Origin of the sequence: Pseudoxanthomonas sp. (assembly GCF_051953815.1) — a bacterium.
Taxonomy (GTDB): Bacteria; Pseudomonadota; Gammaproteobacteria; order Xanthomonadales; family Xanthomonadaceae; genus Pseudoxanthomonas_A.
On sequence record NZ_JBQCIJ010000014.1, the window covers coordinates 56,006 to 112,296 of the forward strand.

52 protein-coding genes and 4 tRNA genes (2 of these 56 running past the window's edge) are annotated in these 56,291 nt (G+C 64.3%); 38 read left to right on the top strand and 18 right to left on the bottom strand.

The genetic code is table 11. The features are described from left to right. A protein-coding gene (locus ACTHN1_RS03680; protein ID WP_440469618.1) for a superoxide dismutase crosses the window boundary here: on the bottom strand, positions 1–344 show its 5' portion. The gene continues 235 nt to the left of window position 1, outside the view; 344 of the gene's 579 nt are visible here — the first part of the coding sequence; it begins with the start codon at positions 342–344; its stop codon lies beyond the left edge, outside the window. A 153-nt stretch (positions 345–497) separates the two neighbouring features. Between ACTHN1_RS03680 and grxD the strand changes: the two genes are divergently transcribed. The 5 genes from grxD to ppnN all read left to right on the top strand — a co-directional run bounded on the left by grxD (position 498) and on the right by ppnN (position 7,215). After that, complete coding sequence (gene grxD / locus ACTHN1_RS03685) at positions 498–818, top strand: Grx4 family monothiol glutaredoxin (RefSeq protein WP_440469619.1); 321 nt, start codon at positions 498–500, stop codon at positions 816–818. Positions 819–828: 10 nt separating this feature from the next. Further along, on the top strand, positions 829–1,575 hold the full coding sequence (locus tag ACTHN1_RS03690) for an SDR family NAD(P)-dependent oxidoreductase (RefSeq protein ID WP_440469620.1): 747 nt from the start codon (positions 829–831) through the stop codon (positions 1,573–1,575). Continuing rightward, positions 1,572–2,171: a YhgN family NAAT transporter gene (locus ACTHN1_RS03695; RefSeq protein ID WP_440469621.1), complete on the top strand. Its 600-nt coding sequence runs from the start codon at positions 1,572–1,574 to the stop codon at positions 2,169–2,171. The genes ACTHN1_RS03690 and ACTHN1_RS03695 overlap by 4 nt, the downstream gene beginning before the upstream one ends. Positions 2,172–2,391: 220 nt before the next feature. Next, positions 2,392–5,703, top strand: a complete 3,312-nt coding sequence (locus ACTHN1_RS03700) for a TonB-dependent receptor (RefSeq protein WP_440469622.1) — start codon at positions 2,392–2,394, stop codon at positions 5,701–5,703. Between the two features lie 129 nt (positions 5,704–5,832). Continuing rightward, a complete protein-coding gene (ppnN, locus tag ACTHN1_RS03705) occupies positions 5,833–7,215 on the top strand; it encodes a nucleotide 5'-monophosphate nucleosidase PpnN (protein ID WP_440469623.1) in 1,383 nt (460 codons plus the stop codon). On the opposite strand, the gene ACTHN1_RS03710 is transcribed toward ppnN, so the two are convergent. After that, entirely contained in the window at positions 7,197–8,333 is a 1,137-nt protein-coding gene (locus tag ACTHN1_RS03710) for a sensor histidine kinase (RefSeq protein ID WP_440469624.1), read from the bottom strand. The two genes, ppnN and ACTHN1_RS03710, sit on opposite strands and share 19 nt — an antisense overlap. Positions 8,334–8,431: 98 nt before the next feature. Between ACTHN1_RS03710 and ACTHN1_RS03715 the strand changes: the two genes are divergently transcribed. From ACTHN1_RS03715 to ACTHN1_RS03740, 6 genes are read left to right on the top strand one after another with little or no spacing between them, the layout of a single operon-like run. Further along, positions 8,432–8,992 (top strand): GspH/FimT family pseudopilin, encoded by a 561-nt coding sequence (locus ACTHN1_RS03715; protein WP_440469625.1) that lies wholly within the window; start codon positions 8,432–8,434, stop codon positions 8,990–8,992. After that, the gene (gene pilV / locus ACTHN1_RS03720; RefSeq protein WP_440469626.1) at positions 8,989–9,486 is read left to right on the top strand and encodes a type IV pilus modification protein PilV; all 498 of its coding nucleotides are present in this window, start codon (positions 8,989–8,991) and stop codon (positions 9,484–9,486) included. The genes ACTHN1_RS03715 and pilV overlap by 4 nt, the downstream gene beginning before the upstream one ends. A 14-nt stretch (positions 9,487–9,500) precedes the next feature. Continuing rightward, complete coding sequence (locus tag ACTHN1_RS03725) at positions 9,501–10,490, top strand: PilW family protein (RefSeq protein WP_440469627.1); 990 nt, start codon at positions 9,501–9,503, stop codon at positions 10,488–10,490. Next, the gene (locus ACTHN1_RS03730) at positions 10,487–11,020 is read left to right on the top strand and encodes a pilus assembly PilX family protein (protein ID WP_440469628.1); all 534 of its coding nucleotides are present in this window, start codon (positions 10,487–10,489) and stop codon (positions 11,018–11,020) included. The genes ACTHN1_RS03725 and ACTHN1_RS03730 overlap by 4 nt, the downstream gene beginning before the upstream one ends. 15 nt (positions 11,021–11,035) lie before the next feature. Beyond that, positions 11,036–14,890 (top strand): PilC/PilY family type IV pilus protein, encoded by a 3,855-nt coding sequence (locus tag ACTHN1_RS03735; RefSeq protein WP_440469629.1) that lies wholly within the window; start codon positions 11,036–11,038, stop codon positions 14,888–14,890. A 5-nt stretch (positions 14,891–14,895) separates the two neighbouring features. Further along, on the top strand, positions 14,896–15,318 hold the full coding sequence (locus ACTHN1_RS03740; RefSeq protein ID WP_440469630.1) for a type IV pilin protein: 423 nt from the start codon (positions 14,896–14,898) through the stop codon (positions 15,316–15,318). Between the two features lie 249 nt (positions 15,319–15,567). On the opposite strand, the gene ACTHN1_RS03745 is transcribed toward ACTHN1_RS03740, so the two are convergent. From ACTHN1_RS03745 to ACTHN1_RS03760, 4 genes are all read right to left on the bottom strand, one after another. Next, positions 15,568–16,536, bottom strand: a complete 969-nt coding sequence (locus tag ACTHN1_RS03745) for a tyrosine-type recombinase/integrase (RefSeq protein WP_440469631.1) — start codon at positions 16,534–16,536, stop codon at positions 15,568–15,570. Positions 16,537–16,561: 25 nt separating this feature from the next. After that, positions 16,562–16,789: a DUF4224 domain-containing protein gene (locus ACTHN1_RS03750; protein WP_440469632.1), complete on the bottom strand. Its 228-nt coding sequence runs from the start codon at positions 16,787–16,789 to the stop codon at positions 16,562–16,564. Between the two features lie 518 nt (positions 16,790–17,307). Further along, the gene (locus ACTHN1_RS03755; protein ID WP_440469633.1) at positions 17,308–18,237 is read right to left on the bottom strand and encodes a hypothetical protein; all 930 of its coding nucleotides are present in this window, start codon (positions 18,235–18,237) and stop codon (positions 17,308–17,310) included. Beyond that, complete coding sequence (locus ACTHN1_RS03760) at positions 18,230–18,616, bottom strand: MT-A70 family methyltransferase (protein WP_440469634.1); 387 nt, start codon at positions 18,614–18,616, stop codon at positions 18,230–18,232. Before ACTHN1_RS03760 ends, ACTHN1_RS03755 begins: the two co-directional genes overlap by 8 nt. Before the next feature lie 46 nt (positions 18,617–18,662). Here ACTHN1_RS03760 and ACTHN1_RS03765 point away from each other — a divergent pair, with 46 nt between their 5' ends. The 5 genes from ACTHN1_RS03765 (at position 18,663) to ACTHN1_RS03785 (ending at position 24,333) form a co-directional block, all read left to right on the top strand. After that, positions 18,663–19,064 carry a hypothetical protein gene (locus ACTHN1_RS03765; protein ID WP_440469635.1) on the top strand — a complete coding sequence of 134 codons (402 nt, stop codon included), beginning with the start codon at positions 18,663–18,665 and terminating at the stop codon, positions 19,062–19,064. A gap of 224 nt (positions 19,065–19,288) precedes the next feature. Beyond that, positions 19,289–19,738 (top strand): DUF4145 domain-containing protein, encoded by a 450-nt coding sequence (locus ACTHN1_RS03770; protein WP_440469636.1) that lies wholly within the window; start codon positions 19,289–19,291, stop codon positions 19,736–19,738. Between the two features lie 399 nt (positions 19,739–20,137). Further along, positions 20,138–20,962 carry a hypothetical protein gene (locus ACTHN1_RS03775; RefSeq protein ID WP_440469637.1) on the top strand — a complete coding sequence of 275 codons (825 nt, stop codon included), beginning with the start codon at positions 20,138–20,140 and terminating at the stop codon, positions 20,960–20,962. Between the two features lie 714 nt (positions 20,963–21,676). Then, positions 21,677–22,837 (top strand): AIPR family protein, encoded by a 1,161-nt coding sequence (locus ACTHN1_RS03780; protein ID WP_440469638.1) that lies wholly within the window; start codon positions 21,677–21,679, stop codon positions 22,835–22,837. A 692-nt stretch (positions 22,838–23,529) separates the two neighbouring features. Then, positions 23,530–24,333 (top strand): hypothetical protein, encoded by an 804-nt coding sequence (locus ACTHN1_RS03785; RefSeq protein ID WP_440469639.1) that lies wholly within the window; start codon positions 23,530–23,532, stop codon positions 24,331–24,333. 500 nt (positions 24,334–24,833) lie between these two features. On the opposite strand, the gene ACTHN1_RS03790 is transcribed toward ACTHN1_RS03785, so the two are convergent. After that, positions 24,834–24,910 (bottom strand) — tRNA-Asn (locus ACTHN1_RS03790). Positions 24,911–24,968: 58 nt separating this feature from the next. Next, positions 24,969–25,538, bottom strand: a complete 570-nt coding sequence (locus tag ACTHN1_RS03795) for a GspH/FimT family pseudopilin (protein ID WP_440469640.1) — start codon at positions 25,536–25,538, stop codon at positions 24,969–24,971. A 154-nt stretch (positions 25,539–25,692) separates the two neighbouring features. Here ACTHN1_RS03795 and uvrB point away from each other — a divergent pair, with 154 nt between their 5' ends. The 4 genes from uvrB (at position 25,693) to infC (ending at position 30,708) form a co-directional block, all read left to right on the top strand. Continuing rightward, positions 25,693–27,708, top strand: coding sequence for an excinuclease ABC subunit UvrB (gene uvrB / locus ACTHN1_RS03800; RefSeq protein WP_440469641.1), 2,016 nt, complete (start codon positions 25,693–25,695; stop codon positions 27,706–27,708). A gap of 185 nt (positions 27,709–27,893) precedes the next feature. Then, positions 27,894–27,968: transfer RNA gene (locus tag ACTHN1_RS03805), tRNA-Val, on the top strand. Between the two features lie 265 nt (positions 27,969–28,233). Further along, positions 28,234–30,132, top strand: coding sequence for a threonine--tRNA ligase (thrS, locus tag ACTHN1_RS03810; protein WP_440469642.1), 1,899 nt, complete (start codon positions 28,234–28,236; stop codon positions 30,130–30,132). Between the two features lie 51 nt (positions 30,133–30,183). Next, positions 30,184–30,708: a translation initiation factor IF-3 gene (gene infC / locus ACTHN1_RS03815; protein ID WP_440469665.1), complete on the top strand. Its 525-nt coding sequence runs from the start codon at positions 30,184–30,186 to the stop codon at positions 30,706–30,708. A gap of 132 nt (positions 30,709–30,840) precedes the next feature. Here the strand turns inward: infC and lepB are convergent, their stop codons facing one another. Continuing rightward, the gene (gene lepB / locus ACTHN1_RS03820; RefSeq protein WP_440469666.1) at positions 30,841–31,467 is read right to left on the bottom strand and encodes a signal peptidase I; all 627 of its coding nucleotides are present in this window, start codon (positions 31,465–31,467) and stop codon (positions 30,841–30,843) included. 318 nt (positions 31,468–31,785) lie between these two features. On the opposite strand from lepB, the gene rpmI reads away from it, so the two are divergent. From rpmI to ACTHN1_RS03865, 9 genes are all read left to right on the top strand, one after another. Next, positions 31,786–31,983 (top strand): 50S ribosomal protein L35, encoded by a 198-nt coding sequence (rpmI, locus tag ACTHN1_RS03825; protein ID WP_141453658.1) that lies wholly within the window; start codon positions 31,786–31,788, stop codon positions 31,981–31,983. Positions 31,984–31,993: 10 nt separating this feature from the next. After that, complete coding sequence (gene rplT, locus ACTHN1_RS03830) at positions 31,994–32,353, top strand: 50S ribosomal protein L20 (RefSeq protein ID WP_141453657.1); 360 nt, start codon at positions 31,994–31,996, stop codon at positions 32,351–32,353. Between the two features lie 135 nt (positions 32,354–32,488). Continuing rightward, positions 32,489–33,484, top strand: coding sequence for a phenylalanine--tRNA ligase subunit alpha (gene pheS / locus ACTHN1_RS03835; RefSeq protein WP_440469643.1), 996 nt, complete (start codon positions 32,489–32,491; stop codon positions 33,482–33,484). Positions 33,485–33,598: 114 nt separating this feature from the next. Continuing rightward, positions 33,599–35,992 (top strand): phenylalanine--tRNA ligase subunit beta, encoded by a 2,394-nt coding sequence (gene pheT / locus ACTHN1_RS03840; RefSeq protein WP_440469644.1) that lies wholly within the window; start codon positions 33,599–33,601, stop codon positions 35,990–35,992. Between the two features lie 52 nt (positions 35,993–36,044). After that, on the top strand, positions 36,045–36,344 hold the full coding sequence (locus ACTHN1_RS03845) for an integration host factor subunit alpha (RefSeq protein WP_097121753.1): 300 nt from the start codon (positions 36,045–36,047) through the stop codon (positions 36,342–36,344). Further along, the gene (locus tag ACTHN1_RS03850; RefSeq protein WP_079723142.1) at positions 36,325–36,681 is read left to right on the top strand and encodes a MerR family transcriptional regulator; all 357 of its coding nucleotides are present in this window, start codon (positions 36,325–36,327) and stop codon (positions 36,679–36,681) included. The genes ACTHN1_RS03845 and ACTHN1_RS03850 overlap by 20 nt, the downstream gene beginning before the upstream one ends. Before the next feature lie 84 nt (positions 36,682–36,765). Then, positions 36,766–36,842, top strand: a tRNA-Pro gene (locus ACTHN1_RS03855). Positions 36,843–36,944: 102 nt separating this feature from the next. Continuing rightward, a complete protein-coding gene (locus tag ACTHN1_RS03860; RefSeq protein WP_440469645.1) occupies positions 36,945–37,415 on the top strand; it encodes a cupin domain-containing protein in 471 nt (156 codons plus the stop codon). A 77-nt stretch (positions 37,416–37,492) separates the two neighbouring features. Then, positions 37,493–38,518, top strand: a complete 1,026-nt coding sequence (locus ACTHN1_RS03865) for a TraB/GumN family protein (protein WP_440469646.1) — start codon at positions 37,493–37,495, stop codon at positions 38,516–38,518. Between the two features lie 45 nt (positions 38,519–38,563). On the opposite strand, the gene dxs is transcribed toward ACTHN1_RS03865, so the two are convergent. The 4 genes from dxs to ACTHN1_RS03885 form a co-directional block, all read right to left on the bottom strand. Then, the gene (gene dxs / locus ACTHN1_RS03870) at positions 38,564–40,468 is read right to left on the bottom strand and encodes a 1-deoxy-D-xylulose-5-phosphate synthase (protein WP_440469647.1); all 1,905 of its coding nucleotides are present in this window, start codon (positions 40,466–40,468) and stop codon (positions 38,564–38,566) included. A 171-nt stretch (positions 40,469–40,639) separates the two neighbouring features. Further along, on the bottom strand, positions 40,640–41,290 hold the full coding sequence (locus tag ACTHN1_RS03875; RefSeq protein ID WP_440469648.1) for an HNH endonuclease: 651 nt from the start codon (positions 41,288–41,290) through the stop codon (positions 40,640–40,642). A gap of 139 nt (positions 41,291–41,429) precedes the next feature. Further along, complete coding sequence (locus ACTHN1_RS03880) at positions 41,430–43,220, bottom strand: acyl-CoA dehydrogenase C-terminal domain-containing protein (RefSeq protein ID WP_440469649.1); 1,791 nt, start codon at positions 43,218–43,220, stop codon at positions 41,430–41,432. Positions 43,221–43,364: 144 nt separating this feature from the next. After that, positions 43,365–43,841 carry an LEA type 2 family protein gene (locus tag ACTHN1_RS03885; protein ID WP_440469650.1) on the bottom strand — a complete coding sequence of 159 codons (477 nt, stop codon included), beginning with the start codon at positions 43,839–43,841 and terminating at the stop codon, positions 43,365–43,367. A 175-nt stretch (positions 43,842–44,016) separates the two neighbouring features. On the opposite strand from ACTHN1_RS03885, the gene ACTHN1_RS03890 reads away from it, so the two are divergent. Together ACTHN1_RS03890 and ACTHN1_RS03895 are read left to right on the top strand one after the other, a co-directional pair. After that, complete coding sequence (locus ACTHN1_RS03890) at positions 44,017–45,831, top strand: diguanylate cyclase domain-containing protein (RefSeq protein WP_440469651.1); 1,815 nt, start codon at positions 44,017–44,019, stop codon at positions 45,829–45,831. Positions 45,832–46,093: 262 nt separating this feature from the next. Beyond that, positions 46,094–46,456, top strand: a complete 363-nt coding sequence (locus ACTHN1_RS03895; protein WP_440469652.1) for a hypothetical protein — start codon at positions 46,094–46,096, stop codon at positions 46,454–46,456. Between the two features lie 535 nt (positions 46,457–46,991). Here ACTHN1_RS03895 and ACTHN1_RS03900 read toward each other — a convergent pair. Next, a tRNA-Phe gene (locus ACTHN1_RS03900) sits at positions 46,992–47,067 on the bottom strand. A 182-nt stretch (positions 47,068–47,249) separates the two neighbouring features. Between ACTHN1_RS03900 and ACTHN1_RS03905 the strand changes: the two genes are divergently transcribed. Further along, positions 47,250–47,699 (top strand): DUF6491 family protein, encoded by a 450-nt coding sequence (locus tag ACTHN1_RS03905; RefSeq protein WP_440469653.1) that lies wholly within the window; start codon positions 47,250–47,252, stop codon positions 47,697–47,699. Between the two features lie 49 nt (positions 47,700–47,748). Here the strand turns inward: ACTHN1_RS03905 and ACTHN1_RS03910 are convergent, their stop codons facing one another. From ACTHN1_RS03910 to ftsY, 4 genes are all read right to left on the bottom strand, one after another. Next, positions 47,749–48,018, bottom strand: a complete 270-nt coding sequence (locus tag ACTHN1_RS03910; protein WP_440469654.1) for an oxidative damage protection protein — start codon at positions 48,016–48,018, stop codon at positions 47,749–47,751. Between the two features lie 75 nt (positions 48,019–48,093). Further along, entirely contained in the window at positions 48,094–49,143 is a 1,050-nt protein-coding gene (gene mutY / locus ACTHN1_RS03915) for an A/G-specific adenine glycosylase (RefSeq protein WP_440469655.1), read from the bottom strand. Further along, on the bottom strand, positions 49,140–50,390 hold the full coding sequence (locus tag ACTHN1_RS03920) for a hypothetical protein (protein WP_440469656.1): 1,251 nt from the start codon (positions 50,388–50,390) through the stop codon (positions 49,140–49,142). The genes mutY and ACTHN1_RS03920 overlap by 4 nt, the downstream gene beginning before the upstream one ends. Continuing rightward, on the bottom strand, positions 50,387–51,649 hold the full coding sequence (ftsY, locus tag ACTHN1_RS03925; protein WP_440469657.1) for a signal recognition particle-docking protein FtsY: 1,263 nt from the start codon (positions 51,647–51,649) through the stop codon (positions 50,387–50,389). Before ftsY ends, ACTHN1_RS03920 begins: the two co-directional genes overlap by 4 nt. On the opposite strand from ftsY, the gene rsmD reads away from it, so the two are divergent. The 6 genes from rsmD to ACTHN1_RS03955 all read left to right on the top strand — a co-directional run. Further along, positions 51,576–52,229 (top strand): 16S rRNA (guanine(966)-N(2))-methyltransferase RsmD, encoded by a 654-nt coding sequence (gene rsmD, locus ACTHN1_RS03930; RefSeq protein ID WP_440469658.1) that lies wholly within the window; start codon positions 51,576–51,578, stop codon positions 52,227–52,229. The two genes, ftsY and rsmD, sit on opposite strands and share 74 nt — an antisense overlap. Further along, positions 52,226–52,723 (top strand): pantetheine-phosphate adenylyltransferase, encoded by a 498-nt coding sequence (coaD, locus tag ACTHN1_RS03935; protein WP_440469659.1) that lies wholly within the window; start codon positions 52,226–52,228, stop codon positions 52,721–52,723. Before rsmD ends, coaD begins: the two co-directional genes overlap by 4 nt. Before the next feature lie 57 nt (positions 52,724–52,780). After that, the gene (locus tag ACTHN1_RS03940; protein ID WP_440469660.1) at positions 52,781–53,275 is read left to right on the top strand and encodes a hypothetical protein; all 495 of its coding nucleotides are present in this window, start codon (positions 52,781–52,783) and stop codon (positions 53,273–53,275) included. 96 nt (positions 53,276–53,371) lie between these two features. Beyond that, entirely contained in the window at positions 53,372–53,620 is a 249-nt protein-coding gene (locus ACTHN1_RS03945) for a YfhL family 4Fe-4S dicluster ferredoxin (protein WP_295382760.1), read from the top strand. Positions 53,621–53,708: 88 nt separating this feature from the next. Continuing rightward, positions 53,709–55,418, top strand: a complete 1,710-nt coding sequence (gene ggt, locus ACTHN1_RS03950; protein ID WP_440469667.1) for a gamma-glutamyltransferase — start codon at positions 53,709–53,711, stop codon at positions 55,416–55,418. A 145-nt stretch (positions 55,419–55,563) separates the two neighbouring features. Then, a protein-coding gene (locus tag ACTHN1_RS03955) for an MBL fold metallo-hydrolase (protein ID WP_440469661.1) crosses the window boundary here: on the top strand, positions 55,564–56,291 show its 5' portion. 160 nt of this gene lie beyond the right edge of the window; the window shows 728 of its 888 coding nt (coding positions 1–728); its start codon is at positions 55,564–55,566; the stop codon falls past the right edge of the window.

The following is a 56,291-nucleotide window of genomic DNA, read 5'->3' on the forward strand; positions in this document are numbered from 1 at the left end:
GCGGTCTTGGTGAACTCTTCCTTGAACTTGGCGAAGTCGCCGAACGCCTTGTTGATCAACTCGGCCAGCTTGCCGGTGGGCTCGCCGCCGCCATTGGGCTTCAGGCAGTTCCAGTAGAAGGTGTGGTTCCAGATCTGGGCCGCGTTGTTGAACATGCCGCCCTGGGACTTGCGCACGATCTCTTCCAGCGAAAGATCGGCGAACTCGGTGCCTTCGATCAGCTTGTTGAGGTTGTCCACGTAGGTCTTGTGATGCTTGCCGTAGTGGAAGTCGATGGTCTCGCCGGAAATGTGCGGCTCGAGCGCGGTACGGTCGTAGGGCAGGGGGGGCAGTTCGATGGCCATGGCTGGGATCCTTGCGCTAGGCGGTGGAAGGGGGGCGTCGGCAGGGCGGCGCACGGGGGCTTACAATGGCGTTCCCGGTGGACAGGTCCGTCGGGACGAGGCGGAAGTGTACCCGACGGCGGTTGGGTTACCGTAAAAGCAGGAGAAAACAGCATGCCGGTGATGGAACGCATCCAGGCCGAAGTCGAAAGCCATCCGATCGTCCTTTTCATGAAGGGCACGCCGGAATTCCCCATGTGCGGCTTCTCCAGCCGCGCGGTGCAGGCGCTGCGCGATGCCGGCGCCGAACATCTGTACACCATCAACGTGCTCGAGGAGCCGGAAATCCGCGCCAACCTGCCGCGCTTCTCCAACTGGCCGACCTTCCCGCAACTTTTCATCCATGGCGAACTGATCGGCGGCTGCGACATCACACTGGAACTGCACGAGTCCGGCGAACTCCGGCGCATCGTCGCCGAAGCCCTGTCGCAGTGAGCACGCCTACGTGAGCCTTATCGATCTTCCGACCCGGCAGCCGCGCGCGCTGGACGACCGCGTGATCCTGATCAGCGGCGCGCACGGCGGCCTCGGCGCCGCCGCCGCGCTGGCCTGCGCCGAAGCGGGCGCGACCCTGGTCCTGCTCGGGCGCAAGGTGCCCAAGTTGAATCGCATCTACGACGCGGTCGCCCAGGCCGGCAGCGAGCCGCTGCTGTACCCGCTGGATCTGGAAGGGGCGTCGCCGGACGATTACGCCGAACTGGCGGATCGCCTGTACGCCGAACTCGGCCGGCTTGATGGCGTGTTGCATTGCGCCGCCGAATTCCGCGGCCTGACGCCGCTGGAGCACACCGACCCGGCCGCCTTCGCGCGTGCCATCCACGTCAACCTCACGGCGCCGTGGTGGCTCTCGCAGGCCTGCCTGCCCCTGCTGAAGCAATCCGGTGACGCCGCGCTGGTGTTCGCCATGGATGATCTGGCGAGGGTCGGCCAGCCCTACTGGGGCGGTTACGGTGTGGCGCAGCACGGACTGGCGGGACTGGTGGGCATGCTGGCGGCCGAACTGGCCGGCGGCCCGGTCCGGGTGTCCGGCCTTCAGCCCGGTCCGATGAGCACCGGCCTGCGCTCGCGCGCCTATGCCGACGACAGCGACGGACAGGCCTGCGATCCGGCCCGCTACGGGGCCGCGTGTGTCACATTGCTGTCATCCGCGGGCGCCGGACACCGGGGCCGCGTCTGGACCGTCCGGGCATGACCATCCTTTCGGCCGCCTTGCTGCTGTTCCTGATCCTGGACCCGCTGGGCAACATCCCGGTGTTCCTGAGCGTGCTCAAGCCGCTGCCGCCGAAACGCCAGCGGGTGGTGCTGATCCGGGAACTGGTGATCGCCCTGGCGGTGCTGATGATGTTCCTGTGGGGCGGCAAATACGCCCTCGAATTGATGCACCTGCGGCAGGAATCGGTGGCGATTGCCGGCGGCATCGTCCTGTTCCTGATCGGCATCCGGATGATTTTCCCCCGCCCGGAGGGCCTGATGGGGGAAATCCCCGGGGGCGAGCCCTTCATCGTGCCGTTGGCCATCCCGCTGGTGGCCGGACCGTCGGGCATGGCGGCGGTGATGCTGATGGGCAGTAACGAACCGGCCCGGCTGGCGGACTGGAGCCTGGCGCTGGTCCTGGCCTGGGGGGCCACCGCGGCTATCCTGTTCTCCGCCACGCTGCTCTACAAATGGCTGGGCCGGAGCGTCCTGACCGCGGTCGAACGCCTGATGGGCATGCTGCTGGTCGCCATTTCCGTGCAGATGTTCCTGGATGGTATCGGGACCTATCTGAAACTGCCGCCGAGCATCTGAGCCGGCCTGCGAAAAAAGTGCTGCACCGCGGAAAATTTGTCACGCGGCGGTCACAAAATGGTCCTATCGTGTTAACCTGTTATTAACCAACGCGGCCCGCCCGCGTAGGCCAAGGGAACCCCGAAAGACACCCCAACGACCCGCCCGAGGCGGGTTGCCTGCGCGTCCGTACCAGCCAGCCAGTTTCGCAACGCCAATTCCCGTACCGAGGCTCACACCCATGAACCAATCCCGTTGTCTCCGGATGTCCAAGCTCACCCTTGGCCTTGTCGCCGCGCTCGCGGCCGCGCCGGTCTTCGCCCAGAGCACCTCCGCCGGTGTCGGTGGCGTGGTGACCGGCGCTGACGGCCAGCCCGTCACCGGCGCCGAAGTGGTCATCACCCATGTCGAATCCGGCACCGTCAGCCGCGCGACCACCGACGCCAGCGGCCGTTACTCCGCCCGCGGTCTGCGCGTGGGTGGCCCGTACCAGATCACCGTGACCAAAGCGGGTTCGGGCACGAAGACCGAAGACAACGTCTACCTGAACCTCAACCAGGTCAACACGGTCAACGCCGCGCTGACCGGTGACGCCACCACCACCCTCGAGACCGTCACCGCGGTCGGCGTGGCCGGCGGTTCGGAAATCTTCAGCGCCACCAAGATGGGCACCGGTACCTCGGTCAACCGCGAGGGTATCGAGAACGCTCCGTCGGTCGGCCGCAACATCCAGGACATCATGCGCATGGATCCGCGCGTGTCCCAGATCAGCAAGTCCGACGGCGCCATTTCGGCCGGCGGCCAGAACACCCGCTACAACGCCATCCGCATCGACGGCGTGAGCACCAACGATCCGTTCGGTCTGGAATCGAACAACCTGCCGACCGAGCGTCAGCCGGTGTCGATCGACGCGATCGAAGAAGTGAAGATCGACCTGGCCAACTACGACGTCACCACCTCCGGCGGTACCGGCGCGGTGGTCAACGCCGTCACCAAGTCCGGCACCAACGAGTTCCACGGCAGCGTCTACGGCGTCTACCGTGATCACGACATGGTCGGCAAGGATCGCAACGATCAGAAGTTCAAGGGCTTCGACAAGGAAGAAACCTACGGCTTCACCCTCGGTGGCCCGCTGCTGAAGGACAAGCTGTTCTTCTTCGCCAACTACGAGAAGTTCAAGCGTGGCGCGCCGGGTCCGGATCTGGCCAATACCCCGTTCGGTCGCGGCCAGATCACCGCCCAGAACATCGCCGACGTGCAGGCCGCGGCCCGCGTTTGGGGCTTTGACGCAGGGTCGCTGAACGGCGTCGAGTCGCTGGATACCGACATCGAAGAGTACGCGCTCAAGCTGGACTGGAACATCAACGAGAACCATCGCGCCAGCCTGCGCTACAGCAAGCTGGAGCAGAATGTCGCCAAGCTGCCGCCGAGCAACTGGAACAATGCGGTCTCGCTGAGCTCGCACTGGTACAACCAGGCCAAGACCTTCGAAAGCTACGTCGGCCAGTTGTTCAGCGACTGGAGCGAGAACTTCTCGACCGAGCTGAAGCTGTCCTACCGCGACTACGTGTCCGAGCGCCAGCCGACGTCCAACCTGCCGCACATCCGCATCAACTTCGGCAACCAGCAGTTGCTGCTGGGCACCGAGCAGAACACCCACGTCAACCTGATCGACACCACCGAGAAGGAACTGTTCTTCGCGGCCAACTGGTACCTGGGTGATCACACCCTGAAGTTCGGTGGCCAGTACTCCGAGAACGAGATCTTCAACTTCTACGGTCGCAACCTCAACGGCTATTACGAGTTCGCCAACCTGGCGGCCTTCCAGGCCGGCACCCCGATCGACTACCAGGTCCGCGCACCGCGTGCGGGTGGCAGCCGTGACGACATCCCGGCGTCCTACACCATCAAGAACACCGCGCTGTTCGTGCAGGACACCTGGGCGGTCAACTACAACCTGAGCCTGATGTTCGGCATCCGCGCCGACAAGCCGTCGTTCGGCGGCAGCCCGATCTACAACGCGTGCATGTCGTCCGCGCCGATTCCGGCCGGCAACGGCCCGACCGGCTGCGCCTTCGGCGGTACCGGCTTCAACAACACCCAGTTGCTGAAGGGCACGCTGTGGCAGCCGCGCTTCGGCTTCAACTACACCTTCGACAGCGAGCGTCCGACCCAGCTGCGCGGCGGCGTGGGCCTGTTCATGGGTGCGATGCCGAACGTGTGGCTGGCCGGCGCCTACCAGAACACCGGCCTGAACTACGTCGAGTACGACCCGAACATCCCGACCGGCCAGACCAACCTGGGCCCGATCTTCACGCCGGACCCGAACAACCAGCCGACCAACTTCGTCGGTGGCGCGCGCCAGAACGTGGACATCATGCATCCCGATCTGAAGCAGCCGTCGTCGTGGAAGGCCAACCTGGCGTTCGATCACGAGCTGCCGTGGTACGGCATCGTGGCGTCGGCCGAGTTCCTGGTGACCAAGGTCAAGGACGCGATCTACTTCGAGCGCCTGGACCTGGGCGCGCCGAATGCGCGTACCGGCCCGGATGGCCGTCCGATGTACTGGAACAACAACGGCCTGGACCCGTCGCGCTGGCTGACCTCGCTGACCAACCCGACCGGTGGCACCCAGCGCTTCAACCGCCCGGGCTACTACGGTGACGTCATGCTCGCCAAGAGCACCGACAAGGGCCGCAGCGAGCAGCTGACCGTCAGCCTGTCCAAGCCGATGGCCGACAACTGGTCCTGGATGCTGGCCTACACCTACACCGCGGCGAAGGAAGTCAGCCCGCTGACCAGTTCGCAGAACACGTCCAACTGGAACAACAATCCGATGTTCCGGGCCAACGACGACGCGCTGGTGAACTCGCGCTATGCCATCAAGGACCGCATCAGCGGCGCGCTGACCTTCGAGAAGGCGTTCTTCGGTGACTACAAGACCACCGCGTCGCTGTTCTACGAAGGCCGTTCCGGTCGTCCCTTCAGCTACGTCTTCTGGAATGACGCCAACGGCGACAGCCGCAGCTTCAACGACCTGATGTACATCCCGACCGGCCCGGGCGACGTGATCTTCACCCCGATCACCACCGGTGGCGTGACGACTTCGGCCGCCAAGCAGGAAGCCGATTTCTTCGCCTGGTTGAACCAGCATCCGGAACTGCTGAAGTACGCCGGTGGCTATGCGCCCGCCAATGCGTTCCGTGCGAAGTGGCTGAACAGCTTCGATCTGCGCGTTTCGCAGGAGTTCCCGGGCTTCATGAAGGGTCACAAGAGCTCGCTGACCCTGGACGTGATGAACATCGGCAACCTGCTGAACAAGAAGTGGGGCGTGATCGAGGACGCCGGCTTCAACGCCAACCTCGGCGTGGCCAACTTCGCCGGCATCTGCGGCGCGGCCGCCACCGCCCAGTGCCCGGCCGGCTCGGAAGGCAAGTACGTGTACCACTTCACCGGTGCGCAGAACTTCCAGGTGCAGGACGTCAACGGCGACGGCGTGAACACGGGCGTGTCGCGCTGGTCGGCCCAGGTGACCTTCCGCTACGAGTTCTAAGCATCCGTACAGCGCTGTACATGAAAACGGCCGGGGCGACCCGGCCGTTTTTTTATGGGAATGCCTTGTGCGCTGGAACGCGCTAAAGTCATCGGGTCATGGCACGAAAGAACGACAGGAAACAAGCATATGAGTGAAGCGCCAACGAGGGCGTTGCCGGTACAGAACGCGCAGATCCACCCCCGCGGGGCGCTGGATGTGCTGTCCCGGGCCGAAGTGGCCCGCCTGCGCGACGCTTCGGCGGGAGGCATGCACGACCTGCTGCGGCGGTGCGCGCTGGCGGTCCTGACCAGCGGCAGCGCCTCGGACGATCCCCGCGCCGCCCGCGACCTGTACCCGGATTTCGACATCCAGGTGCTGCAGCAGGATCGTGGCGTCCGCATCGACCTGGTCAACGCGCCGGCGATGGCCTTCGTCGACGGCGAAATCATCCGCGGCGTGGCCGAACTCCTGTTCGCGGTCGTCCGCGACCTGGCCTATACCGCCATCGAGCTGGGGCCGGACTGCAAAGATGACCTGGACACTTCCTCCGGCGTGACCAACGCGGTGTTCGGCCTGCTCCGCAACGCGCGCATCCTGCGCCCGGCCGATCCCAACCTGGTGGTCTGCTGGGGCGGCCATTCCATCTCGCGTGACGAATACCTGTACACCAAGCAGGTCGGCTATGAACTGGGCCTGCGGGGCCTGGACATCTGCACCGGTTGCGGACCGGGTGCGATGAAGGGCCCGATGAAGGGCGCCACCATCGCCCATGCCAAGCAGCGACGCCGCACCACGCGCTACATAGGCATCACCGAGCCGGGCATCATCGCCGCCGAATCGCCGAATCCGATCGTCAACCACCTGGTGATCATGCCGGACATCGAGAAGCGCCTGGAGGCCTTCGTCCGCATCGGCCACGGCATCATCGTGTTCCCCGGCGGCGTCGGCACCGCCGAGGAAATCCTGTACCTGCTGGGCATCCTGCTGCGGGAAGAGAACGCCGATCTGCCGTTCCCGCTGATCCTGACCGGCCCCACCATCGCCGCGCCGTACTTCGAGCAGATTGATCAGTTCATCCGCCTGACCCTGGGCGACGAAGCGACCAAGCGCTACGAGATCATCATCGGGGATCCGGTGGCGGTGGCGAAAAGGATGGGCGCGGGAATCCGCAAGGTGCGCGAGTACCGCATCCAGCAGAAGGACTCGTTCTTCTTCAACTGGTCGGTCGACATCCCGGCCGATTTCCAGCAGCCGTTCGTGCCCAGCCACGAGGCGATGGCCGCGCTGGATCTGCACCATGGCCGTCCGGCGCACGCGCTGGCGGCGGATCTGCGTCGCGCGTTCTCGGGCATCGTGGCCGGCAACGTGAAGGAAGACGGCATGCGCCGGATCGAGGAGTTCGGCCCGTTCGAGATCCACGGCGACGCCGACATGATGCAGGCGCTGGATGGCCTGCTGCGTGCTTTCGTCGAACAGCGCCGGATGAAGATCGCCGGCGAGTACAAGCCCTGCTACCGGGTACTGACCTGATCGGTCTCCGCCGGGACAACGGATGATTCCGTTTTCCCGGCTTCATGGGGCAGCCGGATGACGGCCAGGTAATGGCCGTCTTCCTGCCGGGTTTCCAGCTGTCCCAGGCCCTGGGTCAAGGCGTGGATGCGCGCGCGCACCGAACTTTGCCCCACCTGGTGCCCGCGGCCCGAGGCCGGCCGCTCCGGAATCGGGTTGCGGATGGTGATCGCGATCCCCTGCGCCGACGCCCGCACCTCGATACCGACCACGCCGCCCGAAGGGCTGGGCTCGATGCCGTGGCGGATCGCGTTTTCGACCAGCGGCTGGATGGACAGGGTAGGGACCCGCACGTCCGGCACGCGTTCGGGCAGATCCCATCGCGCCTGCAGGCGCTCGCCGAAACGCAGGCCTTCGATTTCCAGATAGCGCCTGGTCAGTGCCAGCTCCTCGGTCAGTGAAATCTCGCGTGGCCCGGCCAGCGCGGCGCGGAACAGGTCCGCCAGATCCAGCAGCATCCGCTCCGTATCCTGGGGACGCTGGTGGACCAGGGCCGTGGCGGTATTGAGCGTGTTGAACAGGAAATGCGGCCGGATGCGCGCCTGCAGGGCTTCCAGCTCCGCCTGCTTGGCCTTGACCGCGAGCTGGCGGTTGCGGAGGTGGTTGAGGAACGCGGCAAGTCCCAGCATTCCGACGATCAGCGCGATACCGGTGAAGCGCATGAACATCGAGGTCCAGCCACTCTTCGCCATGGGCCAGAGATCGCGGAGGAACAACCAACCCGCCGCGCATACCAGCCCGCTGACGACCACCAGAGCGAACAGCGCGAAGTAGGCGATGTACGCCGGGCGCAGCCGTGTGAGGCCTTTGCGGAAAAGATAGAGCGCGCCCAGCGTGGTGAGCGATACCCATTGGATGACGAACGAGCTCAGACCGAAATAGACCCACCGCCCCTGGTCGGGACCGGTGCCCAGGGCGAGTACGGCTGCCAGGCCCTCGCCGGCCAGCACGACCCAGACGATGACCGGGGCCTGCCAGAGGTGCTCGAGGGGAGTCGGCGGTGATGGGCTCATCGGGCATTGGATAGCGGGGCCAGCGGCATCATGCACGAGCCTTCGGGCCGAAGACAGCGGAATCATCCGTTCGGCCGTGCCATCCGCACCGTCCATCGGCTCCCGACTGGCCCCTCCGGCCAAGGGGGACTAGCTTCTTCCTCCGTAGTTCGGGGGAACTTGCTATGGAAGATGGAATGCCGGGTCGCAGGCTGCATGCCGCCTTGACGGTGCGCGTGGCCGGCGGTTTCTCGTTGATCGAGCTGCTGGTCACCATGGCCGTATTGGCCATCATCGCCACCATGGCAATGCCGAGCCTGATGGGTCTGGTCAACAGCAACCGTCTCACCGCCCAGTCCAATGAGCTGGTGGCGTCCCTGCAGACCGCGCGGATGGAAGCCATCCGGCGCAACGCCAGCGTCAATTTCTGCCGGTCCGAAAATGGCACGGCCTGTTCGGATTTGACGACCGGAAGCTGGAGTGGATGGTTGGTGGTACTTGCCAGCGATGGGGAAGTACTGCGGGCCGGCACCACCAAGCCGCCACTCCAGATCAGCAGTGCGGACTCGACCCTCAGCTTCCGACCCGATGGCTTGGCGAGGGATTCGTCGGGCCAACTGGTGGCCACCAGCTTCGTTGTCTGCATCGCCAAGAATGAGCCCGCCGAGAATCGGCGGGCGGTCGCCGTGGCGAGCGGTAGTCGCATTTCCACCCGTGCCGTAGCGGGCGGAGGAACCTGTCCATGAATTCACTTGCCACATCTTCAATCCGTGCGTGCCGGAGAGGCTGCGCAGGCTCCGGAGAGTATCGCCAGCGTGGCGTAGGCCTCATCGAGGTGTTGGTGGCCGTCCTCATCATGGGCGTCGGTCTTCTGGGGATCGCCGCGATGCAGGGAACCGCTTTGCGCAACAGCCAGAGCTCGCTCGAACGCAGCCAGGCGGTCATCTACACCTACATGATCCTGGATCTGATGCGGGCCAACCGGGATGCCGCATTGGCCGGTGGCTACAATCTGGCCCAGACATGCGTGGTGCCCGCCGCCGGCACCCTGGTCGACAATGATCGGCGCATCTGGATGCAGGCGGTCCAGACGGGGCTGGGCAGCGACGCTTGCGGAACCATCAACTGTCCCGCGAATTCCGCCTGCACGATCACCGTGCAATGGAACGACAGCCGCGCGGCAGGCGCCGCAGGACAAGGCAGCGCCACCGAGTCCGTAAGCACGGTGACGCGCCTATGAACGTGAGGACGCACATGGGTTCCCGTAATGCGGTGGCGGGTTTCAGCCTCATTGAGCTGATGATTTCACTGGTGCTTGGATTGCTGGTTATCGCCGCGGCGGCCGGCATCTATCTCTCGAACCGCGAGACATACCGGGCTACCGACAATCTGGGTGTGGTCCAGGAAAACATCCGCACCGCCTTCGAACTGATGGCCAGGGACATTCGTGAAGCGGCGGGTAATCCCTGCGTCAACAATCTGCCGATTTCGAACGTCGTCAACAACGCCGCCTCCCGCTGGTACACCAACCTCAACGCCTGGAATACGGCCATCGAGGGATTCGGGCCGACCACGGCGTTTCCCGGTACGACATTCGGCACCGCGGCCGGCACGCGCCTGTCGGGAACGGAGGCCATTCAACTGTTCTCCGGAGATGACACGGTGGCCACGGTCAGCGGGCACGACGCCGCCAGCGGGCAGTTCACCCTCAATACCACCAGCAGCGGCTTTGCCACCGGCGACCTGATGATGGTTTGCAACTCCCGCCAGGCGGCGGTGTTCCAGGCCAGCGCGGCCAGTGGTTCATCGGTGACGCTGGGGACCAGCGGAAGTCCGGGGAATTGCAGTGTCAATCTTGGCCTCATCGGTGAAGGACAGGCCTGCTCCGCGCGGGATCCGTTTCCGTTCTCCGCACCGAATTCGGTGATGGTCAAGCTCAATGCGGCGCGCTGGTACATCGCCAACAATGCCAATGGCCGTCCCTCGCTCTACCAGTCGCGCCTGGTGGGAGGAAACGCCGCGCCCCAGGAAGTTGCCGAGGGTGTCAGCAACCTGTCGGTCAGATATCTGGTGCGCGGCGACACCCAGTATCGCAGCGCTTCGGACGTAGCCGGACGATGGGCGGACGTGATCTCCGCCCACATCGATCTGACCGTCGTGAGCCCCGACCGGGTTGGTACGAACAACGCCGCGCTGCAACGCCATCTGGTGCATGTCGTCAGCTTACGGAACCGCAACCGATGAAAAGCACGAATCTTCCAACGCGTCTGGGACGACAGGACGGCGCTTCATTGCTGATCGTTCTGATCCTGCTGCTGATCATGACCCTGCTGGGACTGGCTGCGTTGCGCGGCACCTTGCTGGAGGAGCGCATGAGCGCCAATCTGCGCGACCGCAGCCTGGGGTTTCAGGCGGCCGAAGCCGCCTTGCGTGAAGGCGAGGCACTGGCCGCACTGGCCACGACCCGGGCAGCGGTTCCGGCAAGCGGATGTTCGAATGGCATTTGCGCGACTCCGAATGCCTCGCAGCCGGACAGATGGCTGAGCAGCTCGTTCAACGGATGGCGGAATGGCACCACTTCGGTGGGGCAGGCGGTTGCGCCCAGCTTCTTCATCGAATACATGGGCGATGCGCCAACCTGGCCGGGCTGTGATCGCATCGACGAGAGCAACCGCTCGCCGCTCTGCATGCGCCCCCGTTATCGCGTTACCGCGCGCAGCGAGGCGGCGGATCGCGCCTCGGTGCTGCTTCAGACCAACCTGATCGCCCAGTAAGTGGAGCGGCCTGTCATGAAACATACCCAACGCAATATCGGCCGCCCATCCCTGCTCCAGCGGCTGGGACCCGGTGCACTTACCTTTCTGGCGACCCTGGCCGCATTGCCGGTGAATGCCGGCATCACGCTGCCGACGGATCCCTTGACGACCGCGAGCCGGGTACCCCCCAACATCCTGTTCATCCTGGACGACTCGGGTTCGATGGAATGGCGGTACATGTACAACCCGGATATCTCGAGAATTTCGGGAGGAGGCATCAGCAGTTCCGCCACCGGTGACAACACGAGCAACGACAATGACTACGAGTCGGACAGCACTAGTCTGAACGCGGTCTATGATCAGAACTACGTCACCAATACGTTGTACTACAACCCGTCCATCTCCTATCAGCCGTGGGTGGATTCGGCCGGCAATCCCCTTTCGGGTGGTACCACGTACGATGCGGCCTACAGCAGCGCCATCTATGTAACCAATACGGCGGCGGCCACCACCAGCTCGACGACCAATCTTGCCGGCAGCACGCGGACCTTCTACGTACCCAAGGCTGGCGCGACGAACCTGGCGGATGCGACCCAGTACTATCGTTACCAGATTCTGACAAACGGACGCATCGTCAGGAGCGAACGCCTGGAAGCGGAGACGACCACCACGCGGACGACGGGAACGCTGGCCGCCAACGCTGGCGCTTCCAGTGGCAACTACGCGCCCGGCAACAACAGTTCCTACCAATTGGCCGTGCCGGCGGGGGCGAGCAACCTGACGTTCTCCACGTCCGGGGGGAGCTCGTGCAGCGGCTCCAATCGTTGCGCGGATCTGTATGTGCGGCGGGGCAGCAACCCGAGCACGTCCAATACAAATGGAGGCTGCAGCTCAACAAACCGTGGCAATACGGAAAGCTGCACGGTCGCATCGCCACAGCAAGATACGTACTACGTTCGCGTGTACGCCCAGAACACTTTTTCCAACCTGACAGTGTCGTATGGCTACGACACCACGACCCTGAGCAATACGGGTGAAAGCAGCGTGGGATGCGACACGTCCACCTCCGGTTGGGGATGGCGCAACTGCACCTATGCGACGCCGACCGGACGTGGCGAAGAAGCGGAGCGCAACAACTTCGCGACCTGGTATTCCTATCACCGCACGCGCACCAAGGCCGCCAAGGCTGGCGCCGGCATGGCGTTCTCGGAACTGGGCAACGACGTGCGCGTGGGCTTCCGCACGATATGGGGACGTAACGGTTCGAATACCACCAACAACTCGCCCACGCAGGCTGTCCCGATTCCGGTGAACTACAATCAGGGTCTGTTCGCCGATCCCAACGGGGCGGCCGGGAACAACAACAATCGTGCGCGCTGGTACAATCGTCTTTACGGTGCGACCGCCAGCAGCGGTACTCCCTTGCGGAGTGCGTTGAACAACGCCGGCATCTACTTCTCGCAGGAGGATTCGGCAGGTCCCTATGGGCCGGAAACTGGAGCAGGGCAGCTTCAATGCCGCCAGAACTTCACCATCCTCACGACCGACGGCTACTGGAACAACGACGCCACCTTCAGTTCCGGCGGCGATCAGGACAGTACCAACGGTGAAGCCATCGCGCGCCCCGACAGATCCACTTACACCTATACAGCCGCACGCCCGTATCAGGATGGGGTGTCCAATACGCTGGCCGACGTCGCCATGCGATATTGGAAGAACGATCTTCGTACCGACATGAGCAACATCGTGCCCACCACGTCGGCGAACCCGGCGTTCTGGCAGCACATGGTGACGTTCGGTATTTCCATTGGCCTCAAGGGCACCTTGAATCCACAGACGGATCTGGCGAGATTGACCGCCGGTTCCGCATCCTGGCCGACGCCCACGGCCAATTCGCTGAGCACGATCGACGATCTGTGGCATGCCTCGGTCAATGGCCACGGCCGTTTCCTGACCGCAGCCAATCCGACCGAGTTCACCGCCGGGTTGCGTGCCGCACTGGCGACCGTCACCGAGCGCACGGGTTCATTCTCCAACGTGGCCGCCAACTCGGCGGCGCTGGATTCGGGAACGCTGCTGTTCCAGGCGAACTATGTTTCCGGCGTCTGGACCGGCGAGTTGCTTGCCTATGCGCGTTCAGGCACTGGCGACAACTTCCTGGCCACGCCCACCTGGCGCGCCTCCACCGGTATTCCAACCAGCGAACGCAAAGTATTCACGTCGGATGGCAGCACGGGCCTGGTGTTCCCGGACGACGCCACGGCCGCTCAGCTTGCTGCGCTCGAACGGACCGGGGGCGCCAGCAACTACCCGGTCACCGGAGCGAACAATGCGGCCTACCTGGCTGGTGACCGCAGCCGCGAGCTGAGCCAGACCAACGGCACGCTGCGCAATCGAAATCATCTGCTGGGCGATATCGTCAGTTCCTCTCCGGCTTATGTGCAGGAAACCAACACGCTGTACGTGGGCGCAAACGACGGCATGCTGCATGCCATCAACGCGGCGGACGGCAGGGAACTGTTCGCATTCATTCCCAACGGAATCAACTGGAGCAACCTGGCGACGTTGAGTCGACCGGATTACACCCATCGCTATTTCGTCGACGGACCCATCGTGGTTTCGAACCGCAAGCAGACGCCGGACCAGAGCATCCTTGCGGGCACCCTGGGCAAGGGTGGCAAGGGCATCTTCGCGCTGGATGTGACTTCGCCTGCCGAGTTCGGGACCGCCAACTTCAAGTGGGAAGTCAACGCCGACAATGACGTCTCCACGACAACAGACAACAATCTTGGCCTGGTCCAGGGCAAGCCGATCATTGCTAAGCTCAATAACGGCGAAACAGCCTTGGTCGTGGCGAATGGGCTGAACAGCACCAACGGCCGGGCGGTATTGCTGATCTACAACCTGGATACCGGCGCGCTGATCCGCCAGATCGATACCGGCGTGGGCTCCAGCGTCACGGATGATCCCAATTCGAATGGATTGTCCGCTCCCGTGGGCTGGGATCGCGATGGTAATGGAACCATCGACTACATCTATTCCGGTGACCGCCTGGGCAATCTGTGGAAGTTCGACCTGAGCACCGCTACGACATCGACATGGGGTGTCGCCAACAGTGGCAATCCGCTGTTCACTGCGGTGGGGCCGGATGGCACGACGCGACAGCCGATCACGGGCACGCCGACTGTCGCGCTGCACCCGACGAAGTACACCACCTGGGTGTTCTTCGGGACGGGCAGTTTCATGACGACCGGTGATGTCACCAGCCGGGCGGTACAGAGTCTGTACGGCATCATGGATACCAACACGGCGGTCACCAAGTCGCAGCTGACCCAGCGCAACCTGGTGGTTGCCGGCACCAGTGGCGGACGGCCGGTCCGCGCGTTCCAGGCCAATAGTGCTCTGCCGACCACCTCAAAGGGGTGGTACGTCGACTTGCTGGAGCCGCCAAGTCCGGGATCTGCCGTCGGCGAACGGGTGGTTACCAGTGCGCAGATGGCGGGCTCGGCGTTGATCGTCAGCAGCATCATTCCGACCGCGGATGCCTGCCAGTCGGATGGACGAGGCTATCTGAATGCCTTGGATGCGTTCACGGGAACCAGTACCGGCAAGCCGTTCTTCGATGTGGATCGCAACGGCAGCTTCACGAACGACACCTTGGATTCCACGGTGACCGGAACGCCCGAAAACCCGAATCCGCCACCAGAGCAGTTGCCCATCGGCTCGGTGGATCTGGGCGTCGGCATGCTCACCTTGTCGACATTGTTTACCGGCAGTTCCAAGGGCGAGGCCTGCGCGGGTGGTTCAGCGGGCAATGCCAACTGTGTTCCCACCGACGATCTACGCAATGTCGGACGGGTATCCTGGCGCGAAGTGATAAGGAATTGAACGAGATGAGAGCCTTGCAGAACAAGCGTTCCATTCATGGCTTCAGCCTGCTCGAACTGCTGGCCGTTGTCGCCATCATCGGAATCCTCGCATCGATTGCCTATCCGATGTACCAGGAGCAGGTCGTCAAGTCGCGGCGGGCGGCCGGTGCGGCTTGCCTGCAGGAGCGTGCGCAGTTCATGGAGCGCTACTACACCACCAACATGACCTACGTGGGGGCACCGAACCCACCTGCCTGCAGTGCGGAGGTGAGTCCCTACTACCAGGTGCAGTTCAACGGAACGCCGGCTGCCAAAGCGTTTACCCTGGAGGCTGTCCCGCAAGGCGTCCAGGCGACCAAGGACACCAAGTGCGGCACGCTGAGCTTGTCTGCGCAGGGAGTCAGGGGAGAGAGCGGAACCGCATCCAGCGCAGCCGAGTGCTGGTGAAGAGCATTCAAGACAAATCCGGATGTAAAAACAAAAGCCCGCTTTTTCAGCGGGCTTTTGCGGTATCGGAATATGGCGCCCGAAGTTGGACTCGAACCAACGCCCCCCTGATTAACAGTCTCCCTAGGCAATCAGTGTGGACGCGCTGAATCCAAGTGATAGCGCACTGGTGCTGGCGTCCAATATGCGACCTACCGATTATGCCCGGAAACGTCGAAGGCAAATTAGCAAAATTGCTAATATTGGACATTAGCGGCTGGGTTTCTGGCGCTGCACTTTGCGCCGATAGTGTCGCCGCGTGACCTTCGAATCGGAGTGGCCAAGCAACGCCTGCGCTTCTTCGTCGGTGGCCTTGTCGCTGCCGGCCTTGGCTCGCAGGCCATGGAGCCTGACATCTGCCACACCGGGATCTTCCTTGGCGGCTTTGTCGCGAGCGGCACGCCACAGGGCGCGCAATCCGCCTGGCGTGTATGGCCCGACGCCCCGGTGCGAGTGCTTTCCCTTCGGCCTGCTCTCGAACAGCCACTCACGGCCGATTTGACGCCACAGCCGCTTCGCATCGTCAACGACCCGGCGGAGCTCATCGGACCACTCCAGGCCCTGCCACTTTCTGCTCTTGGTATTCCAATAGGTGAAGCCCTCGTCGTCGAGGTCCGACATCTTCAAGCGTAGGACATCACCTTGCCGCATGCCGGTCAGCCCGATGAATCTGGCGATGCACCCAAGCTTCGGGCTCGCTGCATTGATCAGAGTCTCGAGCTCGTCATCAGTGACGTACCGGTCGCGTGGCTTCTCTTCGTTCCGAAGTTGAAGTCGCTTCGTGGGGTCAGGGCCACGGTAGTCATGCATAACTCGGGCATGCGTGTAGGTGAGCGATATGAATGCCTTGTCGCGGTTGGCCTGCACGGTTCCCTGCGAGATCACGTAGCGTGTCACCTGATGGGCATCGAGGTCTTCAAGTTCCATGTGCCCGAACACCGGTCCGGTCCGGGCCGCGCTATGCTGATAGTTGTCGATGGTAGCCTTGGAGAGGGGGCGCTTGTGCTTCCTGGTCTTGCCGTGCTCGATAGCGCTCCACATGGCATCCTTGATCGTCCGCACCCGCTTCTGGGTGCCGACGAACGCGGCATACTTCGTGAGGGCAGCACCGTAGTCCCGGCCGAGCGGATGCCACTTCCCATCCTTGACGAAGTAATAAGCACCGCGCCGCTGGAACATGGACTGCGCGAGGTGCTTGTTGTGCTTACGCGGCCTTCCCACCGATGTTCTCCCAGTTGGGTTGGGTCTTCTTTCGTGGCGAACCGGCACGTTCGGCACTGAACACCAATGCACGTTCTACGAGCGGACGGCCCACGGCGTTCGGGCGGAAGGGAATGCCCATCGACGCCAGTGCACGGCACTGCGCCGACCATTTCTGACGTTCGGTCAGTTGCTGCACTTCGTCGGGGGTGAGCCAGGATTCGGAGCTCATAGGCCAACTGTCTCCCGTTGCGGTAGCAGCCTCGGAAGGGCACGATTGCCACCCAGGTAGTGCGCAGGGAGGAGGCGAGTATGGGACCAGGAAGCTGGGCAGATTGGGTCAACGCGGGCGCTGCTTTGCTCGTTGGTGTGGCTCTGATGTGGTTGACGTCTAAGACCAACAAGTTGGCAGAGGCTGCAAACCGCACTAGTCAGGCAATGGCTGAATTGGAGCGGAAGCGCGAGGCGGATGACTCCGCCATGCGGGTCGATGAGCGGCGCCAGATTCTCATCGCCATTCATGACCCCATTGGTATCGCGAGGGCCACCATGTCGGTCCCAATGCTGGCTTTGGGCAACAGCGGACAGTACTTTCAGAACTTCGTCCGGGACGCGACAGCTCGAAAGGCTGTCCGAGAAGCGCTGGAGCTGGCCCGCTTTGTTATTCCGGAATCCGTGCGGAGTCGCTTGCACTATCTGGAGCCGTCGCTTGCCGGAAGAATCAGCAGAATTGAGTCTGGGCCTGCCTATCTACTGACCTTCTTGGCCTTCATTCCGGAAGGGCCAGACGAATTGGCAGAGGATGGGACGCGCGCCTTCTTGCGAATGTTGCGTCATCACGTTGATGAAATGGGGATCGTTCGAAAAGCTTCTGAGCAGGCCTGCATCGACGCGGGCCTGCCCGTAGAGCGAACCTCCCTGGAGTAGAGGGCGAATCTGTATCTTGAACGATGGCGGTGCGGTCCAGCCGTAGGTAGGGTATTGCGGACGGGATAGGTTCGCGGGAAGCTCCGCATCTTCGGCCATGGAGGTGGTGCGATGGAGTGCGACTGGATCGGCTTTTGCAGCCTTAAGCAGGAGGCCCAAGCAGCGCGGGCTCAAGCAGTCCTGTCGGTGTTTGCGATTGGAGTGGCCATCTACCTTCCGCACCGCGACCGTAAGGCCGAACTGCGCCGACGCCTTGACGTTTACTGCACCCTTCTGGGAGCTCTGTCCACTCAGGCCGCGATGGACGCCGAGCACCTTCAGCGCGTCGTGGGAACCGGTGGTGATGCCACTAGGGAGACGGAAGGGTGGCGCAAGATTGTCGAAGCGGTGGTTGCGTGCCCGCTGCACGAAGTTCCGGACCACCGCCTGGTCCTGTTGCTCTCCGACGCCGCAGTGATCGCTCAGATGGCGGGAGAGGCGTGGAACATCGGTCGGAACGGGAGCTAGGTTCGTCACCAGCGCGAGGCCGCACTGTGGGATCTCAAAATTTTCGCAATTGAACTCAGGCGCATCTTCGAGGATGCGATCGCTATTCGGAACGAACTCGGGAGCGCCAGTTGGATAGGTGAAATCCGATATCGAACGTTTCGCCTGAGGCGTTGGCTGGAAGCCAAGCGAAGAGGAAGGGTGGACGACCAACCCGGCGCCTGAGTACTGAGTTGGTCCTGTCAGGTTGTAGAGGCGGTCAGGCATTCGTGGCAGCCCATTGGTGGAGTGACTGAGATAGGCAACGGCCGTCGATTTCGTGTCCGAACGCATCCCAGCCCGGGCGCGCGCCGCGAGCGAAGAGTTCGGCGCGGCGGCCGGTGGGATAGAGGGATTCGATGCGGTCGTACACCTCCGCCGGCTTCGCCGAGTGCTTCAGGCGCTCGGCCATGACGACCTGGCGCTGTGCTCGGGATGCGACCGGCATCCGGCCGCGCACGGCGAGCAGGCAGGGCTCGGTGTTGGCCCGGGTGTGGTGCCCCATGCCAATGTGGTGCTTCCCGGCCTTAGTCGTCTTCACCCACACGAAAGCGCAGGTCCTGAACTTGAAGCCCCAGGAGTCGATGACCCGTAGGGCGTCCGGCATGGTCGGCTAGGTCGCCCAGAGGAACAGGGCAGCGTTCGGCGCGGCGATGTCGCCCACCGGCAAGGCGGCGATGCCGGCGACCCGCATCGTCGGGTACCTAGGCCACCGGTCGAAGGATATGCTCCAGGTGTTGGTGGAGCATCGCGGCGAACTGCCCCCGGCGGTGACTGGCTTCAAACCGCTAGAAATCCCCCCGATGGCCCAGCAGATCGAGGACATCGTGTGCGACATCGCCAGGTACAACGTCGAGCGAGCCTGCATCCTGCGGGGGGTCTACTGTGGGATGGGGCGGAAGGGGTTTGAGCGTCTTGAAGTGACTCAGGGGATGATCCGCAGGGTTCTCGAGTTGCCCAGCTACCGCCTATCGCGCCCTCGCTTCTTTGGAGAGGAAGAGCTTGGAAGGGCCGAAGTCCGAGGTGTCCTTGTGGGCCTATCGATGGCAGCTTGATCCGTGGCCTACCGGCGTGCACGATCATACAAAGAGCCAGCCAAGGATAGGATGTGAACTATTACCCACCCGCTCATCAAAAAGGCAGTTTTCATTGTGTTTACTGCCAAGTGTACGCGAAGCAGAATTGGGCCTACCTATACTACCAAAGGGGCGGCAACTCTCCCATTGAGTGGTGTCAGTGTTCGCACTGCTCAAGGATGTCATTCTGGCACGATGGCCACATGGTCGTTCCTTCGCACACCATCATGCCGGTGCACCATGTGGACTTGCCGCCGAATTGCCGGCCCGACTACAACGAGGCGCGCTCGATATTCGGAGTTTCACCAAAGGCAGCTGCGGCACTCCTCAGACTTTGTATCCAGAAGCTGATGGTCTCCCTTGGCCAGTCAGGGGAGAACATTAATGCCGACATCAAAGCTCTGGTGGCCGCGGGTCTGCCGGTCCAAGTGCAGCAAGCTCTGGATGCATGCCGAGTAATTGGGAACAACGCTGTCCATCCTGGTGAGATCATGATTGACGAAGATCCGTCCATCGTCGCCAGCATGTTCGAGATGATAAATTTTGTTGTTGACGACCGAATCACCAGGCCGCGCCAGGTCGCGGAGCTGTACGGGCGGCTCCCAGAAGGAGCGCGGGCGGCGGTCGAGAAGCGCGACAAAAAGGATGCTTGACAAAGTCAGACTCGCGATGGCAGTTTGACAGGCACGATGACATAGAAGCCTCCGGCGCGAACCGGGGGCTTTTTTGTTGCCCGCTCTACGCCGGTCGACTGCCGTGCGAAGGCCAACCAGGTTCGCGGTGACGCGAGGCCGGCCAGCCGCCAACAATGATCGATTACTCCTTTGGATGGCATCACCAAGCCGTGCGCCTTGGCGGGCGCGCGCTGGCGGCTATCCAGCGGCGGTGACCGGCACCCTATTCGACGGAGAGGCCATGGCTCGCATTACCTCAATGGAAGCAGGCGGCCCTAACGTCCTCGCGTTCCTCGACGTGATTGCTTGGTCGGAGCGGTCTGTTGCGCTTTGCAGCTTGCGCTATTCTATTGGCGGGGACGCAGGGAGCGATTAGCTATGTCGGAGTTTTGGGATTCATTGTCGGCCTATATCAAGGATAAGGCCGTAAGTCCGCTATCAGGTGCGCTTGTTGTATCTGCGCTCGCCTGGAACTACAAGCTCATATTTACGCTTTTTGGTGGGGGTGACTTCATGAAGAAGTTTGCCTATATCGATGTCTACTTGTATCCGACTTGGCAAGAAAAATTGGTAGCCGTGCTCGTGCCGGTGGCCGCGGCTTCCTTCTATTTGCTGTACTACCACCACATCGCCCTTTGGTTTTATCAGCGTGTTCTAAGGCAGCGAATTACGGTGGCAAACGCGCGAACACTGTCCGAACGCCACAGACTCATGACTGAAGAAGAAGCTGGGAGGCTCAAGGAGTCGCATGCCTTGGCCGTGGAAAAGCTTCGCCAAGCATTGAGCACAGCTCGGGACGAGATGAAGGCCTCGCAAGGCGAAGCCGAGAGTAGGATGAATGAATTCACAAAGCTGGAGCTGGTGCTGCGTATTGTGAAGGCATCTGGGCGCACATTGGTTTCGAATGACAGCGACGAGCAAGAGGTGGAAATTCGTTCCATCCTTCTGGTTGGTCGATGGCTTCTCCGGTACCGAAAGAGCGGTCAGAATTCGGCGATGATTTTTCACGAAGATGGCAGCATCCAAGCGGGGATGTCTGGACTAGGGAGAACGTGGAAAGTTGAAGGGAGCAGAGTCAAAGTGTTCGACCATGTTGGGCGAATGACCCTGATATTGACGCCGGATCCGGAAGCAAATGCATTCCGAGTGATAGAGGCTCCGGATATCGATGGCGTGCTCGGAGGTACTTTGGGGCCATACTGAGGAGTAACGCCTCCTCACGCTCAACGGCGTGCTCGCAGTACGCTACGGGCCGGTTGTCTAGGATTTCCCAATAGGCTGCTAGGGCACCTGGCAACGTGCAATGTTCGCTTTGCACTCGCCAATACGCTCATTGAATTGACGGATACGCTGCGGATCAGGGTGCGGTGTCGACTGTTCGTAGTCGGCCTTTGCCTTCTCCAAGCGCGTTATGAGCATTTCGTGACCGACCTCGCGTTTGTCGGGACGCACGGGTGGCGTGGGAGTTGGCGGTCTTTCGGGCCGGGGATGGGATTCAGCGGGTTTGTCCGGGCCTCCCCCAGGACTCACAGAATCGGGCTGCAGCTTGTCTGGTAGCGTTCCACAGCCAGGGATTGCCGCAAAGCAAACGGACAATGCAAGAAGTCTTAGGCCGCCCATGATCCTGTCCTTACGCCGGATAGTGATCCTGCCAACGCGGCTGTTTGCGTTGAGCGGCCACCGCCCATCGGCGGCCCTCGCCAGTGGGCTAGGCCGCCTTGTCGATGACTGTCGAAGAAGCACTACCCTGATTGGTAAGGCCGAGGCCTCGGCGCGATCCTGGGCGCGTGAAGCCTCCTGGGTGGGGGGCTTGACATCCAATAGAAAGCCGGCTCATCTTTATCTCGCTGGCTCACCTGGCCCCGGTCGTCGACCGGCGGCGACATGTGGTGGTCGGCGGACAATAGAGAACATGCCATGACCGCGAAGAACTCGGCTGCGAAGCCGTACGTGTTGCCATATCACTCCTGCCGGAATATCAGCTCGCCAGAAGACGAGCGCGCGGGCCGGAAGGTTTACTCGGGACAAGCTCCCGCATCCTCAGTCTTGGGCTTAGAAGACGACGAGAACGTCCGCGAGTACCTTGTGGATCTACCCGGCCGTGCACGTCAAAGCCCCACCCAAGTCCATCAGAGCATCCGCAAGACCTTGCACGACAATGTCGAGCAGTTTTGCATTTTGAATGGCGGGATGGTCATCGTTGCGCACGACGTGGAGATTGACGACAAGGCGAAGATCCTCAAGTTGATTCGGCCGAGCATCATCAATGGCTCGCAGACTCAGGGCGAATTGCGGCGCTACTTCCGCGATTACGTCGGAAATCCACCAGCTGATCCGAGTATCAAGTACGAACTTATCGTCACCAGTGATGACTCTCTAATCGCCGAGATTTCAATCTCGCGGAATTTCCAAAATGACGTTCGCGCCATTTCCATTATCGGCGCACGCGGCCAACTCGACGAACTCGAGGCGGCAATGCAGGCGGCTATTCCCGAAGTGAAGCTCCGGAAGTCGGAGTCCGACCTGCCTTCAAATGACTTCATTGACACGGAAAAGTTGGTGCAGGTCGCGTTCGCGTTGATGCCTGCGAACCTTTTGCAAGACCTCGGGCAGTCAGATTCCAAGGTCTTCACGTACAACCAAAAAGCTCGCTGCCTCAAGCTCTTCGAGGCACTGTACGAAAAGCGCAGCGGCGAAGGTGCTGAAGCATATCGGTGCTTCCTTCAGCTCGCCCCGCAAGCATGGACATTGTACGAGCAATGGAAAGTTCATCAGGGATTCCAAGGCACGCGTCTGCGCTCACTGGTGCGTGATGGTCGCGAAATCATTGAGGTGCCGGATGGTCTTGTCTTCCCAATTATCTCTGCACTTTCGGAGTTTGTCTTGAAGAAGAATGGGGAATGGAAGTATCTCGTTCCATCTAGTTTTTCTGACGAAGAACTGATTGAGACGGCGATCGAGGCATATCAGCAGATCGCGTTCTCCAAGCCCCACCAAATGGGGACAAATCGTGCGTGCTATTCGTCCTGCGCCCGTGTTACTGCACTACATGCACGCTTCGCGCGCGACGTTGCTTGAAGGTAGTTGGCCGGGCGCGTAATGCGCCCGGCTTTTAGGCGGCTTCGCGTTCAATGGCATGCTCGTAGTACGCCTTGGGCGGTCGTCGAGGACTTGCTGATAGACCGACGTAGGCAGGCCACGGGGCAGCCATTCGTCGATTTGCTCAGGCTTGATCCCGATGATCGTCCGGTCGTGGCCGGCGGCGAGGGAAGCGGCGGCGCTGAGCAGCGGCGGCCTTTCATAGCGCGGCACTTGAGAGGGCGCGCGGGCAGATTGCTGGGATGGCTGACGGGCTCCCCAGATTCAGGAAGAAAGCGGAATGGGCTGCTGCGCAGGCGGCGGACATGCGGGAGCGGGCGCGAGCGCTCCTCAGCCGATCGTCTGGTGGGTCTGTAGTCAAGGCGCGCCGCAAGTTCGACCAACTGGCCCACCTGCAACGCGAAGCGTTGAGGTTCGATGCCTTGGCGGCCCGATATCGACAGCGGAGGCATTAACGATCAGGAGGTTGCAACTAATTGATTAATATAAAAAATCATTGCAAAAAATTGCGCTTCCTGCCGGCGGAATGCCTCTTGTTCCTGTTCATCTCTTAATCCGGATGGATGATTTTTTGCGGTTGTCTGCGATTTTCTGCGAATTTTACTTGACGGAGTTCGCAGACACATGCAATATGATTTCGCCCCTTGCCTAAAAGGAGGCGGAGATCACCTATGAATGGTCAAGTCAATCCCGGCACATCTTCTTCAGACGCCGACAAGAAGGTTCGTGATCGAAGCTCCGTGGAATTCACCTACAACGGGCTAGACGATTGCGAAGAGCTGACGAACGCCATCCGCTCGGTGGGCGGAACAGGGTGCAGCCTTGATGCCCTCGCTGCGAAGATGGATCAGTCAGCTACCGGTGGTGGTTTTCGAATGAAGGTCTACAGCACACGGACCTTTGGACTCTGCGATGTGTCGAAAGGCCACATCGAGCTGACGGCTCTTGGGCTCCGGATTATCGACAGCAGCCATGTTAAGCAGGCGCGTGTCGAGGCATTTCTCAACGTACCCCTGTATCGCCAAATGTATGAACAACTCAAGGGGCAGCCTCTCCCGCCGATGGCGGCGATCGAACGCATGATGCTCAACGCCGGTGTTGCTCCGAAACAGAAGGAACGAGCCCGGCAAGTGTTCATCCGCTCCGCAAAGCACGCGGGGTTCTTTGATATCCACTCAGACCGTCTAGTGAAACCGCAGTCGCGATCTGAAGTAGGGAGCGGGGGGAAATCTGGCGAGAATGAACCTACGGCGGCTGAGCAATTGGGGGCCCCGCCACCCCCGCCGAGGATCATTTATGGCGGCGGTGGAAGCGGAGGTGGGGGAGAAGGTATTCCCGATGCAATCCTGGGACTTCTTCGATTGCTTCCTGCGGAAGGTACGGAAATGACCGTGCGACGCCGCGAACAGTTGATTGCTGCGTTTTCCTCTGCGATCGCGTTCCTGTACCCGGAGCCAGGCGAGGGCAGCACATGAGGAGATAGCGAGCCTCAGCCAGCCGCCCACCGAGAGCGACCGGGCTTTCCGCGAGCTGAGGCCAGAAACGAAACAGGGCGCGACCCTAGGAAGTCGCGCCCTGCGTGGAAAGCAAGTTGCTCACCTTATGACGTACTACAACTGACACGGTGGTGAGGGCTCGCCTCTGTCACCTGTACCAGGTCTTGGCAGACTGCCGGATTTTATCATTTTCCGGCCGGTGCAGGCAACCTATTGCCCTCAAATTCTCTAGGAGAATTTGGGATGAATTTCAAACCCAAGACCGTCTTCGTACGGGCCTATGAACGCTTCCGCTTCGGACGCACGGAGCGCGTCCGACAGCACTGGCGTTCCCACCCCGATCAGCTCTTGCTGTTCGCTTGAGCATCAGCAGGGCCGGCGATAGCCGGCCCTGTTCTTCGATCACCGGGCTCCGTATTGGACAGACGCCAGAATATTAGACAGAAAAAAGGCCGCGCAGTTGCGCACCCTCTTAAATATGGCGCCCGAAGTTGGACTCGAACCAACGACCCCCTGATTAACAGTCAAGTGCTCTAACCGGCTGAGCTATTCGGGCGGGGTCCGCTATTTTAATCAGGCAGGGCCGACGGGAGCAAGCCTCCCGTCTGGCGGGCTCAGGGCGGGCAGGATTCGCCGAAGGCGCCGCGGCGGCTGCGTATGCGGCCGGAATTGTTCACCACGACTTCCGACATCAGCCGTTCCCGCAGGCAGATGCGGACGCTCAGGTTGCTGCCCGAACTCAGGCCGGAAGGCAGGTAGCGCAACTGCGGCCGGCCCGAAGTGGAGCGCATCCGGAATCCCTCCGGCAACAGGATCGCCTCGTAGCGCAGTATGTCGTCCGGTTGGTTGGGCCGGCGATCGCCATCCGGGTCGAAGAACATCAGCCAGCCTTGCCCCCAGTCTCTGTCCGGACGACAGCCGTGCTCGGGACCGTCGGACGGGCAGATGGCGGTGATCCTGCGATGGGCGAGCGCGGTCTGCCGCGCGCTTGCGAAATGCGAAACCAGCCGGTTGCGTGCCGCATCCACATGGCCCTGCTGGACGAAATACTGGTAGGAGGGTATGCCCACGGCGAAGCCGATGCAGGCGATGGCCATCGTGGTCACCAACTCCAGGAGGGTGATGCCGCGCGGGGCGTGGCCGGGGGCGCGCCTCGGGGGAAAGGCGGCGGGCTTCCTGGGCATGGGGTCTCCGAACTGTCCGTGTACGGGTCGTTCAGGTTCGTCGAGCCGCATGACGCGGACCATCGGACGGTGCCGTGGAAGCGGGTAGGAATTTCCCCTGCGCGTTGGTCAGGACGGGATGGCTATACTCAGCGATCGCATTCGGAACGCCCCCATGACCGACCGCTTCCAGCTCGTCTCCCCCTATTCACCCGCCGGCGACCAGCCGCAGGCCATCCAGAAACTGGTCGAGAACTTCGACTCCGGTCTGGCCAAGCAGACCCTGCTGGGCGTGACCGGTTCCGGCAAGACCTACACCATCGCCAACGTGGTCCAGGCCGTGCAGAAGCCGACCCTGGTGATGGCGCCGAACAAGACCCTGGCCGCACAGCTGTACGGCGAGTTCAAGTCGTTCTTCCCGCACAACGCGGTGGAGTACTTCGTCAGCTATTACGATTACTACCAGCCCGAAGCCTATGTACCGTCGTCGGACACCTTCATCGAGAAGGACAGTTCGATCAACGAGCACATCGAGCAGATGCGGTTGTCGGCCACCAAGGCGCTCCTGTCACGGCCCGACGCGCTGGTGGTGGCCACGGTCTCGGCGATCTACGGCCTGGGCGCGCCCGAGGACTACCTGTCGCTGCGGCTGATCCTGTCGCTGGGCGAGCACATGGACCAGCGCCAGCTGATCAAGCACCTGACCGAACTCCAGTACACCCGCAACGAATACGAGCTGCAGCGTGGCACCTTCCGGGTACGCGGCGAGGTCATCGACGTGCATCCGGCCGAGAGCGACGCCGAGGCGCTGCGCATCGAGCTGTTCGATGGCGACGTGGAGAACCTGACCCTGTTCGATCCGTTGACCGGCGAAACCCTGCGCAAGCTGCAGCGCTACACGGTCTACCCGAAGACGCACTACGCCACCACCCGCGACCGGGTCCTGACCGCCATCGACACCATCAAGATCGAGCTCAAGGAACGCCTGGAACTGCTGTACGCGCAGAACAAGCTGGTCGAAGCGCAGCGGCTGGCCCAGCGCACCCAGTTCGATCTGGAAATGATGGCCGAGGTCGGTTACTGCTCGGGCATCGAGAACTACTCCCGCCACCTGACCGGCAAGGCGCCCGGTGAGCCGCCGCCGACCCTGTTCGACTACCTGCCGGCCGACGCGCTGCTGGTCATCGACGAGTCGCATGTGACCATCCCACAGATCGGCGCCATGTACAAGGGCGACCGCTCACGCAAGGAAACCCTGGTCGAGTTCGGCTTCCGCCTGCCGTCGGCGCTGGACAACCGGCCGCTGCGGTTCGAGGAATGGGAGGAGCGCTCGCCGCGCAGCATCTACGTTTCGGCGACCCCGGGGCCCTACGAGCTGCGGGAATCGAACGGGGAAATCGTCGAACTGGTGGTTCGCCCCACCGGCCTGGTGGATCCGGAAGTGGAAATCCGGCCGGTTGGTACCCAGGTCGACGACCTGCTGTCGGAAATCAACCTGCGGGTCTCCTGGGGCGACCGCGTGCTGGTCACGACCCTGACCAAGCGCATGGCCGAGAACCTGACCGAGTATCTCGGCGAGCATGGCGTGAAGGTGCGCTACCTGCATTCGGACGTGGATACCGTAGAGCGGGTGGAAATCATCCGTGATCTGCGCCTGGGCAAGTTCGACGTGCTGGTTGGCATCAACCTGCTGCGCGAGGGCCTGGACATGCCGGAGGTGTCGCTGGTGGCGATCCTGGACGCCGACAAGGAAGGTTTCCTGCGTTCCACCGGTTCGCTCATCCAGACCATCGGCCGCGCGGCCCGCAACCTGCGTGGCAAGGCCATCCTGTATGCCGACAAGATGACCCGCTCCATGCAGGCCGCCATCGATGAGACCAGCCGGCGCCGCGAGAAACAGCTGGAGTACAACACCGAGCACGGCATCACCCCGAAATCCGTGGCCAAGCCCATCGTCGACATCCTGGAGGGCGCGCGCACGGATGCGGGCGAGACCAGGTCCGGACGTGGCAAGCGCAGGGTGGCCGAGGACCGGGCCGACTACGCAGTGCTGGATCCGGCCCAGGCGCTGGCCCGCATCAAGACGCTGGAACAGGAGATGTACCAGCATGCCCGCGACCTGGAGTTCGAGGATGCCGCGCGCCTGCGCGACGAGATCCGCAAGCTCAAGGAAGCCAGCCTGGCGGGTTGATATCGACAGCATCGCGGGAAGCTCCGGGAGCGCCATCGCAATGGCGTCCTCGGGCAACCCCCGCGGATTCGGCCCGATAGGCCGGCAGTCGAGGCGGGGCAGGGGTTTCGCCCGGCCACGGAAAGTCATGGTTGTCGGCGCGATGCCTTCTGGGCTAGAATTCGCGCCCCTGCAAAGGGCAGACCGGGCGGTTAGCTCAGCGGTAGAGCACTACCTTGACATGGTAGGGGTCACAGGTTCGAACCCTGTACCGCCCACCACGCTTCCCAGCGTGGATTTCCGTTTCCCTTTGTTCGCCACTCCGATATCACGAGGTGGCCTGCGGAAACGCCGGCCGAGCGTGCGACATGAGCACTACCAGCACCTGAACACGGTAAAGCCCGAGGCACTGCATCCCGTAGGCGCCCTCGTGGCGCTTTTTTGTTGCTTGCGCAAAGGGATTGGGGGCCGGGATTGGGATTCGACAGCCGGATCCGCCCGCTTCCGCCCATCCCGCATCCCAGAATCACGAATCCCGGCCTTCCAATGATCACGATCACGCTTCCCGACGGCAGCAGCCGCCAGTTCGAACAGCCCGTTTCCGTCATGCAGGTGGCCCAGTCCATCGGCGCAGGCCTGGCCAAGGCGACCCTGGCCGGCGCGGTCGATGGCCGCCTGGTCGATGCCAGCGACGTCATCGAACATGACGCCAGCCTGCGCATCATCACTCCCAAGGACGAGGAAGGGCTGGAAATCATCCGCCACTCCTGCGCCCACCTGGTCGGCCACGCGGTCAAGCAGTTGTACCCGGACGTGAAGATGGTCATCGGTCCGGTCATCGCCGAAGGCTTTTACTACGACATCTACAGCGAGCGCCCGTTCACGCCGGAAGACATGGCCGTGATCGAGCAGCGCATGCAGGAGTTGATCGCGCAGGACTACGACGTCATCAAGAAGGTGACGCCGCGCGCTGAAGTCATCCAGGTGTTCCAGTCGCGTGGCGAGGACTACAAGCTGCGCCTGATCGACGACATGCCGGAAGAGAAGGCGATGGGCCTGTACTACCACCAGGAGTACGTGGACATGTGCCGGGGCCCGCACGTCCCGAACACGCGTTTCCTGAAGGCGTTCAAGCTCACGCGCATTTCCGGCGCCTACTGGCGTGGCGATGCCAAGAACGAACAGTTGCAGCGCATCTACGGCACGGCCTGGGCCGACAAGAAGCAGCTCGACGCCTACATCACCCGGATGGAGGAGGCCGAGAAGCGCGATCACCGCCGCATCGGCAAGCAGCAGGCTCTCTTCCATCTGCAGGAAGAGGCACCCGGCATGGTGTTCTGGCACCCCAAGGGCTGGGCGCTGTGGCAGGTGGTCGAGCAGTACATGCGCAAGGTTTATCGCAGCACGGGTTATGGCGAGGTCCGCTGTCCCCAGGTGCTGGATGTGGCGTTGTGGAAACAGTCCGGGCACTGGGACAATTTCAAGGACAACATGTTCTTCACCGAGTCGGAGAAGCGCACGTACGCGCTCAAGCCGATGAATTGCCCGGGCCACATCCAGGTGTTCAACCAGGGCCTGCACAGCTATCGCGACCTGCCGATCCGCTACGGCGAGTTCGGCTCCTGCCACCGCAACGAGCCCTCCGGCGCGCTGCACGGCATCCTGCGGGTGCGCGGCTTCACCCAGGACGACGGCCACGTCTTCTGCACGGAAGATCAGGTCGAGTCGGAGGTGACCGCGTTCCATCGACAGGCGCTGGCGGTCTATCAGCATTTCGGTTTCGAAGAGATCCAGATCAAGATCGCGCTGCGTCCCGAGCAGCGCCTGGGCGACGACGCCACCTGGGACAAGGCCGAGGATGCCCTGCGCGCCGCCCTGCGCAGCTGCGGGGTGGAATGGAAGGAACTGCCGGGCGAGGGTGCCTTCTATGGGCCCAAGATCGAGTACCACCTGAAGGACGCCATTGGCCGGACCTGGCAGCTGGGCACGATGCAGGTCGATTTCATGATGCCGGGCCGGCTGGGCGCCGAGTACGTGGACGAACACAGCCAGCGCCGCCACCCGGTCATGCTGCACCGGGCCATCGTGGGGTCCATGGAGCGCTTCATCGGCATCCTGATCGAGCACCATGCCGGCGCCTTCCCGGCCTGGCTGGCCCCCCAGCAGGCCGTTGTAATGAATATTACGGACGCTCAGGCCGATTATGTGGACGAAGTCCGGAAAACCCTTTCAAATCAAGGCTTCCGGGTAGTGGCCGATTTGCGGAACGAAAAAATCGGCTTTAAGATCCGCGAGCACACGCTGCAGCGGGTCCCTTACCTCCTGGTGGTCGGAGACCGCGAGAAGGAAAATGGCGCCGTTGCCGTGCGTACGCGTTCAGGTGAGGATTTGGGCACAATGTCCGTGGCCGACTTCGCCGAGCGCCTGCGCAGCGAGGGCGCGTAATAGGGTCCGGCCCCGGTTGGGGCCGGCACGATTCTCTCTGGAGACTGAAACATCAGCACCCCTGACAACAAGCAAAACCGCAAGAACCACGAAATCCGCGTGCCGCGGGTGCGCGTGATCGGTTCCGATGGCGAAATGATCGGCGTGCTCTCGCGCGACGAGGCATTGTCGATGGCCGAGGACGAAGGCCTGGATCTGGTCGAGATCCAGCCCAACGCCGAGCCGCCGGTCTGCAAGATCATGGACTTCGGCAAGTTCAAGTTCGAGCAGCAGAAGAAGGCGAACGAGGCCAAGAAGAAGCAGAAGCAGGTCGAGATCAAGGAACTCAAGTTCCGGCCGGTCACCGACGAAGGCGACTACCAGATCAAGATGCGCAACATCCGCCGCTTCCTGGAAGAAGGCGACAAGGTCAAGGTCAACATCCGCTTCCGTGGCCGTGAGATGAGCCACCAGGAACTGGGTCGTGAAATGGCCGCGCGCATCGAGGCCGAGCTGGGCGACGAGATCATCATCGAATCGCGTCCGCGCCTGGAAGGCCGGCAGATGGTGATGATGATTGCCCCCAAGAAGAAGTGACCTCACGCGCCACGGGCGCGAAGGACATCTTCTGGTTTTACCCTTTCCCGTGCGCGGGAAAGGTGGAAAGAGCGCCGCAAGGCGCTCTTCTCGTTTCCGGGATCATGCGCGGCGCCCGCGCGTCCGCCGGGCCTACAGCCGTTGCCAGCCGAACCCGTCGCCACGACGGTAATACACGGCCACCGCGCGGCCGTAGACCTTGTCGGCGTCGACGAAGCCGAAGAAGCGGCCATCGAAACTGTTGCCGCGGTGATCGCCGAGCACCAGCAGCTTGCCGTTAGGCACCACCAGGCCCTGGATGTCCGGACCACCGCCGAGATCCAGGTCAAGGCTGGCGGCGCGGGCACCGAAATCCTCGCGCGGCATGCTGCCGTCGAGCCGCAGCGGTCGGCCATTGATGCTCAGGTGGCCATCGCGCAGGTCCACGCGGTCGCCTGCCACGGCCGCCACGCGCTTGATCAGCCGGGTACCGTCGGCCGGGGAATCGAAGACCGCCACCTCGCCGCGTTGCGGCGTTCCGGAGGCCAGCAGGGTGTATGAAGTGAACGGCAGGCGCAGACCGTAGGCGCGCATGTCCACGATCACCCGGTCGCCGGGCTGCAGGGTCGGCTGCATCGAGCCGCTGGGCACGCTGTAGTGGTTGGCCAGGGTGTCCCGGGCGGCCAGCAGCAGGCCGAGCATGGCCAGCAGCGGCAGGGCTTCCTTCTTCAGCCAGCGCAGTCCGCGCGGACCGGACGGGGAGCGGGCAATGGTGTCCAGGACGGCGGCTCCGGGGCGAGGGCCTGGCTTGGACAGGGCAGGACGCATCGAGTTCCCTGCCGGGCGGTGGGTCGAGGCAAGCCCGCAAGGCGTCCGGCGCATGGCGCGAGGCACGGGCCGAACCCGCTGATTTGCAAGGGAAACCAAGTCCCTGCATAATGTGCGGCCCGGTTCTCCGGGATTGGCTGTTCGCAGCCCAGGACCCGCCACTGGTTCCGTTTGGAATCAAAGGCTTACAAGCCGACTGGGGCATGGATGGAAAGCGTGGCACACGTGCCGCCGCCCAGGTCAGTGACATAAACCATCAAGGACATCGCAATGCCCAAGATCAAGACCCACCGGGCGGCGGCCAAGCGTTTCCGCAAGACCGCCTCCGGCAAGTACAAGGCTGGCCACGCCAACCGCAGCCACATCCTCACCAAGAAAGCGACCAAGCGTAAGCGCGGCCTGCGTGCGACGAACATCGTTCGCGCCGAGGACAGCAGCCGTCTGGACCGCATGCTTCCCTACCTCTGAGGACTGAACCATGGCACGAGTTAAGCGTGGCGTGATGGCGCGTCGCCGTCACAAGAAAGTCCTCCACCTGGCCAAGGGCTATTACAACGCCCGCCGCAAGGTGTTCCGCGTCGCCAAGCAGGCGGTCATCAAGGCGCAGCAGTACGCCTACATCGGCCGTAAGCAGAAGAAGCGCAACTTCCGTTCGCTGTGGATCACCCGCATCAACGCGGCGGCCCGCATCAACGGCCTGAGCTACAGCCGTTTCATGAACGGCCTGCAGAAGGCCGGCATCACCCTGGACCGCAAGGTGCTGGCGGATATCGCCGTGCACGATGCGACGGGTTTTGCGGCCCTGGCTGAAAAGGCGAAGGGCGCACTCGCAGCCTAAGCTGCGATCTCCACCGTAAACGCAGTACCGGCAATTCATCGCCGAACACGTGGGGAAGGGCGCGAGTCCTTCCCCATTGTTTTTTGTGGTCCCGGATCCGGGACCCGGACAAGCCGAACCTCATCTGGACGATCCATGAGCGACATCGAATCCCTGTCCACCCAGGCCCTGGCCGACATCGCCGCGGCGCAGACGCCGGACGCGCTGGAGCATCTGCGCGTGGCGCTGCTGGGCAAGAACGGCAGCGTCACCGCGCAGCTGAAGCAACTGGGCACCCTGCCGGCCGACCAGCGCAAGAGCGCGGGCGAGGCCATCAACCGCGTCCGCGACGCCATCGGCGACGCCTTGTCCGCGCGCAGGACGGTGCTGGAAGACGCGGTGCTGGACGCGCGCCTGGCCAGCGAAACCATCGACGTGACCCTGCCCGGTCGCAACGGTTTCCGTGGCGGCCTGCATCCGATCAGCCGCACGCTGGAACGCATCGCCGATATCTTCGGGCGCCTGGGCTACGAGCTGGCCGACGGTCCGGAAATCGAGGACGACTGGCACAACTTCGAAGCGCTGAATTTCCCGCCGCATCATCCGGCCCGCGCCATGCACGACACCTTCTACTTCGGGGACGGACGCCTGCTGCGTACCCATACCTCCGGTGTGCAGGTCCGCTACATGGACTCCCATCAGCCGCCGCTGCGCATGATTGCCGCCGGCAAGGTCTACCGCAGCGACAGTGACCAGACCCATTCGCCGATGTTCCATCAGGTCGAAGGCCTGCTGGTGGACGAGCATTCCACCTTCGCCGATCTGAAGGGCACCCTGGCCGAGTTCGTGCGCGCGTTCTTCGAGCGCGATTTCGAGATGCGCTTCCGGCCGAGCTACTTCCCGTTCGTGGAACCGGGCGCGGAAGTCGACATCGCATGGCAGCAGCCGGACGGCAGCACCCGCTGGCTGGAAGTACTCGGCTGCGGCATGGTCCATCCGAACGTGCTGCGCAACTGCGGCATCGACCCGGAGCGCTACACGGGCTTCGCGTTCGGCATGGGCGTCGAGCGCTTCGCGATGCTGCGCTACGGGGTCAACGATCTGCGCGCGTTCTTCGAGAACGACGTCAGGTTCCTGCGGCAATTCGCGTAGTCGGCTTCGGCCCAGCATTACGACGGCAGGGGCGGCGTGGCCAGCGATTCGGCAACCGCCCATGACAATGGATAGATGGCAATGGTGGACTTCGGTCCACCCAACGGTGACACGATGAAATTCAGCGAAAACTGGCTGCGCAGCCACGTTCCCACCCAAGCCACCCGCGATGAGCTGTCGGCGGTGCTGACCGCGATCGGCCTGGAAGTCGAAGAGGTGACCGCGCTGGGCGATGGCCTGGCGGACGTGGTGGTCGCGCGCATCGTCGAATGCGCCAAGCATCCGGAGGCTGATCACTTGCAGATCTGCCAGGTCGATGCCGGACAGGGGACGCTCCTGCAGATCGTATGCGGCGCGCCGAACGCGCGTCCGGGCCTGATCGCCCCGCTGGCCCTGGTCGGTGCGAACGTCGGCGGAATCGCCATCAAGGCGGCGAAGCTGCGCGGCGTGGAATCCAACGGCATGCTGTGCTCGGCCAAGGAACTCGGCATCGACGCCGACGCTTCCGGCCTGTTGGAACTGCCTGCCGATGCGCCCGTCGGCACGTCCATCGGCGAGTATCTGGGACTGCCCGACGCGAGCATCGAGATCAAGCTGACACCGAATCGCGCCGATTGTTTCAGCGTGCGCGGCATCGCCTATGACGTCGCCGCCGCACTGGGCAGCCAGGTCAAGCCGCTCGACGCCATGCCCGTTCCCGCCCAGAGCGACGCCGCCCGGGTGATCGAACTCGATGCCGGCGCACGGGTTCCGCGTTTCGCCGGTCGTGTGATCGAGGGCGTCGATGCCTGCGCGACCACGCCGGTCTGGATGGCCGAACGCCTGCGCCGCGCCGGCGTGCGCCCGATCAGTTTCCTGGTCGACGTCACCCAGTACGTGATGCTTGAACTGGGCCAGCCGATGCATGCCTTCGACCTGGATACGCTGGAGGGCGATATCGTCGTGCGGCCGGCGCGTGCGGATGAGGCGATCAAGCTGCTGGACGGCCGCACCGTCAGCGTCGACGGCGAGTTCCTGGTGGTCGCCGACAGCCGGGGCGGCAAGGCCGCCCGGGCCGTGGCGCTCGGCGGCATCATGGGCGGATACGACACCCGGGTTACCGACGCCACCCGCAACGTGTTCCTGGAAGCGGCGCACTGGATTCCGTCGGCCATCATCGGCCGCAGCCGCCGGCTGGGCATGCATACCGATGCCGGTCACCGCTTCGAGCGCGGCGTCGATCCGGAACTGCCCCGCATTGCGGTCGAATACGCGACCCGGCTGATCCTTGCGGTTGCCGGTGGAGTGCCGGGTCCGGTCACCGAGGCTGTGTTGCCGGAACATCTGTCGGCCCCGCCGACGATCGCGCTGCGTCGCGCGCGCGTCGCGCGTGTGCTGGGCATCGAGATCGCCGATGCCGAAATCGAACGCATCCTGCAGGCGCTGGGCATGCAGGTGTCACGCGATGGCGAAGGCTGGCGCGTGGTTCCGCCCAGCCGCCGTTTCGATATCGCCATCGAAGAGGACCTGATCGAGGAACTGGCGCGCATCCACGGTTACGAGCGCATCCCGACCACGTTGCCCGGCGGCGCGACGCGGGTGGCGGTGCAGACCGAAACCCGGGTGGAACCGTCGACCGTGCGTCGTCAGTTGGCCGCGCGTGACTATCTGGAAACGGTCAACTACGCGTTCGTCGATGCGTCCTGGCTGGCGCATTGGCAGGTTGCCGAAGGCGCTGTGCCGCTGGCCAATCCGCTCAGCGCCGAACTGGGGGTGATGCGCACGCAGCTGCTGCCGGGCCTGGTGGCCACGCTGGCACGCAACGTGGCACGTCAGGCCGGGCGTGTGCGCCTGTTCGAGCTGGGCAACGTTTTCCACGCCGCCGGAGAGGGTGTGGCGCCGGCAGAGACCCTGCGCATCGCCGCGGCGGCCTGCGGTGATGCCCGCGCCGAGCAGTGGGGCGAGAAGCCGGCACGCAAGGTCGACTTCCACGATCTGAAGGGCGATCTGGAGAGCCTGGCCGCGGCCGCCGGCGCCTCGCTGGAGTACCGGCCGTCCAGCCGTGCGTACGGCCACCCGGGTCGCTCGGCGGACATCTACCGGGACGGCCAGTGCATCGGCTGGATCGGCCAGTTGCATCCGCGCCTGCAGCGCCAGCTGGATCTGGACACCGACGTGGTGGCCTTCGAGGTCGACCTCGCGCCGCTCACGGAGCGCGCGGTGGCGCGCGCGTCGGAGCTGTCCCGGTTCCCGTCCGTCCGCCGGGATCTCGCGTTCGTCGTCGCGGACCGGGTGGCGTGGGAAGCCCTTCGCCAGACCGCCCGGGAGGCCGCGGGCCCGCTGCTGCGGGACGTTCAGCTCTTCGACCGCTATGTCGGACAGGGGGTCGAATCCGGTCAAAAGAGTCTCGCTATGGGCTTGATTTTGCAGGACAACTCACGCACTCTGACCGACCGCGACGTGGAATCCGTGGTCGCCAGTGTCGTGGCCGCCATCGAGGCGGCCCACGGGGCGAAGATCCGCGGATGAGCGGCGTGAAGGCAATGGCAGGACGGGTAACGGAAACAGGGGACAGGCAGACATGGCGCTGACCAAGGCCGAGATGGCCGAGCGGTTGTTCGACGAGGTCGGCCTCAACAAGCGTGAGGCCAAGGAGTTCGTCGACGCTTATTTCGACGTGCTGCGCGACGCGCTGGAGCAGGGACGGCAGGTGAAGCTGTCCGGTTTCGGCAACTTCGACCTGCGCCGCAAGAACCAGCGGCCGGGCCGCAATCCCAAGACCGGGGAGGAGATCCCCATTTCGGCGCGGACCGTGGTGACGTTCCGGCCGGGGCAGAAACTCAAGGAGCGTGTGGAAGCCTATGCTGGATCCGGGCAGTAATCGCGAGCTACCGCCGATTCCGGCGAAGCGCTACTTCACCATCGGTGAGGTCAGCGAGCTGTGCGACGTGAAGCCGCACGTGCTGCGCTACTGGGAAACGGAGTTCCCCAGTCTCGAACCAGCCAAGCGCCGCGGCAACCGTCGCTACTACCAGCGCCACGATGTGCTGATGGTGCGCCAGATCCGCAGCCTGCTGTACGAACAGGGCTACACCATCGGCGGGGCGCGCCTGCGGCTGGAGGGCGAGGGCGCCAAACAGGAATCGGCGCTGAGCAACCAGATCGTCCGCCAGGTGCGGATGGAGCTGGAAGAAATCCTGCAGCTGCTTCGCCGCTGAGCCTTTCGCGGACGCGCCTAGGAAAGCCGGGCGCGTTCCCGCTATAATCAGCGACCGCCCGCAAGGCGGATGTTTTCCAGGATTCGGGGTATAGCGCAGCCTGGTAGCGCACCAGTCTGGGGGACTGGTGGTCGTCGGTTCGAATCCGGCTACCCCGACCAACTCGCAAGAGACGAAAAAGCCCGCTTCGCGCGGGCTTTTTCGTGCCCGCCTGTTGCGGACCACCTTGCGGGGACCCCCACGCTCATGTTTAGTATTCCTTCATGCATCCGCGCGCCGAAGAGTTGATCCAGACGCTGGACCTGGCTCCCCACCCGGAGGGCGGGTACTACCGTCGCATCTTCGAATCGACCAAGCGCACCGAAGTGAACGGCATCGAGCGTCCCACGCTGACCGCCATCAAGTACCTGCTCACCGCGGGCGTGACCAGCCGCTGGCATCGGGTCGATGCCACCGAGATCTGGGACTGGTCCGAAGGCGGTCCGCTGGAACTGTCGATGTTCGATCCGGAAAACCGCACGCTCAGCCGTGCCCAGCTGGATACCTCCGCGCGCGGCGGACAGCAGGTGCAGGTGGTGAAGGCGGGCATCTGGCAGAGCGCCCGCAGCCTGGGCGATTACACGCTGATGGATTGCTCGGTCTCCCCCGGCTTCGTCTGGAAAGGCTTCCAGTTGCTCGAGAACGACAGCGAGACCGCCCGGCATCTGCGCGAAGCGGGCGGCAAGGTCGCCTGAGCCCAGGGAACTGGCGTACGGTCACGCGGTCTGAGCCACCGCCCGGCGCATTGGCGCCGCTTTTGTGAGTGCAGGGAATGCGATGGTCGATCTGCGCCAGTCTTGTGCTGGCCTCATGCGTGTCGTGGTCCACGTTGGCGCAGCAGGCATCCCCATCGCCGGCGCCGGATACCACGCCCACCGGACCGGTCATCGACATGGATGCGGTCGTGGTCAGCGGCGCGCAACCGGGGCCGGGACTGTGGCGGGTCAGTCGCGACGGACATGTGCTCTACATCCTCGGCACCCAGTCGCCGTTGCCCAAGAAGATGACCTGGCTGTCGCATGACGTGGAGCAGGTGATTGCTTCCTCGCAGGAAGCCATCAAGCCACCGCGGGTCAAGGTGGATGCCGACATCGGCATCATCCGCGGCGCGCTGCTCATTCCCTCGATGCTCAAGGCCCGGCGCAATCCCGACGACCGCACCTTGCGGGACGTGCTTCCCGCCGACCTGTACGCGCGCTGGCAGGTCCTGAAGGCGCGCTATCTGGGGCGGGACCAGGGCGTGGAAAAATGGCGTCCGATCTTCGCCGCGCGCGAACTCTACGAGGCGGGACTCAAGCAGGCCGGACTGGCCGAGTCGGGCATCGTCAGCCCGGTGGTGGACAAGGCCATCAAGCAGCACGGTCTGAAGGTCACCACGCCGCTGCTGAGTTTCAAGGTCGAACAACCCAGGCAGGCGCTGAGGGAGTTCGCGGGTACCCAACTGGACGACAGCGCCTGTTTCAGGGCGACCCTGGATCGCCTGGAAAACGATCTACCGCTGATGACCGCCCGTGCCAATGCATGGGCAATCGGCGACATCCCCGCACTTCGTGCCTTGCCCTATGGTGATCAGAACCGCACCTGCGCCCAGGTGCTGACGGAGACCGAGTTCGCCCGCAAGCGGGGGATCGCCAACGTTGGCGCGGCGCTGGAAGCCGAGTGGCTGGGCGCGGCGGAGAACGCGTTGCGGACCAATGCGTCCACCTTCGCGACCTTACCCATTTCCGACTTGCTCAGAAGCGATGGGCCACTGGCCAAGCTGCAGGCGAGGGGCTATCTGGTCGAAGCCCCGGAATGATCGGCGCCATCTTCGTCGGCGGCGCGGAAGCTGCGCGAGGGGAATTCAGCCGGCAGCGCTGAGCGGTGCGTTGGCTGCCAGCTGCGGCCAGCGGCGCAACACCGAAGCGCGGATGCCGGCGGCATCGATGCCGGCTTCGGCCAGCAGATCCTCACGGCTGGCGTGATGCTGGAATTCGTCGGGCAGGCCCAGATGCAGCACGGGCAGGGCGATGCCTTCGCCGTTGAGCAGTTCGGCCACGCCGGAACCCGCGCCGCCCATCACCACGTTGTCCTCGACGGTGACGAAGCCCTGGTGGCTGGACGCCAGTTCCAGCACCAGCGCGCGGTCCAACGGCTTGATGAAGCGCATGTTGACCACGGTCAGGCCGAGTTCGCGGCCGACCTGTTCGGCGGCGGCCACGGTGGAACCGAACGCCAGCACGGCGACGCGGCTGCCGCGCGCGCGCAGCTCGGCCCTGCCGATGGGCAGGGTGTCCAGATCGGCCTGCACGGCCACGCCGGGACCGGTGCCGCGCGGGTACCGCACCGCGGCCGGACCGATATGGTGGTAACCGGTGCTGAGCATGCGCCGGCATTCGTTCTCGTCGGCCGGCGCCATCACCACCATGTTCGGCACGCAGCGCAGGTAACTCAGATCCAGGTTGCCGGCATGGGTGGCGCCATCGGGGCCCACGACGCCACCGCGATCGATCGCGAACAGCACGTCGAGATTCTGGATCGCCACGTCGTGCACCAACTGGTCATAGCCGCGCTGCAGGAAGGTGGAATAGATCGCCACCACCGGCTTGCCGCCCTCGCAGGCCATGCCGGCGGCCAGGGTAACCGCGTGCTGCTCGGCGATGGCGACGTCGAAATAGCGGTCCGGGTATTCCTTGCTGAAGCGCACCAGGCCGGAACCTTCGCGCATGGCCGGAGTGATGCCCAGCAGCTTGGGTTCGACCGCCGCCATGTCGCACAGCCACTCGCCGAAGATGTCGGTATAGGTCGGCTTCTTCGCCCCGGCCTTGCTGACCAGTCCCTTTTCCGGGTCGAACGGGCCGACCGCGTGGTAACCGATCTGGTCGCCCTCGGCGAGTTCGTAGCCTTTGCCCTTGGTGGTCAGGATGTGCAGCAGCTGCGGACCCTTGAGGGTCTTGAGTGTCTTCAGCGCACCGACCAGCGCTTCCACATCGTGCCCGTCGATGGGGCCGGTGTAGTGGAAACCCATCTGCTCGAACAGAGTGGACGGAACGAACATGCCCTTCCAGTGTTCTTCCCAGCGGCGCATGAAACGCGCCGGCGGCTTCTTCTTGTCGCCCAGCAGCTTCTTGCCGCCCTCGCGCAGCGCGTTGAGGGTGCGGCTGCTGCTCAGCCGGCCGAGCATCTTGGTCAGTCCGCCGACGTTCTCCGAGATCGACATCTGGTTGTCGTTGAGGATCACCAGCAGGTTCGGCTCCGGTTCCATGCCGCCGGCATGGTTGAGCGCCTCGAACGCCATGCCCGCGGTCATCGCGCCATCGCCGATCACCGCCACCACCTTCCGGTCATCGCCCTTCTGCGCGAGCGCGACGGCCATGCCCAGGGCGGCGGAGATGGAAGTGGAGGAGTGGCCGACACCGAACGTGTCGTACTCGCTCTCCTCGCGCTTGGGGAACGGCGCCACGCCGTCCTTCTGCTTGACCGTATGGATCTCGTCGCGACGGCCGGTGAGGATCTTGTGCGGATAGCACTGGTGGCCCACGTCCCAGACCAGCCGATCGACCGGAGTCTCATACAGGTAGTGCAGGGCGACGGTCAGTTCGATGACACCGAGGCCGGCGCCGAAATGCCCGCCGCTCTTACCGACCGACTCAATCAGGTAGCCCCGCAGTTCCTCGGCGATGGCCGGCAGTTCGGACTCCTCGAACCGACGCAGGTCGGCCGGGGTCTCGATACGGGAAAGGCGGGGATAGCGGACGGGATCGATCATGGGCTTGATTTCATCTGGCCCGCTATTTTCCCCCCCTTGTGTGAGGCGGGGCAAGCGAACAGGTGAAGCCGGGCGGAAGGGCGGGAATCAGGCGTCCGGCCTCACGGGCTGTTCATCCGCGCGACGGCAGGAGGCGCCCCGGGGGCGCCAAATGCAGGGACGGGCGCCCGCTCAGGCGGACAGCTTGGATTTCTTGGGCAGATGCGCCTTCAGGAACGCCATCTGGTCGGCCAGGATGTTGCGGTTGGACAGGATCAGGTGCTCGATCCAGCTGGGCCGGTAGGGGACCGCCAGCAAGGGCATGTTGGCCTGCTGCGGGGTGCGGTTGCTCTTGCGCGAATTGCAGTGGAAGCAGGCTGAGACGACGTTCTCCCAGATATCGCGCCCGCCCTTGGACAGCGGCAGGACGTGATCGCGGGTCAGGTGCTGGCGGCTGAAGTCCTGGCCGCAATACAGGCACAGGTACGCGTCGCGGGCGAACAGCGCGGTATTGGTCAACGTGGGCGTGGGCGACAGCGCGTGGGCCCGGGCGTGTCCGCGGGATGCGACGATCGGATGGAGCTCGATGACGCTCTGCTCGCCGGTCATCCGGCAGGTACCGCCATGCACCCGCAGGCAGGGATCTCCCAGCGTCCAGGCGACCGCGCCACGCGCGTACAGGCAGGTCGCGTCCTGCCAGTTGATCCAGTCGAGAACACGGCCGTGCGCGTCGAGCGACAGCAGGCGCGGAGTGAAGCGGGAGGGGGATTGCGGAGCAATGACCGTCGGGCCGGATGCGCTGCCGGTTTCAACCAGGTGAAGCTGAGCTCTGTCTGCTTCCATGGGGAATCAGGTTATACCTGATTGATGACAATTTGGATAGCGCCGGTTCGCTGTTGTCGCCGACTATCGTGGCCCCGTCGCGAACGTGGGGCGCTCCCACCCGATGGTTCGGGGAAGGAGCGCCATCACGTGAAGGCCGTTACTCGCCGAACCGTTCCGGGGCCATGGACATCAGGGGCGCCGCGCCGGACCTGATGGCCGCCGCATGGGCGAGGGTGCGCGGCAGGATGCGGGCGAAGTAGAACTGCGCGGTTTCGCGCTTGGATTGCTTGAACGCCTCGGACTGGGACGATGCCTCCGCGGTGGCCACGCTGCGCGCCCACCAGTAAGCCAGCGTGACGTAGCCCGAATAGAACAGGTAGTCGTAGCTGGCTGCGCCGATTTCCTCCGGATCCTGGCTGGCCCGTTGCAGGATTCCACGGGTCAGGTCCCCCCATTCGGCGGTCTTCTCGCGCAGGGGGCCAACGAATTCGGCGATCGCCGTATTGCCCTCGTGTTCGCGCAGGAACGCCTCGATCTCGGCCAGGAAGATCTTCAGGCCGGCCGCCTGGGTGGACGCGGTCTTGCGCCCCATCAGGTCCAGTGCCTGGATGCCGGTCGTGCCTTCATAGAGCGTGGTGATGCGCGCATCACGCGCCAGTTGCTCCATGCCGTGTTCGTGGATGTAGCCGTGGCCGCCGAAGCACTGCAGCGCGTGGTAGGTGTTCTCGATGCCCCATTCGGTCTGGCACGCCTTGGAGATCGGCGTCAGGAAGCTCACCAGCGTATCGGCGCGCTCGCGTTCGGCGGGATCCGGCGAATGACCGGCCACGTCGATCAGCGTGCCGGCATGCAGCGCCAGCAGGCGGCTGCCTTCGACCAGCGACTTCACCGTCAGCAACATGCGCCGCACATCGGGGTGGACGATGATCGGATCGGCCGGCTTGTCGGGGAATTTCGGGCCGCTCAGCGAGCGCGTCTGCAGGCGTTCGCGCGAGTAGCGCAGTGCGTTCTGGTAGGCGCGTTCGCTGAGGGCGATGCCCTGCAGGCCAACACCCAGGCGCGCGGTGTTCATCATGGTAAACATCGCCTGCAGACCCTTGTGCGGTTGGCCGACCAGATACCCCTGGGCGCCGTCGAAATTCATGACGCAGGTGACCGAACCCTTGATGCCCATCTTGTGTTCGATGGATCCGCAATGCAGTGAATTGGGTTCGCCGACCTTGCCGTCGCGATCGACCTTGAACTTCGGGGTCACGAACAACGAAATGCCTTTGGCGCCAGCGGGCGCGTCCGGCAGTTTGGCCAGCACCAGGTGGACGATGTTGTCGGTCAGATCATGTTCGCCGGCGGTGATGAAGATCTTGGTGCCGGTAATGGCATAGCTGCCATCCGCGTTCGGTTCCGCGCGCGTTTTCAGCAGGCCCAGGTCGGTCCCGCAGTGGGGTTCGGTCAGGCACATGGTGCCGGTCCAGCGGCCATCCACCAGCGGCTTGAGAAATACCTCCTGCTGCCACGGCTCGCCGTGCTGTTTGAGCGCCTCGACCGCGCCATGCGAAAGCAGCGGGAAGTTGCCCCATGCCAGGTTGGCGGCGTTGACCATCTCGTTGAGCGGTACGCCCATCACGTGCGGCAGGCCCTGGCCGCCGAAGTCCGGCGACGCGGTCAGGCCGGTCCAGCCGCCTTCGGTGAACTGCGCATAGGCTTCCTTGAAACCCGGTGGCGTGGTGACGGCCCGGGTGGCCTTGTCGTAGATCGAGCCCACCTCGTCGCCGACGCTGTTCAACGGCGCCAGGACGGTTTCGGAGAAACGCGCCGCTTCTTCCAGCACAGCGTCCAAGATGTCGCGGGTGGCGTCGGTGTAGCCAAGCCGGGCGAACAGGGCTTCGGCGCCCAGCACGTCGTACAGGGCGAAGCGGATGTCGTTCAAGGGGGCGCGATAGGCACTCATGGGGGATTTCAGGCGGCGGCCGAGGCCGGAAGCCGCCAGCATACTACGGCGTATGGAATGAGGGTGCCGCGACGCAGCATCCATCGCCCCCGAAACGCGAACGGCCCCTTGCGGGGCCGTTCCGATAACGCGGGAGAGCGGCGTTCAGCGCAATACGCCATCCAGTCCTGGAACCGGGTTCAGGGTGCTGTGCCCGGTGATCTGGAAGTCGCGCGGCTTGGCGTCCTCGGGAGTGGCGTTGGCCGTGCCCTTGAGGCTGTAGGGCAGTGGACGCCGGCCCGCCAGGGTGTCGGCCAGCACCATCTTGGCCTCGGCGCTGGGGGTGAACGGCAGGGTCACCACGTCCGCCGATTCCGGTCCCACCGATACGGCAGGCGTCGCGTCGAGCTTGCCGGCGTCATGGCCGTTCACTTCCAGCGACAGGCTGACGCGGTCGAAGCGCATGGGAATGCTGCTGTAATTCTGCAGGCGCAGATCCACCGACCAGCTGCCGTTGGCATGCACGGTCAATTGCTGGATGCTGGCCGCCGGTTCGGACACGCGCCGCACCGGGCCGCCGCTGCACGCGGCCAGCAGGGCCGTTGCCAGAAGAACCATCGCCGTCAGACCGCGCCGAATCATGCTGTCGCTCCATTCCAGTGGATGCCAAGGATAGTACGGTTGCGACGGCTGGCACGAGGTGGCGACGTGGGGATCCACGCGAAGGGAGCGGATACACTGCGGCGGGGCATCGACATGTCGATGACGGGAGGGGGGCCAGCCTCATGACTGGCCGGCCGCGTGGATGGGTGGCGCTATGGGCGCGCGAAAGCAAATCGGCGGATGGATGGACGGGGCCGCCCTTGCGGTCCTGGTAGGCGGCACCGCCTGGCTTTCGCTGAAACTGGCCAAGGGCACGGCGGATGAACTGGCCGCGGTCTGGATATCCAGCGGGATTCTCACGGGATGGTTGCTGGCGCGGGAAACACGCGCGTGGCCGGCCTACCTTGGCGTGGGTGTCGCGGCGGACCTGGCCGGGCAATGGATGGCGGGCGTGCCGGCGGGGCAAGCCGGATTCCTGGTGATCTGCCACTTGATTGAAGTGCTGGCTGTGGCCTGGCCGGTACGCCGGGTCGTGCCCAACATCGGCGATCCGCAACGCTGGCTCACTCTCGGTGGCGTCGCCACTGCCAGCACGCTCGCGGGATGCGCGCTGTCCGGCGTGCTGGCCGCGTGGATGGCCGGGCTTGCCGGTGGCGCCGGTTTTTCCCAGGTGTTCCTGGGCTGGTATGCGGCACACGTGGTCGGCATGGTGATCTTCGCCACCGCCACGCTGGTGATCCATGTGGAGGGATGGAGCGCCATCGCGCCGCGCGGCCGGGGACGCAGCTTCACCATCAGCATGGCCCTCATCGTGGCGGTGGGCCTGCTGGCGTTCAGTGTTCCCTATCCGGTCCTGTTCCTGACCTATCCACCGCTGCTGTTGGGGGCGTTCAAGCATCGTTTTCCCGGAGTCGCGGTCGGCGTCATCCTGCTCGCGATCATTGGAGGTGTGCTCACGGCGGCGGGCAAGGGACCGCTGTGGGGGCCGGGTGATCTCGAGAACGCGGGCCGCATTACCTTGTTGCAGCTGTATCTGGCGGGGGGCTGCCTGATCACGATTCCCGTCGTGCTGGGAATGGCCGAGCGGGACAAACTGACCTCGAAGGTGCGCGAAAGCGAGCATCGCTATCGGTTGCTTGCGGACCATTCCGCTGATCTGGTGGTGAGGCTGCGGCCGGATGGCGAACGTGTCTATGTCTCGCCGGCCGCGGAGGAAATCCTGGGCTGGAAACCGTCGGAGATGCTCGGCCAGCGCTGGAGCCTGGTCCATGAGGAAGATCAGCCGCGGCAGCGCACGGCAATGGCCGAAGTGCTCGCCTCGGGAGTGCCGCAGACGCTTCGATACAGGGTCCGTCACCGCGAGGGCCATTACCTCTGGATGGAGGTGGTGATGCGCACCATTCCGAAAGAGAACGATCCGACGGCCAATGATCTGATTCTCTCGGGACGTGACATCAGCATGCGGGTGGCCGCCGAGCAGGCGCTGGAAGCCAGCCAGCGGGAACTGGAACGGCTGAGCCGGGTGGACGCGCTCACGGGCGTGCCGAACCGTCGGCAACTGGAGGAACGGCTGTCGCTGGCGCTGTTGCGCATCGCCCGCAGCGGTGAAGCGATCGCGCTGATGTATCTGGACATCGATCATTTCAAGCGGATCAACGATACACATGGACATGCCATCGGAGACCGGGTGATCCGGGAGTTCGCACGACGCCTGACCACCAGCGTTCGCGCCACCGATCTGGTCGTGCGGCTGGGGGGCGATGAGTTCGTGATCCTGCTCGAGCAGATGGATCATCCCGACATGGCGAGGGCCGCCGCCCGCAAGATCCTGGCCAGCATGCGTGAGCCGATGGAACTGGATGGCCTGACGCTGCCCATATCCACCAGCATAGGTGTCGCGTTCGCGCATGAAGTCAGGGAACAGGACGATTTGCTGGTTGCCGCCGACGACGCGCTGTACGAAGCCAAGGAGGGTGGCCGCAATCAATATCGGCTCGGTGTTCTTGGCGAAACGCCTTCTCCCGAATGAGAGTTTCGGCGGTGTCCGTGGATGTTTCTCGGCTTTTTTATGACGTTCGAGTTGAAATCAAATGGCTGGTATCGTGAGCTGGATGTATCCCGTATTGCTACACCGCAAAGGTGGGAATATCTGTAGAGGAGGCGCGAGCGATAGAGGTGGAATCTAAGGTGGAAGGAGTTGGGGGAGCCAACCCGCAAGAACTATGATGACCAATCAGGTCCTGTTCTGGCGTGTTCGCCGACCAGTAACAAGCAATGCTAGGAGAATGCGAATGAAGCGCTTCCTGATGCTGGTGCCAACGTTGGGTATGGCTCTGCCGGCATGCTCAGCGTCATCCGAAGTTTTGTCGTGCCCACCTGGTTATGAGCCAATCTCCACCAAGCCACCTAGTTTGCTGAAAGAGACCGAGAACGACTTTCGTGGAGATCTCGAGTTTGTAGTTCTGGTCGATACGGATGGAAGCGTGAAATCGGTGAAGCTTGATTCCTCTGCGCTGAAAAGAGCGGGTAGTGGTCGTAATGAATCGAGCCAGTATGAGGATGCGGCTCGAAAAGCGCTGTTGGAATGGCGCTTTCCTCGCGTCAGCTCTCCGTGTGAGGCCAAGGTATCGATGACTTTTGAGAGTGTAGATTAGTAGGGCCATGCGGTGGACGTGAGATTCGAACCTCACTGATGCAGTCCGTGACCAGCCAGACTAAGAAATACAATAGCCTGCTCACCGGGCGGGCTTTTTGTTGCTCGCGCGATGGAGGCGTCGGTGCTGTCGTTAGCGAGAAGTGCGGCGGCCGTACTCACGTTAGAAACACGCGGGCGAGGGCTTGATTTGGTTTTGTGTGGCAAGGTGGTGTAGTGCCGCCTTTTGTCGTGGAAAGCCGTGGCCAACTGGAAACTCGTTTCCGCCTGAACCGTTCTTAGTGGGATTGGGCCTAGTCCCATGTAATAGGTGGGGCAAAGCGCGAAGGTGGCGCCCAAGGAGAAATCAGCTCTCGCCGGCCCACAGCCTATAGGGCCTGGTGACGATCATTCGCCTCGTTGCGCTACAACATGCCCAGGCCGGACTCGAGACGATTCCTTCCAGTAGGGTCTAACGATGCTTGTAGGCACCCAGCAGGCGCCAAAACCTTACGCAGCCAAAGAAAAAGGGCCTGCATTTCTGCAGGCCCCTGAAATGGTGGCCGGGGAGGGAATCGAACCCCCGACACAGGGATTTTCAATCCCTTGCTCTACCAACTGAGCTACCCGGCCAAGGTTTATCGCGTTGCGGCTACGTGGCCGGTGCGAGCCGCGCATGATACGGGAAGGCCGGGCGGGCTGGCAAGCCGCACGATGGCTGAACGTGCCCAGGGCGACCCCGCGCCGGTGCTCGGCGGCTGGTGCATGATGCCGCCGGGAAGAGAAAAAACGTCGACCCGACCGGGAGTTACGCCATGAAACGTCTGTTCCTGCTGTGTGCCCTGGCCGCGCTGAGTGCGTGCGCCAGCACCAAAATGAGTTCCACCGAGCGGCTTGCCCTGTACCGCGATCACGCGGCCGCGCCGGTCAAGGATTTCAGTTATTTCGGCAGCCTCAATGGCTGGCAGCCGCTGGGCGATTCCGCGCTGGCGGTCTGGACCAAGCCCAATGAAGCCTACCTGCTGGATCTGGCCGGTCCCTGCCAGGATCTGGAGTTCGCGCCGGCCATCACCATCAGCAGCATGATGGGGCGGGTGACCAACTTCGACCGCGTGCGCCCGCTGGGCGGTGGCGGTGGAGTGATGCGGATGTCCTGCCGGATCAAGACCATCAGTCCGCTGGATCTGAAGTCGTTGAAGGCCGCCGAGAAGGAGCTGCGCAAGGCCGAGGTCGAGGCGCGCCAGGAGGGCGAGCCGGCCAATTGAGCAGCGGTCCGTGAACCACGAAAAAGGCGGGGATGTTCCCCGCCTTTTTTCATGCCTCCGGCACGTAGCCGGCCGGTTTGTCGGCGCCGCCGCCGAACAGGAATTTCTCCAGTTCTGCCTCCAGGAAGGCACGATGCCTGGGATCGCGCGGCGACAGCCGGTTCTCGTTGATCAGCATGGTCTGATGGGCCAGCCAGGCCGCCCAGGCCGTCTTGCCGATGTGGGCGAACACGCGCTTGCCCAACTCGCCCGGGTAGGGCACGAAATCCAGACCTTCGGTTTCGCGCTTTTCGTATTCGCAGTAGACGGTGCGTGGCATGTACTTGTACTTGGAGATGCGAAGCGGTGGGAGGCGACAGGATAGCGCCTGCGCCCCGGAGAAGGCCGGCGGGGTTCAACCCGTCAGCAGCTTGCGGATCGGAGCCGGCAAACCCAGTTGGGCGAGATCCGCGCGCGCGACCCAACGCAGGTCGGCATCATCGCCCACCTTGGCGCGCGGCGCGATTCCGCGCCAGTGCAGCGGATGCATGCGCAGGCGGTAATGGCTGAACACGTGCGGCAGTTCCGGCAACGCCTCGGCGCGGTCGTAATCGCCTTGCAGGTGGGTTTCGAACCAGCGCCGCGCGGCGTCGTGATCGCCGGCTTCCGGCAATGACCACAGCGAAGCCCAGATGCCGGTCGGAGCACGCCGTTGCAACAGGACCTGACCGGCGTCGTTTTCGGCCAGCAGCATGATGGCGATGCGTTCCGGCAATGGCTTGCCCGGCTTGGAGGTGGGCAGCTCATCCACCTGGCCCTCGCGCAACGCCACGCAGTCTTCCTGCACCGGGCACAGCATGCAGGCCGGGTCGTGGCGGGTGCACAGGGTGGCGCCCAGATCCATCTGCGCCTGGGTGTAGTCGGCCATGCGCGTGGCGGGTAGATGGGCGGCGGCGAACTGCCACAGCTGTTTTTCCACCGCGGGCGCGCCGGGCCAGCCGGTGACGCCGTGGTAGCGCGACAGCACCCGTTTGACGTTGCCGTCCAGGATCGGAAAACGATCGCCCCAAGCCTGCGAAAGGATCGCGCCGGCGGTGCTGCGGCCAATGCCCGGCAGGGCCAGCAGTGCGTCGAAATCGCGCGGCAGATCGCCGCCGTGCAGTTCCACGCAGGCGCGCGCGGCCGCGTGCAGATTGCGGGCGCGGGCGTAGTAGCCGAGCCCCGACCATTGCGCCAACACCTCGTCCAGCGAGGCGGTGCCCAGATCCTTCAGGGTGGGGAAGGCTTCGAGGAAACGGGCGAAGTACGGAATCACCGTCTTGACCTGGGTCTGCTGCAGCATGATTTCCGAAAGCCACACGCGGTAGGGCGTGCGCGGATGCAGCCAGGGCAGGTCATGGCGGCCGGACTGGTCGAACCAGCCCAGCAGGCGGGAGGCGAAGTGGTCTTCGGAAGCGGGCGTCATGGGGCGGAGTCGTTCGCGGGCACGGCGGGATCGTCCAGGCGCAGATCCACCCCTTCCAGGGTGGCGCCGGAGACCTCCATGCGCGGTGAGGTGAGGCGGCCACTCAGGGGTGGCAGCGGTGAGCCGATCCCGGTCTGCAACGTATCCAGCCAGTCCATCACTTCGAACAGGCGGAAACGGGCGTCGAACCGGGTGGCGTCGCGTTGCAAACGGAGGTGCGCGATATCGGCCAGGTCGGCGGTGCCGCGATAGGCCAGCGCGAACGGGAGTGCCGACGTGGAACGGCCGAGCGGCGGCGGCAGGGCGGGCCAAGCGGCTGGCCAACCGGCCAACTGGCCGCGCCAGTCCAGCGTCAGTCCATCGCCCAGCCCGAGATCGCCGGTGGCGTCCAGCGAGGGGATGGCGTCGCGGCCGCGCAGCGCGAAGGCGCCCGATCGCAGTTGCAGGCCCTCGGCGAACGCCAGCGGACCGGCCGCGCCGAGCGCGAAGGATTGCCGGGTCGCGCCGGCCATGTACTGCGCCGCGGCGCCCAGCACGGCGTGGTCCAGCCGCGATTCGGCCTGGCGCAGATAGCCGGACAGCCGCATCCGGACCGGCAATCGCCAATCCTGGCCCATGGGAGTCGCCAGGCCGGCGAGTCCGATGCCGCCGTCCTCGCCCGGGCGAGCCAGGTGGAAGGCCAGATCCACCGGCGCCCGCAGGCCGGAAGCCTGGTATTGCGCCTGCAACTGACCGCGCAGCGGCCGGGCCGGGGCCAGGTGCGGGATGCGCAGTTCGATCCGTTCCAGCGTCCAGCCCTCGCCCTGGATCCGGCCCCGCACGATGCGGATGCCGTCGGTCAGGGTGGGGATGCGGGTTTCACCTGGCGGGCGCCGGGCCAGCCAATGCTGGAACGCCGCCAGATCAAAGACCGGCGCATCCAGTTCCAGCCGCATCGCGGTCAACTCGCGGCCGCGCGCGCGCAAGGTCGACCAGGGCACTGAGATGAAGGCGCGCTCGGTGGTTAACAGGGGCGTGGCGGCCCCCGGTTCCCTCACCACCACGCCGCGGACGATCAACTGCGGGGTTCCGCGCAGGCGATATTCGCCGACGCCCGAGGCGGTGATTTCCAGGCCCAGCGCATTGCCGGCCATGCCCAGCAGCGCGGGCGCCAGGCGTTGCGGTTGCAGCAGCCAGTGCAGCAGCGCGGCGCCCGCCAGCAACAGGACCGCGAGGGACAGCAGCGCCAGCCGGCGGCGCCGGCTCACGCGCCCAGCGTTTCCGGCAGCAGCGCGTCGACGAAGGCTTCCGCGTCGAACACCCGCAGGTCCTCGGAACGTTCACCGATGCCGGCGAAACGGATGGGAATGCCGAACTCGCGCGCCAGCGCGAACACCACGCCGCCCTTGGCGGTGCCGTCCAGCTTGGTCACCACCAGGCCGGTGACATTCACCGCCGCGTGGAACTGGCGCAGCTGCGACAGCGCGTTCTGGCCGGTGGTGCCGTCGATGACCAGCAGCACTTCGTGCGGCGCGGCCGGATCCAGTTTCTGCAGCACGCGCTTGATCTTGCCCAACTCCGCCATCAGGCCCTGCTGGGTGTGCAGGCGTCCGGCGGTATCGGCGATCAGCACCTCGGTGCCGCGCGCCTGCGCGGCCTGCAACGCATCGAAGGCGACCGAAGCGGCATCGGCGTTCTGTCCCTGCGCCACCACGGGCACGCCATTGCGCTCGCCCCAGGCCTGCAACTGCGCCACGGCGGCGGCGCGGAAGGTATCGCCGGCGGCCAGCATGAGGTTGCGGCCTTCGTCCTTGAAGCGGCGCGCCAGCTTGCCGATGGTGGTGGTCTTGCCCACGCCGTTGACGCCAACGGTGAGCAGCACGAACGGACGGGCGTCGCGGGGGATTTCCAGCGGCTTGGCCACCGGCGCGAGCATCGCGATCAGTTCCGCGCGCAGCGCGGCCAGCAGCGCGCGCGCGTCGGCGAATTCGCGTACCTTCATGCGCTTGCGCAGACCCTCGATCAATGCGGTGGTGGCGGGAACGCCGACGTCGGCGGTCAGCAACGCGGTCTCGATTTCGTCGAGCAGATCGTCGTCCAGGCGCGGATTGCGCGAGAACAGGCCGCCCAGCCCCCGGGCGAAGCTGGTGTTGCGCAGGCGCTCGCGCCAACCCGGTTTGCCGGCCGGCGCGGGGGCGGGCGCGTTCCCGGGCACCGACGGAGCCGCTGGAGCCGGGACGACCGCGGCGGGCGCGGGTGTCGGCTCGACGGGCTCCGCCGGGAGCGCGGGGGCGGAAGAGGCGTTGTCGGGAACGGGATCCTGGGGCGCCGGGCGCTGCGTCTCGGGCAGGCTCACGGGCGCGTCAGGCTTCTTGCGTCGGAACCAGCTGACCATGACACGGGCAATCGCGGAGAATGGGCGCCATGGTAGCACCCGCCCTCTTTCCGCCCCGATGAAATCCGGACGCACGCCGCTCGCACGTGGCCCGCGCGCCGCGCCGGGACCGACCGGCAGCGTCCGCATCATCGGCGGGCGCTGGCGCAATACCCGTTTGCCGGTGCCGGATCTGCCCGGATTGCGTCCATCTTCGGATCGGGTCCGCGAAACCCTGTTCAACTGGCTGATGCCTAAACTGGCCGGCGCGCGGGTGCTCGACGCCTTCGCCGGCAGTGGCGCGCTGGGTCTGGAAGCGGTTTCGCGGGGAGCCGCGCACGCCGTGCTGCTCGAGCGCGACGCCGGCCTGGCCGCGGCGTTGCGCGGAGCCGTGGAGCGCCTGGGCGCCGCGACGCAGGCGCGGGTGGTGTGCGTGGACGCGCTGGCGTGGCTGGCAGACGCACCGGCGGAGCCTTTCGACATCGTGTTCCTGGATCCGCCGTTCGCGGCGGGCCTGTGGGACGCAGCGTTGCGCGCGCTGCCCGGTCACCTGGCGGTGGACGCCTGGGTGTACGTGGAATCCCCGGTGGAACACGCGCCGGCGGTCCCGCCGCATTGGTTGCCGCACCGCGAGGGCCGGACCCGCGACGTCCGCTACGCGCTCTACCGGGTCCCCGGCGGGCAGGGCGCTGCTACACTGCGCGGCGACTCCCATCGACCCGATTCCGCATGAGCGTGTCCCGTACCCGTACCGCGGTCTATCCCGGCACGTTCGACCCGATCACCAACGGGCACATCGATCTGATCGACCGCGCCGCGCCGCTGTTCGAGCGCTTGATCATCGGCGTGGCCGAGAGCCCGGGCAAAGGACCGGCACTGCCGCTGGAACTGAGGGTGGAACTGGCCCGCAAGGCGGTGGCGCATCACCCGCACGTGGAGGTGCGCGGATTCGATGGCTTGCTTGCCCATTTCGTCAAGGACATCGGCGGCGGCGTGCTGCTGCGCGGCCTGCGCGCGGTCTCGGATTTCGAGTACGAATTCCAACTGGCGAGCATGAACCGCCACCTGATTCCCGAAGTGGAAACCCTGTTCCTCACCCCTGCGGAGCAGTACGGCTTCATCTCGTCCTCGCTGGTGCGCGAAATCTCGCGGCTGGGCGGGGACGTGTCCGGTTTCGTGACCGCCGACGTGGCCGCCGCCATGAAGGCGCAGTGGCGCCGCACCTGAACCGCGTGCTTTTGTGGCACGATCCTTCCTACACCGACTTTTTGAGGGGACAGAACCATGACCACCATCGCCACACGACTGCTGCTGATCGCCTGCCTGGTCGTGCCGTTCGCCGCGTGCAAGAAGGAAGAGGCCAAGCCGGTCGAAGCCGCCGAGGCGGCGCTGGTCGTGCCTGCCAAGGACGATGACGCGGGCTGGCGCACCTATCTGTCCGAGGTGGTGACCCGCAACATGGGCACCATCACCAACACCCCGTTCCTGTACTACCTCCCGCCGGAATCGGATCCGGAGTTCCAGGCCAAGTACGACCGCTCGCTGGAGCAGGCCAAGAACGCGATCGCGCGCGGCATCGTCGGCGGCAACCTGCTGGCGTTCGGTTCCTCGGCATCCTCGCGGATGGCCGATCTGGTGGTGGCCTCGTTCCAGGGCGTCGAGCCGGACACCATGAAGGGCGTGCGCGTGGTCTTCATCGGCGACGCCGCCGATGGCGAGCGTGTCAAGGCGGCCGTCGCGCCGGCCGGCGTGGACTACGTTTTCGTCGAAGCCAAGTAATACGCTCCGCGCATGGCCGTCGTCATGACGGCCATGCCTCGCGGGGACGCTGTCCCCGCGGAAGCGGGGCTCCAGGTATCGGGAAGTTCCCCCGCAATGTCACTCAAGATCAACGAACTCTGCGTCAACTGCGATGTCTGCGAGCCGGCCTGTCCCAACCAGGCGATCTCGATGGGCGAGACCATCTACGTGATCGATCCGGCGCGCTGCACCGAGTGCGTTGGCCATCATGACGAACCGCAATGTGTCGTCGTTTGCCCGGTGGAGTGCATCGACCCGGATCCGGCGTATCCTGAGACCCAGGAGCAACTGCTGGCCAAGTTGCGCCAGCTGCAGGGCGGCTGACGCGGGAGGGCCGCCCATTGCGCACCCTTCAGGAGATGTCGTGAAAGCACGCCGAGCCACCGCGCTGTTGTTGGCGCTCTGTCTTTTCATTCCGGCGCTGCACGCCGCCGACGCCGGCGAGCGTTCCGCCAGCGCACCCGCCCATCCGCCCGGTTCGGCCATCGCCAGCGCGCACGCGCTCGCCACCGAAGCCGGCTTCGAAATCCTGCATGCCGGCGGCAACGCGTTCGACGCGGCGGTCGCGGTGTCTTCGGTGCTGTCGGTGGTCGAGCCGATCAGTTCGGGCATTGGCGGCGGCGGTTTCTTCCTGCTGCATGATGCGAAGACGGGCAAGGACGTGTTCGTCGACGCGCGCGAGACCGCGCCGGCGGCCGCGACGCCCGAGGCCTATCTGCTGGCGAACGGCGAGTTCAATCGCGACCGCGCCGAGAATGGACCCTGGGCGGCGGGCATCCCCGGCCTGCCGGCCGCGCTGGTCCATCTGGCGGGCAACTACGGCAAGCTGCCGCTGAAGACCTCGCTCGGTCCGGCCATCCGCATCGCCCGCGAGGGCTTTCCGGTGTATGGCCGGCTGGCGCGTGGCTACGCCTCGCGCCGCGAAGTGATGGAACGTTATCCCGGCACCCGCGCGGTGTTCCTGGCCGATGGCGATCCGCCCAAGGAAGGCGAAATCCTCAAGCAGCCGGATCTGGCCCGTACCCTGCAACTGCTGGCCGAGCGCGGCCACGACGGTTTCTACAAGGGCGAAATCGCCGGCAAGCTGCTCAAGGGCGTGAAGGCCGAAGGCGGCCGCTGGACCGCGGCCGAACTGGCCGCCTACCAGGTGCGCGAGCGCGAGCCGCTGAAGTTCAAGTACCGCGACTGGCAGATCACCACCGCGCCGCCTCCGTCTTCCGGCGGCGTCGCGGTGGCGCAGATGCTGCAGATCCTGGAAGGCTGGGATCTGGCCAAGCTCGATGAAACCCACCGCACCCACCTGACGGTCGAAGCGATGCGCCGCGCGTTCCGCGATCGCACGTTCTACCTGGGCGATCCCGATTTCGTCGACATCCCGCTCAAGACCCTGACCAGCCGCGACTATGCGGCCGGCCTGCGCGCGACCATCAACCCCGACAAGGCCACGCCCAGCGATCTGCTGTCGGGCAAGCCCACGCCGCTGGAGGACGAGGAGACCACCCACTTCTCGATCATCGACGCCGACGGCAATCGCGTGGCCGCGACCCAGACGGTCAACCTGCTGTTCGGTTCCGGCCTGATTCCGCCGGGCACCGGCGTGCTGCTCAACAACGAAATGGACGACTTCGCGCTCAAGCCGGGCACGCCGAACGCGTTCGGCGTGATGGGTTTCGAGGCCAATGCGCCGAAGCCCGGCAAGCGCATGCTCAGTTCGATGACGCCCAGCTTCATGGAATCGCCGGATCGCGTTGCCGTGCTCGGCACCCCGGGAGGCAGCCGCATCATCACCATGGTGCTGCTGGGCATGCTGGGCTACGACCAGGGCCTGGACGCGCAGCAGGTCGCGGCGCTGCCGCGCTTCCACCACCAGTGGCTGCCGGACGTGATCTCCGCCGAGAGCGGCGCGTTCACGCCGCAGGTCGCCGAGGCGCTGCGGTCGATGGGGCACCAGGTCGATCTGCCCGGCGACACCGCCGCCGGCGGCCGCGGTTCCAGCCACGTCTGGGGCAACCTGCAGACAGTGCTCTGGGACCGCAAGGACAATACCCTGACCGGCGGCGCGGATCCGCGCAATCCGGTGGGCAAGGCCGAAGTCGAACTGAGCGAAGCCGCCGCGCGCTGAGTGCGCGCTTCATCCCGCATGGCGGTGCGCGCTCCGCCGTGCGGGAAACCGGCATCCGGATTTATGCGGGCCTGCGTCCCGGGAGCGCGGAGTCTCCGGACCCGTCTTCAGGTGCGCCTGCGTCTCCGGGAGTAGAATCGGCGCCATGAAACTCTGGTCCATCCTCGGCAATTCCCAGAAGCTCGACGGCGGCGCGATGTTCGGCAATGCGCCGCGCGCGATGTGGTCAAAATGGCTGGCGCCCGATGATCAGAACCGGGTGCCGCTGGCTTGCCGCGCATTGCTGGCGAGCCCGCTCAGCGGCAAGACCGTGCTGTTCGAGACCGGTATCGGCGCGTTCTTCGATCCGAAGATGCGCGAGCGCTTCGGCGTGCAGGAAGAGCGGCATGTCCTGCTGGATTCCTTGCGCGAGGCCGGCTTCGGGCATGAAGACATCGATGTGGTGGTGCTGAGCCACCTGCATTTCGATCACGCCGGCGGCCTGCTGGCGCCGTGGGCGGAGGGCAGGGCGCCGGAACTGCTGTTCCCGAATGCGACCTTCGTGGTCGGCAAGGCGCACTGGCAGCGGGCGTTGAAGCCGCATCCGCGCGATCGCGCCAGTTTCATTCCCGAATTGCAGGGCCTGCTGGAAGCCAGCGGGCGGCTCGAACTCGTGGACGGCGAACACTCGCTCGCGCTGGGCGACAGCGTGCGTTTCAGTTTCAGCGACGGCCACACGCCGGGCCTGATGCTGGCCGAAATCGCCGGGCCCGAGCGCGTGGACGGACAGGCGCATGGCGGGGTGGTGTTCTGCGCGGATCTGATTCCCGGCCGCTCGTGGGTGCACGTGCCGATCACGATGGGCTACGACCGCAACGCGGAATTGCTGATCGA

What these genes read in the sequence shown, in the direction of transcription:
- ACTHN1_RS03945 (WP_295382760.1), top strand. Translation starts at nt 53,372, where the DNA reads ATGTCACTCAAGATCAACGAACTCTGCGTCAACTGCGATGTCTGCGAG.
- ACTHN1_RS03755 (WP_440469633.1), bottom strand. Translation starts at nt 18,237, where the DNA reads ATGCCTGACCGCCTCTACAACCTGACAGGACCAACTCAGTACTCAGGC.
- pheS (WP_440469643.1), top strand. Translation starts at nt 32,489, where the DNA reads ATGAGCGACATCGAATCCCTGTCCACCCAGGCCCTGGCCGACATCGCC.
- grxD (WP_440469619.1), top strand. Translation starts at nt 498, where the DNA reads ATGCCGGTGATGGAACGCATCCAGGCCGAAGTCGAAAGCCATCCGATC.
- rsmD (WP_440469658.1), top strand. Translation starts at nt 51,576, where the DNA reads ATGAAATCCGGACGCACGCCGCTCGCACGTGGCCCGCGCGCCGCGCCG.
- ACTHN1_RS03880 (WP_440469649.1), bottom strand. Translation starts at nt 43,220, where the DNA reads ATGAGTGCCTATCGCGCCCCCTTGAACGACATCCGCTTCGCCCTGTAC.
- ACTHN1_RS03940 (WP_440469660.1), top strand. Translation starts at nt 52,781, where the DNA reads ATGACCACCATCGCCACACGACTGCTGCTGATCGCCTGCCTGGTCGTG.
- ACTHN1_RS03850 (WP_079723142.1), top strand. Translation starts at nt 36,325, where the DNA reads ATGCTGGATCCGGGCAGTAATCGCGAGCTACCGCCGATTCCGGCGAAG.
- ACTHN1_RS03725 (WP_440469627.1), top strand. Translation starts at nt 9,501, where the DNA reads ATGGGTTCCCGTAATGCGGTGGCGGGTTTCAGCCTCATTGAGCTGATG.
- pilV (WP_440469626.1), top strand. Translation starts at nt 8,989, where the DNA reads ATGAATTCACTTGCCACATCTTCAATCCGTGCGTGCCGGAGAGGCTGC.
- ACTHN1_RS03715 (WP_440469625.1), top strand. Translation starts at nt 8,432, where the DNA reads ATGGAAGATGGAATGCCGGGTCGCAGGCTGCATGCCGCCTTGACGGTG.
- ACTHN1_RS03785 (WP_440469639.1), top strand. Translation starts at nt 23,530, where the DNA reads ATGAATGGTCAAGTCAATCCCGGCACATCTTCTTCAGACGCCGACAAG.
- ACTHN1_RS03760 (WP_440469634.1), bottom strand. Translation starts at nt 18,616, where the DNA reads ATGCCGGACGCCCTACGGGTCATCGACTCCTGGGGCTTCAAGTTCAGG.
- ACTHN1_RS03770 (WP_440469636.1), top strand. Translation starts at nt 19,289, where the DNA reads ATGGTCGTTCCTTCGCACACCATCATGCCGGTGCACCATGTGGACTTG.
- ACTHN1_RS03895 (WP_440469652.1), top strand. Translation starts at nt 46,094, where the DNA reads ATGAAGCGCTTCCTGATGCTGGTGCCAACGTTGGGTATGGCTCTGCCG.
- coaD (WP_440469659.1), top strand. Translation starts at nt 52,226, where the DNA reads ATGAGCGTGTCCCGTACCCGTACCGCGGTCTATCCCGGCACGTTCGAC.
- ACTHN1_RS03845 (WP_097121753.1), top strand. Translation starts at nt 36,045, where the DNA reads ATGGCGCTGACCAAGGCCGAGATGGCCGAGCGGTTGTTCGACGAGGTC.
- rplT (WP_141453657.1), top strand. Translation starts at nt 31,994, where the DNA reads ATGGCACGAGTTAAGCGTGGCGTGATGGCGCGTCGCCGTCACAAGAAA.
- ACTHN1_RS03910 (WP_440469654.1), bottom strand. Translation starts at nt 48,018, where the DNA reads ATGCCACGCACCGTCTACTGCGAATACGAAAAGCGCGAAACCGAAGGT.
- ACTHN1_RS03780 (WP_440469638.1), top strand. Translation starts at nt 21,677, where the DNA reads ATGACCGCGAAGAACTCGGCTGCGAAGCCGTACGTGTTGCCATATCAC.
- ACTHN1_RS03740 (WP_440469630.1), top strand. Translation starts at nt 14,896, where the DNA reads ATGAGAGCCTTGCAGAACAAGCGTTCCATTCATGGCTTCAGCCTGCTC.
- thrS (WP_440469642.1), top strand. Translation starts at nt 28,234, where the DNA reads ATGATCACGATCACGCTTCCCGACGGCAGCAGCCGCCAGTTCGAACAG.
- ACTHN1_RS03875 (WP_440469648.1), bottom strand. Translation starts at nt 41,290, where the DNA reads ATGGAAGCAGACAGAGCTCAGCTTCACCTGGTTGAAACCGGCAGCGCA.
- dxs (WP_440469647.1), bottom strand. Translation starts at nt 40,468, where the DNA reads ATGATCGATCCCGTCCGCTATCCCCGCCTTTCCCGTATCGAGACCCCG.
- ppnN (WP_440469623.1), top strand. Translation starts at nt 5,833, where the DNA reads ATGAGTGAAGCGCCAACGAGGGCGTTGCCGGTACAGAACGCGCAGATC.
- ACTHN1_RS03905 (WP_440469653.1), top strand. Translation starts at nt 47,250, where the DNA reads ATGAAACGTCTGTTCCTGCTGTGTGCCCTGGCCGCGCTGAGTGCGTGC.
- ACTHN1_RS03735 (WP_440469629.1), top strand. Translation starts at nt 11,036, where the DNA reads ATGAAACATACCCAACGCAATATCGGCCGCCCATCCCTGCTCCAGCGG.
- ACTHN1_RS03750 (WP_440469632.1), bottom strand. Translation starts at nt 16,789, where the DNA reads ATGAGCTCCGAATCCTGGCTCACCCCCGACGAAGTGCAGCAACTGACC.
- ACTHN1_RS03865 (WP_440469646.1), top strand. Translation starts at nt 37,493, where the DNA reads ATGCGATGGTCGATCTGCGCCAGTCTTGTGCTGGCCTCATGCGTGTCG.
- ACTHN1_RS03890 (WP_440469651.1), top strand. Translation starts at nt 44,017, where the DNA reads ATGGGCGCGCGAAAGCAAATCGGCGGATGGATGGACGGGGCCGCCCTT.
- ACTHN1_RS03775 (WP_440469637.1), top strand. Translation starts at nt 20,138, where the DNA reads ATGTCGGAGTTTTGGGATTCATTGTCGGCCTATATCAAGGATAAGGCC.
- pheT (WP_440469644.1), top strand. Translation starts at nt 33,599, where the DNA reads ATGAAATTCAGCGAAAACTGGCTGCGCAGCCACGTTCCCACCCAAGCC.
- ftsY (WP_440469657.1), bottom strand. Translation starts at nt 51,649, where the DNA reads ATGATGCGGACGCTGCCGGTCGGTCCCGGCGCGGCGCGCGGGCCACGT.
- ACTHN1_RS03765 (WP_440469635.1), top strand. Translation starts at nt 18,663, where the DNA reads ATGTCGCCCACCGGCAAGGCGGCGATGCCGGCGACCCGCATCGTCGGG.
- mutY (WP_440469655.1), bottom strand. Translation starts at nt 49,143, where the DNA reads ATGACGCCCGCTTCCGAAGACCACTTCGCCTCCCGCCTGCTGGGCTGG.
- ACTHN1_RS03885 (WP_440469650.1), bottom strand. Translation starts at nt 43,841, where the DNA reads ATGATTCGGCGCGGTCTGACGGCGATGGTTCTTCTGGCAACGGCCCTG.
- ACTHN1_RS03730 (WP_440469628.1), top strand. Translation starts at nt 10,487, where the DNA reads ATGAAAAGCACGAATCTTCCAACGCGTCTGGGACGACAGGACGGCGCT.
- ACTHN1_RS03710 (WP_440469624.1), bottom strand. Translation starts at nt 8,333, where the DNA reads ATGATTCCGCTGTCTTCGGCCCGAAGGCTCGTGCATGATGCCGCTGGC.
- ACTHN1_RS03795 (WP_440469640.1), bottom strand. Translation starts at nt 25,538, where the DNA reads ATGCCCAGGAAGCCCGCCGCCTTTCCCCCGAGGCGCGCCCCCGGCCAC.
- ACTHN1_RS03860 (WP_440469645.1), top strand. Translation starts at nt 36,945, where the DNA reads ATGCATCCGCGCGCCGAAGAGTTGATCCAGACGCTGGACCTGGCTCCC.
- uvrB (WP_440469641.1), top strand. Translation starts at nt 25,693, where the DNA reads ATGACCGACCGCTTCCAGCTCGTCTCCCCCTATTCACCCGCCGGCGAC.
- ACTHN1_RS03700 (WP_440469622.1), top strand. Translation starts at nt 2,392, where the DNA reads ATGAACCAATCCCGTTGTCTCCGGATGTCCAAGCTCACCCTTGGCCTT.
- ACTHN1_RS03745 (WP_440469631.1), bottom strand. Translation starts at nt 16,536, where the DNA reads ATGTTCCAGCGGCGCGGTGCTTATTACTTCGTCAAGGATGGGAAGTGG.
- ACTHN1_RS03695 (WP_440469621.1), top strand. Translation starts at nt 1,572, where the DNA reads ATGACCATCCTTTCGGCCGCCTTGCTGCTGTTCCTGATCCTGGACCCG.
- rpmI (WP_141453658.1), top strand. Translation starts at nt 31,786, where the DNA reads ATGCCCAAGATCAAGACCCACCGGGCGGCGGCCAAGCGTTTCCGCAAG.